Here is a 53183-nt window from a genome sequence, read left to right as displayed (position 1 = left end):
CTAATTGCTTAAGACCTAATTGAATTCTAGATTTGTTTTCATCAAAATCAAGAATAACAACATTTAATTTCTGATCTAATTCAACAACTTCGTTCGGGTGATTAATTCTACTCCAAGAAAGGTCAGTAATGTGAACCAAGCCATCAACACCACCAAGATCTATAAAGACACCATAAGAAGTAATGTTTTTAACAACACCTTCCAATACTTGTCCTTTTTCAAGTTGGCTAATGATTTCTTTTTTCTGTTCTTCAATATCCGCTTCGATAAGCGCTTTATGAGAAACAACAACGTTTTTAAATTCATGGTTGATTTTTACAACTTTGAATTCCATTGTTTTGTTTACGTACTGATCGTAATCGCGAATTGGTTTCACATCAATTTGCGAACCTGGCAAGAATGCCTCAATTCCAAAAACATCAACGATCATACCACCTTTTGTTCTGCACTTCACAAAACCACTAACGATTTCTTCCTTGTCATGAGCCGCATTAACACGATCCCAAGCCATGATAGTTCTTGCTTTTCTGTGAGACAATACTAATTGACCACTTTTATCTTCACGAATATCAATCAAGACCTCTACCTTGTCACCAACTTTTAAACCTGGGTTGTAACGAAATTCGTTCAACGAAATTACACCTTCAGATTTTGCGTTGATATCAATGATAGCTTCTCTATCAGTAATATAGACTACTTTTCCCTCAACAACTTCTGCATCTGCAGTGTCAACGAAATTTTCAGCTACTAATTTTTCAAATTCCTTCAATTTAGAATCATCAACACGCTCAATTCCTTGTTCGTATTTTTCCCAATTGAAATTTTCTAAAAATTCTTGTGGATCTTGCTGTGGAGTCTCTACAGCAGTTTGTGTTGCATCAGCAGTTTCAGCTACCTCTGCGTTTGATTTTTCTTCAGCCATTTGCTGATTATTAATTTGTATTTCATAATCTTATCAAGACTTAGGCAACGACTATGAAAGTAGTTATATTGATTTTTTTTATCCCTTCTTCTCTTGACTTCCTTGCGAAAAAGGTGTGCAAAAATAATCATTTTATTTAAAATAGACAACACCACTTATTATGTTTCATTCATTTAATAAGTATGGCAACTTTTTAAGGAAAAAAAGTTAAATATACTTATCTTGGAAGCATAAAATTAACCATTAAAAAGTAGAATTATGAGTGTTAAAACTAAGTATCAAAGTGTCTTAGACCTTGGTGAGCAATTGGGAATAAAGGACGGTAACGTAACCGTTGAAGGCGATATACTAAAAGTAAAAGGGCAAGCAAAAACTCCTTATGAAAAAGACCTAATTTGGGATAAGATTAAAGAACTCGGTGGTGAAAGTCCAGCTGATATAAAAGCCAACATTACCGTAGAAGATGAATCAGTATATCACAGACATGTTGTTAAAGGTGGTGAGTCTTTAAGCAAAATAGCAAAACATTATTATGGTGATGCTATGAAATACAAAGCAATTTTCGAAGCCAATACTAATATTTTGAAAAACCCAGATGTTATTCATCCTGATCAAGTTTTGGTTATACCAAACAAATAGAAATAACATTTAACTAAAAAGGGGCTAGCAATGCTAACCCCTTTTTATGCTTACTTATTTATAATGCGAAGTGCATGCTCATAAATTCTTAGAAACTGATCTTCTAATCCTAAATCGCTATTATCGAATTCTATAGCATCAACTGCCTTTTTTAAAGGTGAAATTGCTCGATTACTATCTATATAATCTCGCTTTTGAACATTCTCTAAAATATCATCATAATTCACATCTTCCCCCCTATCCAACAATTCTTTATAACGCCTAACTGCTCTTTTCTCTGGAGAAGCTGTCATAAAAATTTTAAGTTCAGCATCAGGGAATACAACGGTACCAATATCTCTGCCATCCATAACCACACCTTTATCAACACCCATAATCTGTTGCATGGCTACCAACTTTTTTCGCACTAGTTCTAGCTCTGCAACCTGACTAACGTTTTTTGAAACAGGCATTGTTCGAATTTCCTTCTCAACATTTTCTCCATTCAAATACATTTCGGCAAATCCTAGATCAGCATTAAAAACAAATTTCAAATCAATAGTATCCAAAGAATCAATTAAAGAATACTTATCTATTTTACTATTCTCTACAAAACCAGCACGCATAGCAAATAATGTTACCGCACGATACATCGCACCGGTATCGACATAGATGTAATGTAACTTTTTTGCCAATTGTTTAGCCAAAGTACTTTTACCTGTGGAAGAAAATCCATCAATAGCTATGGTGATTTTTTTCATTATTCCAAAAGTATAGTTATAGCTCTTTTGCGTTTTTGACTTTATCGTTTGTAATAGCAATATCAATCACCTCAGACATTTCTTTCACATAATGAAATGTCAATCCTTTTAAATAGGATTCTTTTATTTCCTTAATATCACGTTCATTATCTGCACAAAGAACAATCTCTTTAATACGTGCTCTTTTAGCTGCAAGAATCTTCTCTTTAATTCCGCCAACAGGCAATACTTTTCCACGTAAAGTTATCTCACCAGTCATAGCCAAACTCTTTTTTATTCGTTTTTGAGTGAACAAAGACACTAATGAGGTTAACATCGTAATTCCTGCGCTTGGACCATCTTTAGGGGTTGCACCTTCAGGCACATGAATATGCACATTATACTTTTCAAAAATTTCAGAATCTATCCCAAAACGTTCTGCATTCGACTTAATATATTCCATTGCAATCGTTGCAGACTCCTTCATGACCTTACCAAGGTTACCGGTAATTGTCAAAGCACCTTTACCTTTAGAAAGTATAGATTCTATAAATAAAATATCACCTCCTACGCTTGTCCATGCTAAACCTGTTACAACACCTGCAACCTCATTATTCTCATACTTATCACGCTCCATTTTAGGTGCTCCTAAAACTTCCTCAATAACCTCATTGCTTACTTTAATCTCATATTCCTCTTCAGTCGCAATAGATTTCGCAGCGTAACGCACCATTTTCGCAATTTGCTTCTCTAATGAACGAACACCAGATTCGCGTGTATAGCCTTCAACTATTTTCTCTAATTGAGGTTTGCCAATTTTTAAATGACCACTATTTAAACCATGCTCTGTCAATTGTTTTGGCAACAAATGCTTCTTAGCAATTTCTACTTTCTCTTCAATTGTATATCCACTAACATTAATAATTTCCATACGGTCTCTAAGTGCAGGTTGAATATTACCTAAATTATTTGCCGTGGCCACAAACATAACTTTAGACAGGTCATAACCTAGCTCCAAAAAGTTATCATGAAAATCACTATTCTGTTCTGGGTCTAATACTTCCAACATTGCAGAAGAAGGATCACCTTGATTACTATTGGATAATTTATCAATCTCATCAAGAATAAAAACAGGATTCGATGTACCTGCTTTTTTCAAGCTTTGAATAATTCTACCTGGCATAGCACCAATGTAGGTTTTACGATGCCCTCTAATTTCAGCCTCATCTCGTAGACCACCTAACGACATTCTTACATATTCCCTACCCAATGCCTCAGCAATAGATTTACCTAAGGAGGTTTTACCTACACCCGGTGGACCATATAGACATAAAATCGGTGACTTCATATCATTTCGTAATTTCAAAACAGCCAAATATTCAATAATTCTACGTTTTACATCTTCTAGTCCATAATGGTCACGGTCTAAAATTCGTTGAGCACGTTTTAAATCGAACTTATCTTTCGAAAACTCTTTCCAAGGCAAATCGAGCATTAGATCTAAATAGTTTCGTTGAATAGAGTATTCAGCCACTTGCGGATTCATTCGTTGCATTTTAGACAACTCTTTTGCAAAATGTTCCTTTACCTTTTTACCCCATTTTTTCTTTTGGGCCCTAATCTTCATCTCCTCCAGCTCCTCATCATAAGAAACACCACCCAATTCTTCTTGAATGGTTTTCATTTGTTGGTGTAGAAAATATTCACGCTGTTGCTGATCTAAGTCATTTCTAACTTTCGATTGTATATCGTTTTTAAGCTCCAATTTCTGCATCTCAACATTCATATACTTCAAGGTAGCCAATGCTCTATCTTGCAAACTACCAATCTCCAACAATTCTTGTTTTGCCTTTACATCTAAATTAAGATTAGAGGAAACAAAATTTATAAGGAAAGAATCGCTTTGAATGTTTTTAATAGCAAATGAAGCCTCACTAGGTATATTTGGATTATCTCTAATTATCTTAAGGGCCAACTCCTTTATAGATTCTATAATTGCCAAAAACTCTTTATCATTTTTCTTTGGCCTTATTTCTTTTGTCTCCCTAACAGTAGCAGTTATATAGGGTTTCTTCGTCAATACCTCAGCAATCTCGAATCGTTTTTTACCTTGTATTATTACAGTGGTATTACCATCTGGCATTTGAAGAACTCGTAATATTCTCGCAACCGTACCCAATGTATTTATATCTTGTACATCAGGATTTTCTGTTTCTTCATCTTTTTGCGATACAACCCCAATAACTTTAGAACCATTATTAGCATCCTTAATCAATCGAATACTTTTATCCCTTCCAGCAGTAATAGGTATGACAACCCCCGGAAAAAGTACCGTATTACGTAAAGGCAAAATAGGCAACGTTTCTGGTAAAGTCTCACCATTCATCTGCTCCTCATCTTCAGGTGTCAATAACGGTATCAACTCAGAATCCTGATCAATCCCCTGCAAAGACATATTGTCAAAATTTGAAAATTTAGAATCTTTCATACTTATATATCGGTCATTCTGTCATTAAACCAACAGAATTTTATTTTTATAAATTACACATTAAAACTGTTAAGGCAATGAAAACAGTACGAACACTGCTATTAAGCCTTACTTTAAAATACTAGTATTTCAATTCTTGTGCCAACCCAAAATATATTGAAAAGAAATAAGCAGTAACCTTGAAAAGAAAAATTCAAATATAATTTAGCTTCAACTGTAACAAACCGTAAATTGATTCATCATTACATAAACCAATCACTTTTTGAGCCAACAAAGAGAAAATATTGATGAGCTGTTGCAGTCTTGCATAGCCGGTAATCAGAGTGCACAGTTAGAAGTGTACAATAGGTATTACAAGGCTATGTTCAATACAGCACTAAGAATTATAAAAGACACTGCCCAAGCAGAAGACATTATGCAAGAATCGTTTTTAAGCGCTTTCACGAAACTGCATACATTTAAAGGGGAAGTAACTTTTGGGTCTTGGCTAAAACGTATTGTAATCAATAACAGCATTCATCAATACAGAAATCAACAAAAAAAGAACGAAGTTGCTCTAGATGAGGTATTGTACAAGGTCGAAGATAATGATGGAATTGCATCTGATCATGTGTTTACAGAACTAAAGGCTCAAAAAGTGATAGAAACCATGAAAGATTTAAAGGATAATTACAGAGTTTCTTTGACCTTACATTTAATAGAAGGGTTTGATTATGAAGAAATAAGTGAGATAATGAATATAAGCTACGCAAATTGTAGAACTACAGTTTCAAGAGCAAAAGAAAGTCTTAGAAGAAAATTAATACTAGCACTCTAATGAAGAAAGATAATATAGAAGCTCTATTTACAAAGCTACAGAACGATTTGGATTTCGCGGAACCAGCCAATGGCCATCAACAACGCTTTTTAGATATATTGAACAAATCTAAAGGAGTTGCAACCATTGCACCTAAAAAGAAGCATTCTTGGCCACGCATATTATCAATAGCTGCCACCATAGCTATTTTGTTTTCAATAGGTATAGCCCAATTTATTACACCAAGTAGTATTGAAGAAAAGGTTGCCGAAATTTCTCCGGAAGCTTCTAAAACCCAGTTTTATTTTGCCAGTTTAATTGAAGAACAAGTCAAAGAATTAAATTCTGAAAAATCTCCTGAGAACGAAAGAATTATTAACGATGCAATGATTCAATTAAAAAAACTTGAAACCAACTACAGCAAAATGGAACAAGACCTATTAAACGGGGGTCACAGTAAATTAATACTAAGTGCCATGATTTCAAATTTCCAAACTAGAATAGAACTTCTGAATGAAGTTATGATACAGATAGAAAATATTAAAACCTTAAAAAATACAAATGATGCGAATTACACTATTTAAATACACATGGTTACTGGTCGTAGCTTTTACTACAGCTGTTAATGCCAACAATAATGGTTTTGATGGAAAGCACACCAAAGAAAAAACTATAAAAAAAGAGTTTAACGTAAGCCCGAACGCGCTTTTAAAAATTCGCAATTCTTATGGAAATCTAAATATTACGTCTTGGAACGAGAACCGTGTTGTAATAGAGGTACATATTAAGACCAACGGTAACAATGAAGAAAAAGTTCAAAAAAAATTAGATGAAATATCTGTTGATTTTGAAGCAAGTAATGACCGGGTTTCAGCTGAAACAATCTTTAAAAAAAATAGTAATGGCTGGGGATGGAATTGGGGCAATAACAATAATGTAAACATGCAAATAAATTACACTATTAAAGTTCCTGTAAAAAACAATGTAGATTTAAACAACGATTACGGTAATATAATCTTAGATAGAATTGACGGTCATGCGAGAATCAATTGTGATTATGGTCGCTTAGAATTGGGTGAATTGAGAGGTCGAAATAATAAATTGAATTTCGACTACACCTCTAAATCTACCATTGAATATATTAATAGTGGTGAAATAAGAGCCGACTATTCAGGCTTCACAATAGAAAAAGCTGGCAATCTTAGCATAAATGCCGACTATACAAATGCTAATATTGGTAAAATGGAAAATTTGGAATATACCAGTGACTACGGTAACATGGATATAGAAGAATTGAAAAGTATTAATGGTAATGGCGATTATATAACGGTTAAATTAGGTATCGTTCATGGCGATGTTTCTATTGTTGCAGATTATGGCTCAATAAGAATAGATGAATTAGCTGCTGATGCAGGCAATGTAAATATTAGAACAGATTACACGGGAATAAAGATTGGTTACAATAATGCCTACCATTTTGATTTTGATATTTCAACAAGTTATGCAGGTGTAAGCGGGAAAGATGATTTTACAATTAATATCAGCACAGAAAAATCTTCCGATAAACACTATGAAGGTTTTTATGGTTCTAAAGGAAGTGGAAATAAAGTAACACTATCAAGTGATTACGGCGGAATAAGTTTTACAAAAAAATAATCAATCAAATTAAAACTAAAAACATGAAAAATTTAAGCGCATTACTATTTACAGGTTTAATCACCCTATCCTGCTCTGCCCAATGGGGAAAAACCATTAAAGGAAATGGAAACAATGTTACTATAGAAAGAAATACTGGAGATTATGACGGAATTGCAGTTTCCGGTTGGTTCGATGTAGATTTAGTATCAGGAAACGAAGGTGAAGTTACACTACAGGGCGAAGAAAACCTTTTGGAGTATATTATCACAGAGGTTAAAGATGGCAAACTGGTCATTAAAACTGAAAAGGGTGTAAACCTCAAAAGTAGTTCTTGGAAATCTGAAATTCGAATTACCGTTCCGATTGAAACAATAAGCTCAGTCTCAATGTCTGGCTCGGGAGACATCGTTGGCAAAACAAAAATAAAATCAGATAAATTTAACACGGCAATGTCTGGTTCTGGTGATATCACTTTAGATATTGACTCAAATTCGATATCCGCTAGCATGTCTGGTTCGGGCGATATAACATTGAGTGGTAAAACTATTGATTTTGATGCCACAATTTCCGGTAGTGGTGATATTGAAGCGTATAATCTTGAAGCGGACAATGTAAGTGCTACAATATCTGGATCTGCAGATATTCAAGTAACTGCAAAAAAATCAATTAAGGCAAGGGTTTCTGGATCAGGTGATATTTCATACAGAGGCAATCCTGAGAAAGTGGACACTAAAACTTCTGGTTCTGGCGATATTTCTAAAGGATGATTCGTAAAATCAAAATAACGAACAATCAATTATAAAAGTCTCTTTTAAAGAGGCTTTTTTGATTCCTTTACTCGTAATAATAAGAACATGCCAATTAAAAAGAATAGCCCTAAAAATATAATTGAGCTTCTCATACTACCAGTCAATTGAGCTACAACCCCATAAAGTAAAGTTCCTATAATTATTCCTATTTTTTCAGCAACATCATAAAAACTAAAATAGGAAGTTGTATCCTTAGTTTCTGGTAAAAATTTGGAATAAGTTGATCTAGACAATGCTTGTATACCACCCATTACTAAACCAACACAACCTGCAGCAATATAAAAATCGGTTGGTGTAATTACGAAATATGCATAAATGCATATACAAACCCAAAGGGTATTAACCACAATCAATGTTTTTATATTACCATATTTTTCAGAAACTTTAGCAGTAACCGTAGCACCTAAAATAGCTACTAACTGTATAACTAAAATACTAACGATAAGCCCGGTTGTACGTTCCGAGTCTGCACCCCATGCTATTTCCTCCTCTCCGAAATATGTAGCTATCAACATTACGGTCTGAACCGCCATACTATACACAAAAAAAGCAGCTAGGTATCTTTTAAGTTTTATTTGCTCTCCTAGTTGCAACCATACAAGTTTCAACTCTTTAAAACCATTTAAAATGATATTGGTTCTCTTACCTTCTTTTTTATATCCTTTAGGTAGGTAGTAAAAACTATATTGAGCAAAAAGCACCCACCAAATACCAACGGTAACAAATGAATATTTCATAGCCTTAATTTCAGCAGCACCAGCTTCATCGGTAGTTATTCCGAAAAAGTCGGGTTGCATTACCATCGCTAAATTAAATATCAAAAGAATTACACTACCGACATATCCCAAGGAAAAACCTTTTGCACTTATAGCGTCTTGTTGTTTTGGAAAGGCAACATCTGGTAAGTAAGAATTATTTATAGCGAAACTTACCCAAAAACCTACTAATGCTAAGAAATAACAAAGAAGTCCGAAGTAAATATTTTCCAATGAGAACCAATTTAAACCTACACATGAAAGTCCACCTAAATAGCAAAAGAATTTCATGAACATTTTTTTATTCCCTAAATAATCGGCAATTCCAGAAACTAACGGGGTTACTATCGCTATAAAAACAAATGCCAATGAGGTTGTGTAACTAATTAATGGAGCTCTTGCTATCTCCCCACCAAAAACTATTACTTTTTCAATACCCGCAACCCTAAATAAAGCACCGTAGAATATTGGGAATACTGCTGATGAAATTACTAAGCTATATACTGAATTGGCCCAATCATAAAAAGCCCATGCGTTCAATAATTTTTTACTTCCTTTTAAAACTAGTGTTTTCCCCATATATAAAAAATAAAAGCCGTTCATTTCAGAACGGCTTCAATATACAATAATGCTTTAAGTTTTATTTAAATTTGGTGACACCAAATTTTGCTGCTTCAGCAGCGGCATCTGGCGCCCAAGCGGTAAGATTATTTATTCTTGTATCGTTCGAAGGGTGCGTACTCATAAACTCTGGTGGCGTCTCTCCTCCACTATTCGCTTTCATACGTTTCCAAAGCTCTGCAGCTTCATAAGGGTCATAACCGGCAATCGCCATAATTTGTAAACCAATTAGATCCGCTTCAGTTTCATGACCTCTACTAAATGGTAGCATTACCCCAACCTGAGATCCTATACCGTAAGCCTGGTTAAATAAATTACGTTTCTGCTCATCTTGTATTGCGATATTGCCTGCAACCGCTCCTAATTGTTGAAGGGTACCTGCACTCATTCTTTGAGCTCCATGATCTGCTAATGCATGAGCTACTTCGTGGCCCATTACCACAGCAATACCTGTTTCTGACTGGGTAATTGGTAAAATACCTGTATAGAATACAATTTTACCTCCGGGCATACACCAAGCATTTACAGTCTCATCATTGACTAAATTATACTCCCACTTGTAATCCTTTAAATACCCGGGGTGACCATTGGCCGTTAACCAACGTTCTGCGGCAGAGGAGATTCGTTGTCCAACTCTCGTTATCTTTTGAGCATCAGCAGTACCTGTGATTACCCTATTCTCTGTTAAAAATTGGTCATACTGTGCAAAAGCAGAAGGAAATACTTGACTATTCGAATAAAAATTCAAAGTTTTCTGTCCTGTAAAGGGATTTACTTTACAAGAAGACACACCTATAAATACAAGGGCTATTAATACTATTTTTTTCATATTCATTTTTTAAGTTAATGGTAAAAAATACAAAGTTATTTTTTACCTGACAGATGCAATAACGTAAAGTTTTTGTCAATTCGCAAAGTGTTATCTCCAGCCAGTTTTATACTCTCTAATGCTATTTCTTCATTATCTACCATTACGCTTTCAATTTGAAAGGGCAAACCATGCAGATTAAATTTAATGGTATCATATTCCGTTTCAAAACTTCCATCTTTAAATAATTGTATTGTCAATGAATTTTCCTTCCCGGTCAATTTATAATTACTTAAAGCGTATCTTCCCTTTTTATAATCATACCCATTATTCGCATCTTCATATACTTCTGATGCTTCTACACCTTCCTTATAATAAACCTCTAACAACAATTCTTCAATTTTCTTTTCACCAACATATTGCTGAATTGGATATTTAGGAATTATAGCTCCTGCCTTTATAAAAATTGGTAATTTATCTAACCCGGCTGCAACCCATTTTTCTTTACCACCTATTACTGACTCTTGAGTCCAAAAATCATACCATATTCCTTTAGGAATGTACATTCTACGTCCTTGAGCATTTGGCTCTTGTATTGGGCATACTAAAATTTTCTCGCCAAAAATAAATTCATCTGTTCTAAAATGTGTTTGGGTATCTTCTTGATCATAATATACCAATGACTGTAACATTGGTCTATTCTCTTTGGTATACTTATGAAACATAGTATACAAATAAGGTAAAAGTTGATATCTTAATTCTATAAACTTTCGAACTATATCTGTAATTTCTGTACCAAAGGACCAAGGTTCTTGGTCGCCGTGATCCCCGCTTGAATGGACTCTACAGAATGGATGAAAAATTCCTAATTGAACCCACCTTGCAAATAATTCACCGTCTGGTTGTTCTGCGAATCCGCCAATATCAGAACCTACAAAAGAGTATCCGCTTAAACACATTCGCTGCATTTGAACGTTTGCTATCCACAAATGCTCCCAAGTGGCAACATTATCTCCTGTCCATGTAGACGAATATCTTTGCGTACCTGCAAATGCTGCCCTTGTTATCACAAAAGGTCTTTTTGGGTATACATATTTTTTAACACCTTCATATGTAGCCCTAACCATTTGCATACCATAAACATTATGGGCTTTTCTATGCGTGCAGGGGTGACCATCATAATTATGCCTAGTATCTAATGGTGCCGTTTTGGTAGGTACTTCCATTACAGCAGGCTCGTTCATATCGTTCCATACAGCGTGTACTCCTAAATCAGACATAAATTCTTTATACAACTCGGACCACCAATCTCGTACTTCAGGATTTGTAAAATCTGGAAAATTACATTCCCCTGGCCAAACCTTACCATGCATTAAAGGACCATCTCCCCTTTTACAGAAATAATCGTTTTCTAAAGCTTCATTATATACCCAATAATCACGATCCACTTTTATACCTGGATCAATCATTATCACGGTTTTAAATCCGTGTTGCTCAAGTTCCTGTATCATTCTCTTTGGATCAGGAAAATGATTTTTGTCCCAAGTAAAACACCTAAAACCATCCATATAATCTATATCGAGATATATGGCATCACAAGGTATTTTACGATTTCGAAATTCTTTCGCAACTTCTTTTACATTGCTCTCAGGGTAATAACTCCATTTAGATTGATGAAAGCCAAGGGCCCACATTGGTGGCAATTCTGGTGTACCTGTCAAGTTCGAATATGAACTAACCACCCGCGACATTTCTGGGCCAAAAATAAAATAGTAATTTAGTTCACCACCGTCAGCCCAAAAACTAGTAATGTTTCTACGTTCTTGTGAAAAATCAAAACTTGTTTTAAAACTATTATCAAAAAAGATTCCATAAGCTTTGCCCTTACTCAACCCAATATAAAAAGGTATCGCCTTATATAATGGATCTTGTTCTTTTGCAAATGCAAATTGGTCGGTCACCCAATTCTCTACTTTTTTACCTTTAAGATTACTGTGCATGGCTTTGTCGCCCATTCCGAAAAAGCTTTCTCCTATTTGAGAAATCTTACTCATTTTAACGGTATTTCCCCCATACTCATAGTTCTCTTCCCAATGAAAACCTAGCTCATCTTCATTTATAATATTACCTTCTATATCTGAAATTTGAGTTCTTAGGGTTTTCTTATCTACCAAAATACTTAACCTTGCAGTAGATATAATATACTCTAAATTGTTCTCTACAACTTCTAACTTACTATAACCCATTGTGCTATCGGGATCAATAGCGTAAGAGAAATCTGGCTGAAAATTGTAGCTTGTAGCATATCTAAATCGAACTAAACTACCCCTAAGAATTGTTATTTGTAGAACTACACCGTTTTCTGTTGTAAAATATAACTTATCTGTATCTTGTGTAAACTCGACTATATGATTAGGGTATAAATTACCTTTATATTCAAGCTCTGTATTTGTTATCATGAAAATGTTATTAAATAGATGTCAAATAAACACCAAAAAGTAATCATAAAATGTTTACGGTAAACCATTTAGACAAAAATTACTACCCTAAGATTACGATACCTAAAGGTGGAATTGTAATTTCAACTGATTTTTTGTATCCATGTGAGGCTTTTGTTGACACTTTGATAACTTTATTCAAATTACCACCACCACCGTATTTTACATCATCACTATTTAAAATCTCTTTAATCTTACCCTTTTTCGGCATTCCTATTCGGTAATTTTCACGCGGAATTGGTGTGAAATTGCATACAACGATTAAATCATTTTCTTCATCGTGACCTTTACGCACATAGGTTAAAACTGAATTTTCATGATCGCTGTAATCTATCCATTGAAAGCCTTCTGGGCTAAATTGCTTTTCGTACATCGCAGGAGAACTTTTGTACAGATGATTCAAATCTTTAACAAAACCCTGAATTCCTGCATGACCTTCATATTGTAACAAATGCCAATCTAAACTTTGCTCAAAATTCCATTCTGCGGTTTGCCCAAACTCACCACCCATAAACATCAGTTTTGTACCAGGGTGTGTAAACATATATCCAAAAAGAAGTCTTAAGTTAGCAAAGCGTTGCCATTCATCACCTGGCATTCTATACACCAAAGATTGCTTACCATAAACTACCTCATCATGTGAAAATGGTAGCATAAAATGCTCTGTAAAAGCATAGGTCATACTAAAAGTAAGGTCATTTTGATGATGCCTTCTATAAATAGGTTCCTTTTTAAAGAACTGTAACGTATCGTGCATCCAACCCATCATCCATTTCATTCCAAATCCTAAACCACCGTGATCGACTGGTTTAGAAACACCAGAAAACGCGGTAGATTCTTCAGCAATAGTCTGTACACCTTCGTAATTAGAATAAACCGCTTCATTCAATTCCCGAATAAATGATATTGCTTCTAAGTTTTCATTATTACCATAAATATTAGGCTCCCATTCCCCATCTTCTCTAGAATAGTCAAGGTATAGCATAGAGGCTACTGCATCTACACGTAATCCATCTATATGGTATTGATCCAACCAAAATAGGGCATTACTAATAAGAAAGGCTCTTACCTCGTTTCTACCATAATTAAAAATCAAGCTCTTCCAGTCTGTATGATATCCTTTTTTTCTATCTGGATGCTCATATAAATTTGAACCATCAAAGAAACCAAGACCATGAGCATCTTCAGGAAAATGTGAAGGAACCCAATCTAAAATCACCCCAATGTCGTTTTGGTGAAAGGTATCTACCAATAATTTAAACTCTTCTGGTGTTCCAAATCTTGAAGTGGGCGCAAAATAACCGGTTAATTGATATCCCCAAGATGGATCATAGGGGTACTCCATTATCGGCATAAATTCTATATGGGTATACCCCATTTCTTTAACATACGCAACAAGATCTTCTGCCAATTGGGTGTAGGTCAAGAACTTATTACCGGCATTCTTTTTCCAAGAACCTAAATGAACCTCATACACAGAATATGGTCTATCTAAACCATTTTTCTCTTTTCTATAGCCCATCCAATCCTTATCATTCCAATTATGATCTGCAGTCCATATTATTGAAGCTGTATTAGGTGGATGCTCACAAAATCTTGCGAAAGGATCTGCCTTTTCTGTCCAAACATCATTATTGTTAGACTGGATTTTATATTTATATACTTCTCCCTTTCCTACTTTTGGAATAAATCCTTCCCAAATACCACTAGCATCCCAACGAACGTTTAACCTGTGCTCATCAGCATTCCAAGCATTAAAATTCCCGATGACAGATACTGATTTAGCACTAGGTGCCCATACTGAAAAATATGTCCCTTTTACTCCATCTACCTCGATTAAATGGGAACCAAGCTTTTCATAAAGGCGATAATGTTTACCACTTTTAAAAAGGTTAATATCAAATTCGGTAAATAAAGAATGAACTATTACGTTAGACATATTATTGTTTAAATATTTGGGCAAAGCTAATCATCTTAGAAAGACTGTCGACAATGATTGTTTTTTGTTAAAATTATAGCAGTTAATATCCGATTTATAAATTGAATTACCAAAAATGGAACGCTTTTTGAACTAAACATAAAACATTTATTTAAAAACACCTTAATATTATTAATATGAAAAAACTGAACTTATTTTTAGGAGCATTAATTGCTATATTTTTTATGTCATGTGAAGGACCACAAGGACCTCCAGGTTATGATGGTTTCGACGGAATTGATGGTGTCGATGGACAGGATGGAATTAACATCTTGGGAAAAGTAATGGATATTGAAGGTTCCTTTTCTCTTGAAAATGATTATTCAATTTTTTATGAATTCCCCCAAACCGTGGAAGTTTTTGAAACCGATGTAGTTTTAGTGTATTTGTTATGGGATGAAACCGTAGATGGTAATGGTGACTTAGTTGATATTTGGAGATTAATGCCACAAACAAGAATACTAGACCAAGGCTTATTACAATACAACTTTGATTATACGTTCTTTGATGTAAATATTTTTTTAGAATCAGATTTTGATTTAAGTACTTTACAAGCAGGAGACACCGACAATCAAGTATTTCGAATTGCGGTATTACCCGCAGAATCAACAACTGGCAAGTTAGATACTTCGGATATTAATTCGGTTTTGGCACATTTGGGAGTGAAAGAAGAGAATATTCAAAAAATAAAACTGGATTAGTTTTAAAACTAAGAAAACGATATCTAAAGTCTTTGGGTTTACCCATAGACTTTTTTTATTCTATTTTTTTTAAAATCCTTAACATAAGAAGTTCCGTAAATACAATAACTTGAAAGGTTTACAAAAGGATAACGACATATTTAAAAAATTTGAAAATGAAAATGAAAATTGGAGTAGCGCTATTAGTACTTTTTGTTAGTTGTAAGGGTACATCGCAAGAAAAGGAAATGGCCACAGATACAAAAGTGGAAAACACAAAAGAATTTGCTATTCAGAAAACAAATGCTGAATGGAAAAAAGAATTGACTGATGCTGAATATTACGTTTTGCGTGAATCTGGTACAGAAAGCCCATTTTCTAGTGAATTATTGAAGATTAAAAAGAAGGGTACTTATGTTTGCGCTGCCTGCGCCACTCCACTTTTCAAAAGCCAAACTAAATTTGATTCTGGCACAGGTTGGCCAAGTTTTTATCAAGAAATTGACGGAAATGTAGGCTACGAAATTGATAATACTTATGGGGTAAGAACAGAGGAACACTGTGCTACATGCGGCGGACATTTAGGCCATGTTTTTGAAGATGGCCCTGAGCCTACGGGTCTACGTCATTGCATAAATGGGGTTGCATTAAAATTTGCTCCTGCCGAATAATCTATCCCATTTTAAAGTTACATAGAGAGGCCTTTTTATGCCTCTCTATTGTTTATTAAGTAATTACAATATCTCGTTGCAAGAACAATTATATTTTCAAAATATCACAATAAGAAATTAAAGGTCATATTTTAAATTCCTATTCTAAATTTAGATTTGGTTTCGTACTTTTGCACCTCATTTAAAACATCAAAAGAACAAAAATATGAGCAGTTTCGACATTATTGTTTTAGGTAGTGGTCCAGGAGGGTATGTAACCGCTATCAGGGCTTCACAATTAGGTTTCAAGACCGCTATTATTGAAAAAGAAAGTCTTGGAGGCGTTTGTTTAAATTGGGGATGTATCCCAACTAAAGCTTTATTGAAATCTGCGCAAGTATTTGAATACCTAAAACATGCAGACGATTACGGAATAAAGGTTGAAGGTATTGACAAGGATTTTGATGCTGTTGTAAAAAGAAGCCGAGGCGTAGCCGAAGGTATGAGCAAAGGTGTTCAGTTCTTAATGAAGAAAAACAAGATTGAGGTTATACATGGTTATGGAACCTTAAAAGCTGGCAAGAAAGTTTCCGTTAAGACTAACGACGGAACTGTTACTGAATATAATGCTAATAATATTATAATTGCTACTGGTGCTCGTAGTCGTGAATTACCAAGTTTACCACAAGATGGTAAAAAAATTATAGGCTACCGCGAAGCAATGACATTAGAGAAGCAACCTAAGAAAATGATTGTTGTAGGCAGTGGAGCTATAGGTATTGAATTCGCTTACTTCTATAATTCTATGGGTACAGAAGTAACGGTAGTTGAATATTTATCAAATATAGTACCTGTTGAAGATGAAGATGTTTCTAAGCAATTAGAGAGAAGCTTTAAAAAAGCAGGAGTTAAAATCATGACCTCTGCAGAAGTCACTTCTGTTGATACATCTGGTGATGGAGTTAAAGCAACCGTAAAAACTGCTAAAGGAGAACAAATTCTGGAAGCTGATATTGTATTATCTGCAGTTGGTATAAAGACCAACATTGAAAATATAGGTTTAGAAGATGTAGGTATTGCAACAGACCGTGATAAAATTTTAGTAAATGATTATTACCAAACAAATATACCTGGCTACTATGCTATTGGTGATGTAACACCTGGGCAAGCACTTGCCCATGTAGCTTCAGCAGAGGGTATTCTATGTGTTGAGAAATTAGCAGGTATGCATGTAGAGCCATTAGATTATGACAATATACCTGGATGTACATATTGCTCGCCTGAAATTGCATCTGTTGGTTTAACAGAAAAGCAAGCAAGGGATAAAGGCCTTGATATTAAGGTTGGTAAATTCCCATTCTCTGCAAGCGGAAAAGCAAAAGCATCTGGCGCTTCTGATGGGTTTGTTAAAGTAATTTTTGATGCGAAATATGGCGAATGGTTAGGTTGCCATATGATTGGCGCTGGTGTAACCGATATGATCGCTGAGGCAGTTTTAGGACGCAAACTAGAAACTACAGGACATGAAGTACTGAAAGCAGTTCACCCACACCCGACTATGAGCGAAGCAGTTATGGAAGCGGTTGCAGCTGCATATGACGAAGTAATTCATTTATAACCATTTTTAATAAACATTAGCATGTTAAAATTATTTCGAGCAACGGCAATTTTAGAAGGAATCTCCTATTTGGCGTTGTTCGGTGTAACCATGCCATTAAAATACTGGGCAGAGATACCCGGACCGAATAAATTAGTTGGCTATGCTCATGGAGCACTATTTATTGCTTTTATAGCACTTACGATTGTGGTTGGCTACCAGCAAAAATGGGGCATAAAGAAGCTTCTTACTTTTGGAGTAGCCTCTTTATTACCCTTTGCCACTTTCTATGTTGAGGAAAAATATTTAAGATCATAAAATAGATTAATCTTAATCTACCTTAGTTAGGTCATAAATTTTACCATCAAAACTACACAGGTATAACTCATTATTTTCATCTATTCCAAAAGAAGAAATATTTAAGCCAGTTTCCAATAGTAATTTATTATTTCCAGCTTGATCTAAAGCCCAAATTCTCCCTGAAATAAAATCACCATAAATATAATACCCTTTTAAATTCGGTAATTTATTTCCACGGTATACATAACCACCAGTAACGGATTTATCATTAGTGCTATGACCATATTCGTAAAGCGGCGCGATTAAATCTGTAGCATCACATTCTGTTGCTTGATAGCAAGAAGTACCTTCAAGTATATTCCACCCATAATTACCACCTTTTACTATAAGGTCTATTTCCTCTAAATTATCTTGCCCTACATCGGCTGCCCAAATCGTATTGGTTTGATTGTCAAAACTAAATCGCCATGGATTTCTTAGTCCATAAGCATAAATTTCACCTCTAGCATTTTCATTATCCACAAACGGGTTATCGATCGGTATGGTATAATTTAAACCAGCATCATTAATGTTTACATCGATCCGTAAAATTTTACCTAAAAGTGTTTCTAGATTTTGTGCATTTCCGTCAGGGTCACCCGCACCACCACCATCACCCGATGCAATGTATAAATATCCATCAGGGCCAAAAGCCAATTGACCTCCATTATGATTAGTTTCTGGTTGGGGTATTTCCAATAAAATAGTTTCACTTGACGTATCTACTACATTCGTGTTCGTTTCAGATACTTTAAAACGAGAAATCACGGCTAAGCTCTCACTCGGTGTATAGGTAACATAAAGAAAACCATTGGTGATATAATCTGGATGAAAGGCAAACCCTAAAAGGCCTAATTCACTTGCCGTAGCTGTTTTATTTGAAATATCTAAAAATGTAAAGACCGATTCTGTGGAGCCCATGTTATCAAAAGATTTTATAACACCTCCTTTTTCTGCAACGAATATTCTGTTAGTCCCGTCTTGAGGGGACTGCAAATCTAATGGTTTTGAAAAAATTAAATTAGGAAAAGCATTGCTTAGAGAAATTGAATCATCAACTATAGGAGTGAGAGCTAAATCCTCTTTATCACTGCACGAGGGAATTATGAATAAAGATATGCACGAAAGTACTAGACCAATTCTTTTCATAGTTATAGATTTTATAACTATGAAAAGAATTAAGTTAGTCAACCAGATCTTAAAGGTTCCTTGTATTTACACTAAAAAACTTTCGATGGCTAAATCGTAACTTTTAAGTCCGAAGCCTAGAATAACACCACTGGCGGCAGCAGAAATGTAAGAAACATGCCTAAATTCTTCGCGTTTATGAGTATTTGAAATATGCACCTCTACTACAGGAGTCTTAACAGCCTTTACTGCATCGCCTATACCAACAGAGGTATGAGTGTATGCGGCGGCATTTAAAACTATACCATCATATGAAAAACCTGTTTCCTGAATTTTTGAAATTAGCTCACCTTCGATGTTAGATTGAAAGTACTCTAAATCAACATCTTTAAATTTTAATTGAAGTTTTGAAAAGTAATCTTCAAATGTTTCTGCTCCGTATACCTCTGGCTCCCTTTTCCCTAATAGATTCAAATTAGGACCATTAATTATGATAATCTTCATGTATCAAAAGTAATAAATGTTGATTAACAAATTGATAAGAAATTGTAGAAGTAAATTTTACTCGAAGTACTTAATGGCTTTAGCGACGAGTTCTATACTTCGGCTCAAAATTATACACAATTCCAAGAGTTAGTGTAGACCAAGTAGCAGCATCCAATTCAATTCCTGTATATGAAAAATTAATCTCTACACTTGAGCTCATTAAATAGGCAATCGTTGGTCTATAGTACAAACCACCATCATTACCTTCACTAACACCTAAAGCCCAACCTACATTACCACCAAATGAGAAATCGTTCGATGTCCAAATACGTACACCTGCTGATAAAGGGGCAAACTGAACTGGTTTTAAATCTGCACGTACAATATTAGATTGAAATGTTTCTGCAAAACCATGGATAAAACCTACCGCAGGTCCTATATCCACAACTTCACCCAAAGGGTACATGTATAAAAGATCAGCACCAACAACAACACTAAGTGCTTCATTGAAATCATTAAAAGGCAAACCTGCCTGAATACCCATTTTAAATCCTTCTTGAGCAAAAATTTGGCTCGTAAAAATGGTCATAACCAGAAGTAAAAAAATCTTTTTCATGTGAAATGGAATAATTTTCATTAACCTAGAACGAAATGAAACAGTAAAAAGTATACAACAAAAGGGTATAAAAAGAAGCCATAGTTGCCCCTATACTTTTAAAAGACTTTAATACTTATTCAATTATATATTTACTACTTAGACCAAAAACCAAAACTTCATTTCCCAATTATTCTTCAAGTCGAATAAATGATTCCCATTTTAAAGAAAAAGCTAATGCAATATTCTGCATTCGTAATCATGACCAGCAAAAGGTATATGTGCTACCCCTGCTTCAAAACTATTACATTACCTATTAATAAAATTAATTGAGTAACTTAATTAGAGTAAATATGAAAACTAACAATAAATCTTCATATACCACAAAACCAATATTTAATACCATTTATACTTTATTTTTAATTAATACAATATCTATCTTTAAACCATGAATTGGCAACATGCTCTTAAAGATTATACCATGTATCTTAAGCTAGAACGTGGGTTATCAAAAAATTCTATACAAAGCTATACTAGAGATATTGAGAAACTAATGTCCTTCTTAAATTCACATGCGATATCTGACAACCCCATACAAATAGAAAAAGATACCGTTCAGCAATTTATATATGAAATTGCCAAAGTAGTAAACCCTAGGTCGCAGGCACGAATAATATCAGGACTTAAAAGTTTTTTCAACTATCTAATTTTTGAAGATTATCGAAAAGACAATCCATTAGATTTAATAGAATCTCCCAAAATTGGACGCAAATTACCGGATACACTTTCTGAAAATGAAATAGATAAATTAATTCAAGCTATAGATTTAGCTACTAATGAAGGGGAACGTAATCGTGCGATGCTTGAAACTTTGTATGGTTGTGGTTTACGGGTTTCTGAACTTATTGACTTAAAAATATCGGATCTATTTTTTGAGGAAGATTTTATTAAAGTTACCGGTAAAGGTGATAAACAACGTTTTGTTCCCATTAGTACTGTGAACAAAAAGTATATTAATATCTATAGAAATGAAATTAGGGTTCATTTAAATATTCAAGAAGGATTTCAAGATATACTTTTTCTTAACCGACGAGGAAAACAACTTACACGAGCAATGATCTTCACCATTGTAAAAAACTTAGCGGTTACTATTGGGTTACATAAAAATATAAGTCCGCATACATTCAGACATTCCTTTGCTACTCATTTACTTGAAAATGGAGCCGATTTACGTGCCATTCAGCAAATGCTTGGTCACGAAAGTATTACCACTACAGAAATTTATATGCATGTGGATCGCTCACATTTAGCCGAGGTTATGAATACCTATCACCCCCGAAAAAGCGATTAAAGCTTCCACTTACTGCCTTTATCATAAACTGATGGCATTTTTACCAAAGCTTCTCCAAAAGCGCCAATGTTGGAATTGTTGAGCCGAACATTACTTTTCACTTCAATCATAAAATCATCACTAATATCATAAACTGCACCTGCCACAAAACCAAGTCGATATGGAACTTCTACTTTACCTGCATATTCGGTAACCACTTCCACTTCTAAACAAGAGAGTAAGTATACTTTTTCATTTAAATACGCCTTACCTATAAAACTTGACCTAAACCTTTCAGTTAACAAATATGTATCATAAAACCCTTGAAGTTCAATTTGTGTAGATTTAGATATTCCATATTGCACAATAAACGACTTATGCACATTACCAATTGCTGAAATGGGATGATAAGCATGTCCAGAAATTGATAAGCCTGTTACTGATGTATGGCTATTTGCTTATGGTAGTTCTTCGATAGTCTGCCCAATAGCTATAATTACAAACAAAAAACAGATAGCTAAATACCAATACTTTCATATTACAGGTTTTTCAATGGAAGTTGATTTCCTGTAAAAGGTATTTTAATAATAACACCAAAAGAAATACTTAGCAAAACTTTAACCGACAGACTTTTAGACATTAAAACCTAATATTCTGAATAAATATAAAAGATATCAATTGACTTAATCTTTAAATTGACTGTAGTCTCTTTTAAAAGGTCTTATAATCAAACGAGCTTCACGATCAAACCGAATATAGTTATACACCCAATTGATGAATACGACCATTTTATTCCTAAATCCAATTAGAAAGAACAAGTGAACGAACATCCATACAAACCATGCAAAAACACCTTGAAATCTATACCCTTTTATATCACAAACGGCTTTATTTCGACCAATTGTCGCCATACTACCTTTGTCAATATACTCAAAAGGTTTCATCGATTTACGTGCCAGCAACCGCTCTAAGTTCTCTGCTAATAATCTACCTTGCTGAATTGCAGGTTGTGCCACCATAGGATGACCACTAGGATTATCTTCAGTTACCATACAAGCAATATCACCTATGGCAAAAATATCTGGATGACCTTTAACTTGATTAAATTCATTAACATTGATTCTGTTGCCGCCTGCTAATAAATCTTCTGCATCCAATCCTTTAATTCCCACGGCTCTTACACCTGCAGCCCATACCACAGTTGCAGTTTCGAAAACCAAATCGGTCTTGGTCGTAACTGTTTTACCATTGTAACCAGTAACCCGAACCCCTTTCCAAACTTGAACTCCCAATTCCTCTAAAAATTCTTCAGCCTTTTTTGAAGCCTGAACACTAAAACCAGGTAAAAGACAATCGCCCCCTTGCACTATATTAATTTGCGCCCTTCTGGTATCTAAATCTGGATAATCTTTAGGGAGAATACCCTTCTTTATTTCTGCCAATGCCCCAGATAGCTCTACCCCTGTTGGCCCACCACCTACGATAACAAAATTCATTAATGCATCTCGCTCATGATAGTCATCTGTTAAAAGTGCTTGCTCAAAATTTTCAAGAATTAAACTTCTAAGATTAAGCGACTGGGGTATAGATTTCATCGACATGGCATTCTTTTCAATCTCTTCATTCCCAAAAAAATTGGTTTCAGAGCCAGTAGCTACAACCAAATAATCATATGAAAGTTCGCCTATATTGGTATTAATTTTCTTTTTAAGCGGATCAACATTATCTACCTCAGCTAAACGAAAATAAAAATTATCATATCCAATTAAAACCTTTCTTAAAGGGTAGGCAATGGAATCTGGTTCGAGACCACCTGTTGAAACTTGGTATAATAAGGGTTGAAAAGTATGGTAATTATTCTTATCTAAAAGAACTACCTGTACTTCTTTTTTACTTAGTTTTTTGGCTAAAGTAACTCCGCCAAAACCACCACCTATAATTACAATTCTAGGATAGCTTGAAAGTGGTATGTTCATAATTTATTACTTAAGCGTAAAATTAAACAAATGCCTTTCTTCTTTAAAATAATATTCTGTTTTTAGTATATTTAAGGTCTAACTACAAACAACTCCAAAAATGCATAAAACCTTATTTTTATTGGCAATACTAAGTACTTCCTTTTTTTCAATGCAAGCTCAAAAGAGTGAAAAAGAAATTCTTAAAAATCTAGAGGAAAAAAGTGAAGATTATGGAAATATAGCCCAGAATATTTGGGAATTCGCGGAAATGGGCTACCAAGAAGAGCAGAGTTCTGGACTATTACAAAAAACATTACAAGATGCAGGCTTTACTATTAAAAAAGGAGTTGCAGGAATACCGACCGCATTTATAGCTGAATACGGCAGTGGAACACCTGTCATTGCCATTCTGGGTGAATTTGATGCGCTACCAGGCCTATCTCAAAAAGCTATAGCTGATAAAGAATCAGCAGGTAAAGCGGCTGGTCATGCTTGCGGACATCACCTGTTCGGCACTGCCTCAACAGCTGCAGCCATTTCAACTAAAGAATGGTTGGTGGCAAACAAAATGCAAGGAACAATTCGATTTTATGGAACACCTGCCGAGGAAGGTGGTTCAGGTAAAGTATATATGGTTCGCGAAGGTCTTTTCAATGATGTGGATATTGCACTTCACTGGCACCCTGGAGACGAAAACGAAGCAAATGCTGGTGCAGCATTGGCGAATAAATCCGCGAAATTCAGATTTCATGGTATCTCGGCCCACGCGGCGGGTTCTCCTGAAAAAGGTCGTTCTGCCCTAGATGGCGTTGAAGCTATGGATATAATGGTAAATATGATGCGTGAGCATATTCCTCAAGAAGCACGAATACATTATGTGATCACAGATGGCGGTAAAGCCCCAAATGTGGTTCCTGATTTTGCTGAAGTATACTATTATGCTCGCCATAATAAACGCGATGTTGTAATTGATATTTTCGACCGGATGGTAAAAGCTGCTGAAGGTGCTGCTTTAGGTACTGGCACGACAATGGATTATGAAATGATTGGTGGCACGCATGAACTATTACCAAACCTTACTTTACAGAAATTGATGCACCAGAATCTTTCTGAAGTAGGCGGTATTGTATACACTGCTGAAGAAAATGTCTTTGCTGATAAAATTGCTATGTCATTAGGAATGGATCATGCAGATTTAGATACTGCAAAAAATGTTCAACCTTATAAAACGGAAGCTAGAGCTTATGGCTCTACCGATGTTGGCGACGTTAGTTTTACTGTACCTACAGTTGGATTTGGAACTGCAACATGGGTACCTGGCACCCCTGCACATAGCTGGCAAGCAGTTGCTGCCGGTGGAACATCGATTGGTAGAAAAGGTATGATGGTGGCAGCAAAAACGTTGACCAAAACTGCAATTGACCTCTTCAAGGACAAAAAATTGATTGAAATGGCAAAAGCTGAATTTCTAGAGCAAAGAGGTGCTGATTTTAAATATATACCTCTCTTAGGTAATAGAGCACCTGCATTGGATTATAGAAATTAGATTTCCCATAGTATAGTTAAGAAAAAGTGCCAAGGTTTCCTTGAGCACTTTTTTATTTATTTTAAGATGTATTGTAACAAATAATCCTTTTATATGACTAACCAAATAAGATCAACCAACCAAAAGTGAACAAAGAACTTGAACACAAATTTGTGACCGAGCTACAGGACAACCAAAACATTGTTCATAAAGTGTGTACGCTGTATACAAATGACCGCGACTCTCACAACGATTTGTTTCAAGAAATTACCATACAATTATGGAAAGCATATCCCAAATTTAGAGGTGATGCAAAATTTAGCACTTGGATGTATCGTGTAGCTTTAAATACAGCAATTACCCTGTATCGAAAGCACAAAAGAAGAATTGATACCGCTGATTATGAATCCATAATTTTTAAGGTAAAAGCAGATGAGTATGATGAAACAGAAGAAATACAATTAAAATTGATGTATAAAGCAGTTAAACAATTAGGTGATATTGACAAAGCCTTGGTCTTTTTATATCTCGAGGATAAAAATTATACCGAAATCTCAGAAACATTAGGTATAACAGAAGTAAATGCACGCGTTAAAATGAACCGTATAAAAACAAAATTAAAAACCATTTTGAATCCATAAGGGTATGACGGATGAACTGGAATTATTAAAGAAAGACTGGCAAAAAAAGGAGTTTGATATTCCTAAATTAAGCTATGAGGATATACATAAAATGATATGGGAAAAATCTTCCTCTATCGTAAAATGGATACTTATCATAAGTATCTTAGAATTTACACTACCTCATTTGTTATACCTTTTACCATCAATGCAGGAGGGCATGGAGGTGTACAAAAAGATTGGAGTTTCCAAATATCTCTTTGTTCTTTCTATATTAACGTATACCGTTGCATTTTACTTTATTTTTCAGTTTTATCAAAGATTTAAAGAAATTTCAGTACTTGATAATTCTAAGAATTTAATGAGGAAAATTATTAAAACACGAAGAACAGTTAAGCACTATGTTATTTTCTCATTATCGATGATTATGGTTACTGTAATCATAATGGTTATAGGTGTTTATTTGAATGACAATATCACCCAAGCTTTTCCTGAATTAAAAGATGGTCTCAAAAACGTATCCCAAGAAAAATTAAAAATAACAGTAATGCTATCAATAGGTATTTTTGGAATAATACTAACCTTGTTTATGGGAGGTATTTATTTTCTATTATATGGTCTATTGCTAAGAAAATTAAAGAAGAATTATAGTGAGTTAAGACAATTGGAATTTTAAGATTGTTTCCATTTACGCTTCTTATTCTCCTCTTCGTACGCTAATAAGTCTTTCTTAGAAATCACCTTTAAAAAAGAAGGGTGCTGCTCAATAGCGTACTCTAGTTTTTCTATGATAGCCTCAAAAGATTCATTTTCATAATCAATTTCCAAAGGTTCTTTGATAACCATGGATTGTAAAATTCCCTTTTTCTTAATACGAAGTCCTTTCTTATCAAATGAACGACGAAAACCATCAATTACTACTGGTACAACTACAGGTTTATATTTTTTAATAATATGGGCAGTACCTTTTCGTAATGGTTTCCATGGTGTTGTTGTACCTTGAGGAAAAGTAATTACCCACCCATCGGTCAATGCTTTTCCAATACTCGAAATATCACTCATTTTCACTTGCCTTTTCACATCTTGCCCTTCTGCTCGCCAAGTTCTCTCGACGCTTACTGACCCTGCATAGGCCATAATCTTGGTCAAAAGACTTTTCTTCATCGTTTCGGCTGCAGCAACATAATACATGTTCAATTTAGGCTGCCATATATATCCCAAATTTTTTATTGAATCTTCACGACCACTTAAACTTGCATTGAATACGTGAAACATTGCTACCACATCAGCAAAATATGTTTGGTGATTACTAACAAATAGTACATTTCTATCTGGTAAATTTCGAATAACTTCTGACCCCTCTATCTCTAAAGTGTTAAAACGTTTATAACGTTGATGCGATAGCAATGCTAGAATACGAATAAGCCATTTTTTGATAAATAAATTATGCCCAAAAGGGTTTGTCTTAAATATTCCCATAGAATGCTAAAATAAATAAATATGCCTTACAACACCTGCTTTAATAACTCTTTAATCTCGTTTAACATCATAGCGGTGGCTCCCCAAACGATATAACCGTTTAATTCAAAGGCAGGTACTTCAATATCGACTGCATGTGAAGTAGTTATTTTTTTTGATACGATTTTATTTTCGTCTAAAAAATCTAATAAAGGCACCTCTAAAATCAATTCAACTTCATGATCCTGCTTAACAAATGGTTTTGGATTTTTATACAAACCGATAAATGGTTGTACAATAAAGTTACTTGGAGGTATAAATATTTCTGACATCTCTTTAATCACCATTACATCAGTTGGCTTTACCCCTACTTCTTCATGCGTTTCTCGCAACGCGGTAGATAAAAGTCCGTCGTCATATTTTTCAGCTTTACCACCAGGAAATCCTACTTGATTAGAGTGAACTCCTTTATAGGTCTTACGAAGAATTAGCAATAAATTGGTATTTTGGCTAATTGTTGGATAAAACAATGCCATAACAGCCGCCTTTCTCGGGTTTCGAATTTTTAGATTTATTTCTTTAAATTCTTCGAATCGGCCTTCAGGTGCCATTTTATACTGTGAAGCCTCCCCCGGAAGCGGTAGATGTTTTATTTTTGATATCCGTTGTTCAAAAAAATTAAAGTCCATGAATTCACCAAAATTCTATTTATATTTTTTTAGTATCGTAATTATTACCTTAGGATGCAAAGATACTTCTAAGAAATCTGAAAGTGTAACATTTGTACCAACGGCAACTATAGATTCGACCCAACTTGAAACAGTTTCCCTATCAGAACAAGAAAATGAAGAAAAATTCCAGCTTACTGAGGACAATGCCATAGACTTCTTTTTCAACTATGAAAAAACCTTGAACTCCAATAAAGTAAAAATCACTACAAATTTAGGAAGCTTTACCGTAGAATTATATGACAATGTACCATATCACCGTGCAAATTTCATTTACCTAACCCGAAAAGGATATTTTAATTATACCCAATTCCATAGGGTCGTTAAGGATTTCATTATTCAAGGAGGAAATTCAGATGATCGAAAAACCGGAAAGAAAAGAGCTGATATCGGCAGATACCTACTACCACCCGATACCAGAAAAGGACATAAACACGACCGAGGAACTATTTCTATGCCAAGTAGTGAAATGGATAACCCGCATATGCTAGCATCACCCTTTGAGTTTTTTATAGTGGTTACAGATCCAGGTTCTTATCACCTAGACGATGAGTACACACCATTCGGCAGGGTCATTGAAGGAATGGACATTGTTGACAAAATAAATAATCAGCCGGTTGGTGAAGGAGATTGGCCCATGCAGAATATTTATATTGAAAAAGCAGAAGTCGTTGAGTAGTAGATGTTGGTAAAACAGTCTTTTATAAGATGAGCGGTTATCTCAATATTTATTGCTATTGCGATATATATTCGGTAATGAAATCTTAAACCGAACAACCAAGACCCTAGTAATAATTATGGTTAGGATTGCCATAGAATAGGATATGGTATTGTCCATAGGAAATTGAATTAAAAGAAAATAAACTAATCCGCCTAAAATACAAACTGTAGCATAAATTTCCTTTCTAAAAATTACTGGTATTTCATTACATAATATATCTCGTATTACTCCACCAAAACAAGCTGTAATGGTACCTAAGGCTATGCACATGACTGGTGATAACTCAGCAGCCAACCCTTTTTCAACACCCATCATGGTATAAAGACCAATACCAATGGTATCGAATAGAAATAGCGATTTTCTGACATGCTTTAATTGTTTTACAAATAATATTGCCAGTAAAACGGTAATGATTATTATAAGTAGGTGCATTGGTGTATTTAACCATCCCACAGGTCTAATACCTATTAACAAATCGCTCAAAGTACCGCCACCAACAGCAGTAACAAAAGCAATTATCAACACACCAAAGACGTCTAACTTTTTATCCATAGCTACTAGAACACCAGATATGGCAAATGCAATTGTTCCTAATATATCAATGATAAAATAAAACATCACTTATAACTTTTGGGTGAAGTAATTATAGTCTTTAAGAACAGTTTCTAAATACTCCATGTCGAATAATTCAGAATTTGTTTGCAAGATACTATCAACCTTTTCTCTTAACGCCTTTAATGTCTTAAAATTACTGCTTTTTTTGGCTATGTTAAAAGTTTCTTTGATCAAACGAATATCCTTATCGGTCAATATCGTAACGTTGGTAAATTGAGGTACATATGCATCTTCCACTTCTTCCAATATAGTATGCGACACGGTTGTTTTGTTCTTTGTACTAATGACCACAGTACCCGCAGCGGCATCACCTAAACGCTGTCTCTTTTCTGAAAATAGAATGGTTAAAATACCAATTGAGCCTACAAAAAGCCAAATATCAACCAAGCGCAGCATCCAACGAACTAAATAATTACTCCAATGTACTGGTGAGCCATCTAACTTTACCACCCTCATTTTAAGCAACATTTTACCAACCGTTCTGCCATTAAAAATAATATGCATTAATAAGCTATAGAACATTGCCGGTAAGAAAATTAAAGCCATTAATCCTCTTTGTGTCCAGCCGTCTTCATAAATATAGCCGATAGCATCGCCTATTACATTCACTAAAAGGGAACACAGAACTCATTTCTTATACCCAGTAAAAATCAAATAACACTTTAGAAATTTTTGAACAAACCATTGCAGAGAAATTCATCTATGAAAAACAATTGGTAGTACATGAACTACGAAAGTATGGTATACAGACCATGCTTACAAAACCAGGAGATTTGACTATCAATACTATAAATAAATATTTAGAAATAAAGGCAAAGGGACTTTTATGAGCTTATCTTAAAATATAGGCAGCCTGTAATTCTGAGGTAATATCTCCCGTTCCTTTTTCTACAAATATCGGCAAATCTAATTCTTGATTAAACTCTAATTCCGCTACCAAACAACCACATTTTTTGCCACTACCACTTCTTCCTCTTCTACCACCATCATTTCCCGTAAATACTTCTAAAACTAAAGCTGAAACCATACCACCTAGTGTAGTGAAAACTACATCTCTTGTTTCCCATTCAGCACCCTTTGGTTTATCATAAATAGCCTCTTTTGCCAATCCGGCAGCTAAGCTACTTCCCACAGCACCAGCCCAAGTCCATCCTCGTTGACCGTTCGAAATCTTATACGCAGCATATCCTCCAACTCCGCCAATAACAATACCAGCACCTAAATGTTTAACAGCATCAGTACTTTTTTGAGCATATATCGTTGAAATTGAAAATAATAAATATAAAAAAGCTACAGATTTCATTTTAAAAGGGAATTTTTGTGGAAAACGTTTATTGGCTAGATATATTATGTTAGGCACTCATTGTAATAATAAACATTCCAACTGCGATAAACCCTACTTTTAAAAACTATCATGACCAATTTTCACCCATACATTACTTGTAAAGCTAGGAACAAAAAAACGACTAATTTTATATATCAAAAAAATTAAAAATGAAAACAATTTTACATAAATCAGACACTAGAGGACATGCTGATCATGGATGGTTAAACTCATATCATAGCTTTAGTTTTGCGAACTATCATAACCCCGAACGTATGAATTTTGGGGTACTACGAGTATTAAATGACGACATGGTTGCTTCAGGTCGTGGATTTGGAACTCATCCTCACAGTAATATGGAAATAATTTCCATACCTCTAGAAGGTGATCTTCAACATATGGACGATATGGGGAATTCTACTATCATTAAATCTGGTGATGTGCAGGTAATGAGCGCTGGCACAGGAGTCTCGCACAGCGAGCATAATAAAAACAAAAATAAAATTGTTAAATTTCTGCAAATTTGGGTAATTCCAAATAAAAGAGATGTAACTCCTAGATATGATCAAATTTCTATAAAAAATATAGAAACCAAAAATAGCCTATATCAAATTCTCTCTCCAAATGAGAATGATAATGGAGTTTGGATTCACCAAGATGCATGGTTTCATTTAGGAGATTATGAATCCGATAAAACGGATTACTATTCTATAAAAAAAGAAGGAAATGGTGTTTATATCTTTGTTTTGGAAGGTGACATAGAAGTAAATAGCCAAATCTTAAATAAACGAGATGGTTATGGAATTTGGGAAACCGACTCCTTTACATTACATAGTAATAGTGATGCCAAAGTATTGGTAATAGAAGTACCCATGAGTAATTAGCTATTTTGTAGTCTTCATTAAAATCAGAGTTAATTATTGTGTAAAAAAGACGCCAACTTAAGGCGTCTTTTGTTTTTTTAAGTGGCTACTTTCTTATATTTAGATAAAATAGAGCTCTAGTATTTATACCCCTCCGCTATGGAAAAAAATAATAAATCATTAAAAGAAGGTGAATTGAATCTTAAAAAAACACAGATCGATTTAAAAAATAAAACAAGGAACTGGCTGTATTAAATTATGGAGGAGATGCCAATTAAAATCGGTAGATTTAATGACCTTAGAATGGTATTCCAAAATTTCAATCATAATGCCCTAAAAATTTTAATCATCGAATAAAGTGACGTCTATTACAATTAGTTCTGTTAAAGTATCTGGCTTTTTTTAAATTTAACGTCGAAGAGAATGGCATAGGCATTCCTATAAATAAACAAGACAATATTTTTAAGTCTTTCATTAATAACATAACTCGGCAAAATTTGAAGGCTATGGCATCGGACTACGGTATTAAAAAAAAATAATCACCACTAAGGTCAAATCCGGGTGGAGTCTGAAGATCATAATGGCAGTAAATTTAATTTTACCACAAGTATAAATCTAATAGAACATATAACTATTGAAAAACCTATTTAAAATTTAAAAACCTTCTTATGAAACAATTTTTCGTAACCATGTTATTCATACTGACCATAAATAGTACTATTGCTCAAGATAGTGTACTGAAATTGGGAGTTGCCGGTCTTACACATGGCCATGTTGGATGGATACTTAGTAGAGAATCACAATCTGACATTAAAATGGTGGGTATAGTTGAACCCAACAAGCAATTAGCGCAAAGATTTTCTAATGAATTTGGGTTTTCTATGGATATCGTTTTCGATACTATGGATGAGATGATAAAAATGGTAAAACCAGATGCTGTAGCTGCTTTTGGTAATATTAAGGAACATTTAAATGTAGTCGAAGCATGCGCTCCAAAAGGCATACATGTAATGGTAGAAAAACCCTTAGCCACTAATCTAGAGGACGCTAAAAAAATTGAAGCCTTGGCCAAAAAATATCAAATTCATGTGTTAACTAATTATGAAACATCATGGTATGAGACCAATGTAAAGGCAAATGATTTATTAGAGAAAGGAGCAATTGGTGAATTAAGAAAGGTTATCATTAGAGACGGTCATAAAGGCCCAAAAAAGATTGGTGTTTCCGATGAATTTTTAGAATGGTTATCAGACCCAGTATTAAATGGCGGCGGAGCAATTATGGATTTTGGCTGTTACGGAGCTAATCTGATGACTTGGCTAATGAAAGGTAAACGACCAAAAAGTATTACTGCAGTTACACAACAGTTACAACCAGAAAATAACCCTAAGGTAGATGACGATGCTACAATTGTTTTAACCTATGATAATGAAATGGCCATTTTAGAACCTTCTTGGAATTGGCCCATCGGTAGAAAAGATATGGAGGTCTATGGTACTAAGGGCGCTCTTTATTCTGACAATCCGACCCAATTACGGCTAAGACTTTCTAAAGGATACAGCGATTACACCGAAGAGACATTTCTTTTAGGGAAGCGACAAAAACCATTTGATGATCCATTCTCTGTTTTTGCAGCTGTTATAAATAATCAATTAATTTTAGAACCATACAATGTATATGCATTAGAGAATAACATAATTACTATGGAGATTCTACAAGCAGCCATTACAAGCTCTAAAACAGGTACAACCATTAAACTTAAATCGAATTAAACCTCAACATCTTTATCTAACACTATGAAACAAATTTTAACCACACTATTCTTAATTACATTTCTCACCGGTTTTTCTCAAAAATCAATAATAGGATTTTCACCTGAGAACACGAAAAAGCAATTTCAACTAGAAAAAAGTTTTGAAGAAAAATTAAATGCCACAAACCTAGATCAGTGGATGCAGAAAATGGCTGCAGAACCTCATTGGGTCGGTACAGAATTTGGCGAGAAAAATGCAAAATGGATTAAAAATCAGTTTGAATCTTGGGGCTACGATGCCAAAATTGAAACCTATCAAATTCTTTTTCCCTATCCTACAGCAAGGGTTTTAGAACTAACCGGGCCTACAACCTATTCTGCAAAATTAACTGCAGTTCCTGTAGAAGGTGACCCATTTACTGCTCAAGGGGATGCACTTTTACCTAGCTACAATGCATTTTCTACAGATGGTGACGTAGAAGCAGAATTGGTTTTTGTCAACTATGGTATCCCTAAAGACTATGAAGAATTAGAAAAATTAGGTATAAGTGTAAAAGGGAAAATTGTTATTGCTAAATATCAAGGTTCATGGAGGGGTATTAAGCCAAAGTTAGCTGCTGAAAAAGGCGCTATAGGTTGTATTATTTACTCTGACCCTGAAGATGACGGTTATGGTCAAGGTGATGTTTACCCTAAAGGTGCATATAAAAATGAAACAGGAGTGCAGAGAGGTTCTGTTATGGATATGCCTACTTACCCAGGTGATGTTTTGACTCCCGGTTATGCAGCTACTAAAGACGCTAAAAGATTGGATCGAAAAGACGCACCGACCATTACAAAAATTCCTGTTTTACCAATTTCATATGAAGATGCACTACCTCTTTTATCTGCTTTAGATGGTACGATAGCTCCAGAATCATGGCGAGGTGGTTTACCAATAACGTATCACATAGGTCCTGGACCAGCAAAAGTACACCTAAAACTTACTTTCGATTGGAAACTGGTGCCTGCACACAATGTAATTGCAACTTTAAAGGGGTCTGAATTTCCAGACCAATGGATTATGCGTGGCAATCACCATGATGCTTGGGTTCATGGTGCAAACGATCCTATTAGTGGTATGGTAGCACTTATGGAAGAAGCACGAGCAATCGGCGAACTTGCAAAAAAAGGACAGAAACCAAAACGAACTTTAGTTTTTTGTGCTTGGGATGCTGAAGAACCTGGTCTAATAGGATCTACTGAATGGGTTGAAGATCATAAAAAAGAATTGCAGGAGAAAGTGGTTGCTTATATCAATACCGATGGTAATGGTCGTGGATTTTTAGGTGCAGGAGGTTCACACTCATTACAAGCTATGGTGAGTGAGGTTGCCGAATCGGTGATCGACCCACAAACTAAAGCAACTGTAAAAGAACGACGAATGGCGGCGAATATGGTTAATGGCGGCGATGAATCTTTTGAATTATATGCACTAGGCTCTGGGTCAGATTACACCCCTTTTATACAACATGCTGGTATAGCAGCTTTAAATTTAGGATTTGGGGGTGAAAATGGTGGTGGTGAATACCATACCATTTATGATACTTACCCTCATTACAAAAGATTCAAAGATCCTGAGTTTGCATACGGTGTAGCTTTGGCAAATACTGCCGGACTGATAACCTTACGTTTGGCAAATGCGGATGTATTGCCACTAAATTTCACCCAATGGCATTCTACAGTTTCAAATTATCTGACTGAAATAATCAATGAAACGGAGACTATGCGTAAAGATGTTCTTAAACATAATAAAATGGTTGAGAATAATATATATCAATTAGCGGCTGACCCTACAAAACAGATTAAAAGCCCAACTAAAAAAGACAAGATACCATATATCGACTTTACTCCTTTACAAAATGAATTAGTAATACTTAATGAATCTATATCCGAATTCGATAAAATAAATACAACTGCACTTTCAAGCAAGATGAGAAATGAACTCAATAAGAAACTTATGAAAGCTGAACAAATGTTAACTTCTGAAAATGGACTTCCCAGAAGACCTTGGTTTAAACATCAAATATATGCTCCTGGTTTTTATACAGGATATGGTGTTAAAACACTACCTGGCGTTAGAGAAGCTATCGAACAAAAAGATTGGAAAGAGGCGCAGGAACAAATTGAAATATTAACTTCTACTTTTAAGAGTTTCAATACATATATTAAAGAAATGAACACAGGTATAAAATAATTATAATGGATTCAAAATATATAAAATTTTTAGCGGTAATAGCATTGAAGTCCATAAAGTGGAACTTACTTTAAAGAATAACGATATAGAGCCTATTCTAAAAAATGAAAGTGAATCTGCACGTTTGGCTGGTTTTGGGGCACCCTTATCTAATTTCATTCAGATTTTCGTTCATGAAGATGAAGAAGTAAAAGCCTTGGCCCTAATCAACCTATTAAATTGGGATGATTAAAAATAAAAAAGCCTCCATATTTGGAGGCTTTTTTCATTTAAAAGTATCTTATCCCTTAGACAAAGGGGTTATTTCTAATTTTCTGAATTCTACAGGGCCATGATCTCCTTGAATCATTATTGGGCCAGCTTCCACTTCGTTGTTATCTAAAGCGCCACCCGTCATCGCATCTATATTTTGGTTCGATATAACAGTCTTACCATTGGCAATAATAGTTACTTGTCTACCAATTAATGTTATATCAAAGGTTTGCCACTCCCCTGCTTTCATTGCAACATTTTCATTAGGGGTAAGTAAACCATAAATTCCACCAAAATAAATAGAAGAAGCTTCCAATCCTATATTATCTGCTATTTGCACTTCATAACGACCTCTTAAATACAAGCCACTATTACTACCTTCTGGATATCGAAATTCTGTATGTAATTTAAAATCCTTGAACTTTTCTTCCGAAATAAGGTTAACACCAGATTTAGAGCTAGTTAACACACCATCAATTACGGACCATTGGTTACCTTCTTTTATTTTCCATCCATTTAAATTCTTCCCATTAAAAAGCTGAATGGTCTTTCCTTCTTTTGCATTGTCATAAAAAGGTAGAATTGGAGATTTTGTAGCCTTCCAATTATAGGTTTTACCATCAACATAAATCATAGTACCTTCAAGGCCGTCACCAACAATTTTTCCTTCAAACTCCATATTTGAAGCTCCTGGCTCCCACTGTGGCGGAATTTCAAATGAAAACAAGTCTCCATGTTTTTCAATTTCTGCAACAGGTCGTGCGCTACCAAAGGCATAAGTAAACCTACCAATTAACGTGTTATTACCAGAGTGTCTAATTTCTAGCCAAGCTGGTAATTCTTCTCCTTCTTGATCAATAGTCAAATTCCATTTTCCTTCTAATGGATGCCCCTCTTGCGCTACCATAACATTTAAGTTAAGGGTAGCAAAAGTAAAAAGAGCAAAAGTTGTTTTTATTATATTCATAGTATTAGATGTTTGATATACATTCAAATATAATGGAAGTTTTAAATTTGTGTTTCCATTAGAAAAAATAAATACTATCAAAATCAAAAAAATGTCATATTTAAAATATCATGTTAATAATTTAACTAGAATAGTTTTTCATTATTGATTAATTACAATAATCGTTACTTTTAAACTTCAATTCAACTAAAAATTAAAATGACATCATTTCAAAAGTTTTTGCTAGGCATTTTTACCATATGCCTTTTAACTATTTCCTGTGAAGAAAAAAAACCAATTGAAATTCCTTTAACCATTCAACAAGATAGCACTGCGCTAATTGAAATGGTAAAACTTGCAAGGGAAAGCATTTCAGCAAAAGTAGCTGATGGTTTAAAATTGAGTCTTTGGGCCTCAGACTCTTTAGCCCCAGATCCAATTGCTTTGGATATTGATAATGATGGTAATATTTATATAACCCGTTCGAATAGAAATAAAAATTCTGAATTTGATATACGTGGCCATAGAGACTGGATGACCGAATCTATCGCATTAGAGTCTGTTGAGGACAGAAGAGCCTTTCTGCATAAGACCTTCGCTCCTGAGCTTAGTAAAGAAAATGAATGGTTGCCAGATTTAAATAATGATAGCATTCATGATTGGCATGACCTTGCAGTTGAACAAGATGAAGTTTGGATGTTAGAAGATACCGATAAAGATGGTATAGCCGATATCTCTACTCAAATAATGAATGATTTTAACGATGAAATCAATGATCAAGCAGGAGCACTTTTGGTTAGAGATGAAGATGTTTTTGTAGGTATTGGTCCAGGTATGTATCGCCTTACAGATACTAACGGTGATAAAATTTTAGATACAAAAACGAGTATTGCAACTGGTTTTGCAGTGCATATTGGCTTTAGTGGCCACGGTATGTCTGGGGCAATTGAAGGACCAGATGGAAAAATTTATTGGGGCATCGGCGATATTGGTGCAAATATAACTACAGTTGATGGTGAAAATCATAAATACCCAAATGAAGGGGTTATTGTAAGAAGCAATCCTGATGGTTCTAATTTTGAAGTATTTGCACACGGATTGAGAAATACTCATGAATTTGTTTTTGATGCGTACGGAAATATTATTTCATCAGATAATGATGGTGATCACAAAGGTGAAAGTGAAAGACTTGTTCATATAGTCGAAGGCTCTGATGCTGGGTGGCGTGCCAATTGGCAATATGGAAAATATACAGACCCAAAGAACAATGGCTATAATGTTTGGATGGATGAAAAATTGTTTATTCCACGTTGGGAAGGACAAGCAGCTTACATCATGCCTCCAATCCAAAATTTTCATAATGGACCTACGGGGATGAGGTATAACCCTGGTACCGCACTCGGTAAAAAATGGATGGATAAATTCTTTTTAGTAGAATTCGTTGGTGACCCTAGCCGTTCACATATTTGGTCTTTTGACTTAAAACCAAAAGGTGCTTCTTTTGAATTGAATACCGATGAATCTATTTTATCGGGCGTATTACCGACAGGAATTGATTTTGGACCTGATGGGGCTTTATACTTGGCTGATTGGGTAAATGGTTGGGGAAGTAAAGATTTTGGTAGGGTCTGGAAGTTAGACGTAACAGAAGATGCTAACGATCTAGCCCAAGAGCGATTAGAGACCCAACGATTAATGACTCACAGTTATAAGGATGATAAATCCGAAAACTTAGTAAAACTTTTAAGTTACGGTGATATGAGAATTCGCCAAAAAGCACAGTTCGAATTAGCCAAGAGAACCTTTTGGGGTTACAGGGCATTAAAAGATGTTCTTAAGAATAATGAAAATCAGTTTGCGCGTATTCATGCCATTTGGGGAATAGGGCAAATTGCTGCCAATGATAAAGATGATGCAAAGCCATTACTTGAATTATTGAATGATAGCGATCCTGAAATTATAGCTCAAAGCGCAAAGGTTTTAGGTGATTTGAGATATGAGGCAGCAGCCGATACTTTAATTTCCTTAACCACTCATGAAAATGATAGAGTTAAATTTTTCGCAGCTCAAGCATTAGGTAGACTAAAATATGAAAAAGCCGTTGAACCTCTTTTAGCAATGATTGAAGCAAACAACGACAACGATCTTTATTTAAGACATGCCGCTGTTTTAGCACTTTCTCGAATCGGTAATGCAGAACCACTTTTAGCTCTTGCGAATAGTGAAAATAGAGCTCTCCGACTTGCAGCCGTTCTGGTATTACGAAAATTACAAGATCCCAAAATCTCCATCTTTTTATCTGATAAAGATGAATATATCATAACCGAAACTGCAAGAGCTATTAATGATGACCTTTCTATTGAAGATGCCTTACCTGCTTTAGCTTCAATATTGAATAATGAAAAGCATACCTCAGAACCTCTTTTAAGAAGAGCCATAAATGCAGCATTACGAGTAGGTGGAGAACAGGAATTAGATATGCTGATTAATTTTGCAAAAAGAACAAATGTAACCAGTAGCTTAAGAGGTGAAGCTTTGGCTGCATTAGGTACTTGGAATAACCCTTCTTTGTTAGACCGAGTGGATGGTAGATATAGAGGTGAGATAATAAGAGAAGGAAATGAACTTGAGAATAAAATTATAAAAGATATTCCCTCATTTCTAAAAGACCGTCAGCCTGAAATTTTGATAGGAATTTCAAAAACCCTAAGTGCTATCGGTATAAACTCTTATAACGATGAACTTTACTATATTTTCAAGTCAAATAAATCTCCTGAAGTTAGAGCAGCTATTTTAAATACACTTGGTCAGTTAAAATTTAAAAACATAGAAGCTGCGATGTCAATTGGTATGCAAGACCAAAATGAAGAAGTGAGAACCGCTGCAGTGGGCTTATTAGGTCAAATTAACCTTCCAAAAGAAAAACTACCTGCCATTGTAGGTCCTATTTTCAAGAAAGGTTCTGTATCTGAACAACAAAGAATGTTAGACGTTCTCGGTGACTTACCTGTCGCAAACAGCAATACCATATTAAACAGCTTAATAGAAAAGGCAAGTAAAAATCAGTTAGATCAAGGTATAATTTTAGATTTGATGGAGTCGGTAAAGGCCACTGAAAATCCGAAATTAATAGCTCGATTAGAACGATTAAAAAAGGTTGGCTACTCTGCCGATTCTTTTCAAGAAACTTTATATGGTGGAAATTGGTGGTCTGGTAGATCTGTTTTCAATAATAACCCTACCGCACAGTGTGTACGATGCCATTCTGTAAATGGTGCGGGTGGTGAAGTTGGACCTGCTTTGGATAATATTGCCAATGTGTTAAGTAGAGAACAATTATTGGAAGCACTAATAGAGCCCAGTCTAAGATTAGCACCTGGTTATGGTTCAGTTAACATAACTTTAAAAGACGGACAAAAAGTTCATGGTGTGCTAATCGATGAAGACAACACACAACTATTATTACGAACTTCTGAAGCGGAACCTTTAGAAATTCCTCTTAAAAGAATTGCCAAAAGAGAAAATTCTATGTCCGCAATGCCAGCCATGGGTCGTATGATTTCTAGGAGAGAACTTCGAGATTTAATGGAATATTTAGCAACTTTAAAGAATCAAGAAATAGAGATTGTGGGTGAAGGAAGATAAATTATAAGGAAGAAAGTTCCTCTTTACGCTTTCTAAATTCCAATATCATCTCTTTAATTATTTGGCCAGCTGGTTTTATGTCATGTATCAATGAAGATACTTGACCTATTTCGAGCTCGCCATTTTCTAAATCACCCAGAAACATACCTTTTTTAGCACGACCTCGACCAAGCAGTGTTTTCAATTCTTCTGTAGTAGTACCTTCTGCATATGCTTTTTGGACTTCGTGATAGAACTTATTCTTAACCAGACGAACTGGGGCTAATTCTTTTAACGTCAACTGAGTATCACCCTCCTTTGCATTAACGACTACCTTCTTAAAATTCAAATGATTAGAAGCTTCTTCACTTGCCACAAAACGGCTACCCACTTGCACCCCATCAGCACCGAGTACCATTACCGCTAACATGGCTTTACCTGTGGCTATACCTCCAGCAGCAATTAATGGAATATGTATTTGCTCTTTAACCGTAGGTATCAATACTATCGTAGTGGTTTCATCACGACCATTATGGCCTCCTGCTTCAAAACCTTCGGCAACAATAGCATCTACACCAGCCTCTTGCGCTTTCAATGCAAATTTCAAACTGCTTACAACATGTACTACGGTTATTCCTTTTTCCTTTAAAAACGAGGTCCAGGTTTTTGGGTTTCCTGCAGATGTAAATACAATCTTAACATCCTCTTCTATGATAATATCTATGAGCTTTTCAATATCGGGATATAACATAGGAATATTGACACCAAATGGCTTATCAGTTGCCTTTTTACATTTTTGAATATGCTCACGTAAAACTTCCGAATACATACTACCGGCACCTATAACACCCAACCCCCCAGCGTTAGATACAGCACTGGCCAATCGCCAACCGCTTGTCCATACCATGCCACCTTGTACAATAGGGTATTCAATATTAAAAAGTTCGGTAATTCTATTCTGCATGAGAAAATTTTATAGCTAGTACTAAACTGTATTTATTAGCACCATAAGTTCGTTACCCAAATTTCATGAAATCACTCCAGAACCAATAAGGTCATCTTCTAAATACCAAGCTACAAATTGACCTTCGGTAATGGCTGATTGCATTTCCTTGAAATCTACATACATTCCACCATCAACCCTATAAAGTATTGCTTCTTGTAATTCTTGACGATAGCGTATACGTGCCTTAACTTCTAATTTTTCATCAATGTTCAAAGCTAAGTCTTGCCGTACCCAATGTATTTCTTTATCCTTTACAAATAAGGTTCTTCTATACAAACCTGGATGAGATTTACCCTGACCTGTATAAATAACGTTTTCCTTTACATCGGTATCTATAACAAATAATGGTTCTTTTGTACCACCTACATGCAACCCTTTACGTTGACCTTTGGTAAAATAATGAGCACCTTGGTGCTCGCCAACTATCTTACCATCGGTCACTTGATAAACAGGCTTTTTAGCATAAAAATCAAGTTCTGAATAAATATCTGTAAAAATAGGTGTTGCTCTTTCGTACCTATCTAACTCGGCAGGCACCTCAACTATTTTTCCTACTTTAGGCTTCAATTGCTGTTGTAAAAATTCTGGCAAACGAACTTTACCAATAAAGCATAAGCCTTGAGAATCTTTTTTATCTGCCGTAATTAAATTCATTTTTGCAGCAATTTCCCTTACTTGTGGTTTGGTCAATTCCCCTATCGGAAATAAAGTTTTTGATAATTGCTCTTGTGATAACTGACATAAGAAATAAGACTGGTCTTTATTCCCATCTTTGCCCGCTAGTAATTGATATGTTTCTGTTCCATCGACATTAGGTAACGTCCCTTTTCTACAATAATGACCTGTTGCCACATAATCAGCTCCCAACTGCATAGCTATTTTTAGAAACACGTCGAATTTTATCTCGCGATTACAAAGAACATCTGGATTTGGTGTTCGCCCCATTTCGTATTCCCTAAACATATAATCAACAATACGCTCTTTATACTCAACACTTAAATCGACTGTTTGAAATGGTATTCCCAATTTTTCGGCAACAATTAATGCATCGTTGCTATCTTCCAACCACGGACATTCTTCTGATATGGTCACAGAATCATCGTGCCAATTCTTCATGAACAAGCCAATAACATCATAACCCTGTTCTTTTAAAAGGTATGCTGCTACGCTTGAATCTACTCCTCCCGAAAGTCCTACAACTACTTTTTTCATCTATGCATTTTGTCGTAACAAAATTACAAAATTTCATTTCAGGATTACTTTTTTATACCTCATGTAATTAATCATAAAAATGGTCTGTTAAAAACAGTCAGATAGCGCTTAATGATTTCAACGCTAAGGACAGAAAAGATAGTGGTTTATTTAAATTGGAAATCAATTTTAAAACCTTCCCATCCAAACAACACCAAACACTCCTTTAGCATACAATAACCTCTCCTTGACAACTAACTTTTTTGAGAACCTTAAATTAATTTCATATTTACCATCCCAAATCTTACCAAACCAATCCTTAATCAATGGCAAAAGCCCTTTCAAATTTGAAAGGGCTTTTCTCTTATATGGTAAAACCAAAAGGAAGAATTACTACTTTTTCTTCTGAGCTTCTGCTTGCTCCATCATTTCACGCATTTTCTTTTGAAACTTGTTCTCTTTCTTAGGTTTCTTTTTGTTTTCCTGAATTTGCGCATGTATTCTATCATTATCCAGAATGAAATTCTTGATAACCAACATTATACCAATGGTAATCATGTTTGAAACAAAATAATACAAAGATAATCCACTTGCATAGTTGTTAAAGAAAAACAACATCATAAATGGCATTAAGTACATAATAAATTTCATGTTTGGCATACCTGGTTGCGTGGGCATATTCTGACCCGTAGTCATCATCATATAGAAAAAGATTGCTATTGATGCCAAAATTGGGAACAAACTAACGTGATCACCATAGAAAGGAATAGAAAAACCTTCTGGGAATTGATATATAGTATCGAAAGAGGAAAGGTCATCTGCCCATAAAAATGATTTCTGACGTAGCGCAAATGATGTTGGGAAAAACATGAATAGCGCATAAAATATGGGCATTTGTATTACAGCAGGTATACAACCACTCATAGGACTCACCCCAGCCTTACCATATAATTTCATGGTTTCTTGCTGTTTTTTCATTGCATTGTCCTTATACTTTTCTCCTAACTCGGTAATTTCAGGCTTTAATACCTTCATTTTAGCTTGAGATAAGTAAGACTTATAAGTTACAGGTGACATCGCCAAACGAACTAGGATAGTCATAATAACTATTGCAATACCATAAGGAAAATAGTTGCTAATTAGCGAGTAAAAAGGCGTAAATACATAACGGTTGATCCAGCCGAAAATTCCCCAACCAAAAGGAATGGAATCAACTAAACCTAAGTCTTCATACTTAGAAAGCGTATCAACATCTGTTGGCCCAAAATACCAATGTAAATCCTTAGATATCTCACCACCTTCCAATTCTAAAGGTAGAATAGATGAATATTTTTTCGTAAAACCAAAAGTTCTACTTTCTTCTTCAACTAAATTCACTGAGGTTAAATCACCATTTTTAAAAGGTTGATCAGCAGCAAGAATACTACTAAAGAAATGCTGTCTATATGAAATCCACTTTACATCTTCTTCCGTTTCTTCATCATCACTACCTTCAGAAAGCTTACTTATTTTATCATCTTCATGATTATACGTCAATCGGGTATATCGGTTTTCGTACTGAATACTTTTAGAGTGACGAATACCTTTTAACTTCCAATCTAATTGAACTGGCTTACTAGAATTTATCACATTATCCAAACCTTTTGACTTGATCGTAAAATCGACCAAATATTCATTAGGCTTCATCTCATACCTATATTCTAAATATTGATTATTAGATGTTTTTGCCTTTAAAGAAAGAACTTGATTTCCGTTATCGTTGGTAAGGATTGGCTCAAAGTATAAATCTTGAGTATTTAATACTCGATTATCAGATGTAGAAAAATCCAATCCGAAAGAAGCATTACCATCTTTAATCAAATAAACCGGTACAGAGTCATAGGTCACGAAATTTTTCATTATCGCTTCCGTAATCTGCCCACCTTTATTACTAATCTTCAAAAGAAGCACATCGTTCTCCAAAGTAGTAACTTCATTCGACGGTTTTGTAAATCCAAAAGCTCCAAGTGTCCCTTGGTAATTTGCTACGGCAGTTGAATCTTGCAAATCTAACTGAGGAATATCATTAATTACAGTTTCTGTTTCTAAATTCTCAGATGTCTTTGCAGCCTCAACTTGCTCTTGCTTTGCCTTTTCTGCCGCTAACTCTTCTGGAGTCGGTTGATTTTGGTAAAACATGAAGATCAGTATTCCGAAAATAAGCACGAAGCCTATGATGGATTGTACATCAAATTTCTTTTCTTCCATGTGGTATTTCTAAATTAATTGGGAATATTTGATTTTTAAGAAAGCAAATATATGTCCAAATATGAAGTTTATGCCAATGTGGCATTAGTTTGTGTTTTTTTACGCTCTAAAGCCGCTTTAACGAAACCTACAAATAATGGATGTGGGTTAGCTACCGTACTTTTATATTCTGGATGATATTGTACACCAATAAACCATGGATGGTCTTTTAGCTCCACTATCTCAACCAAATTAGTTTCCTTATTAAAACCTGTAGCATGTAAACCAGATTTTTCTAATTGCCCTAAATAGGCGTTATTAAATTCATATCTATGACGATGACGTTCGCTAATTTGTTTCGCCCCATTATACATTTTCTGAACTAAGCTACCTTCTTTCAAATCACAATCCCAAGCACCTAAACGCATGGTACCTCCTTTTTCGGTGACATTTTTTTGCTCTTCCATGATACTGATTACAGGATCTGGAGTTTTTTCGTCCATCTCTGTCGAATTTGCTTCTTTAAGTCCTAATATATTACGAGCATATTCTATAACTGCCATTTGCATTCCTAAACAAATGCCTAAGAAAGGTATCTTCTTAACTCGTGCATATTCTACAGCTTTTACTTTACCTTCAATACCACGTTCACCAAAACCAGGTGCAACCAAAATTGCATCTAACCCTTTTAATTTACTTTCGTAATTGTCAGCTGTAATATACTCTGAATGAACAGATTTCACGTTCACCTTTACTTCATTTGAAGCACCGGCATGAATAAAGGCTTCTAAAATAGACTTATAAGAATCTTGTAATTCAACATATTTACCTACTAAACCAATGGTAACTTCATTCTTTGGGTTTTTATGTCTTTTTAAAAAGTCGTTCCAACGACCTAAATCAGGTTCAACTATATTTGGCAATGCTAATTTTTGTAATGTAACCGTATCAAGTCCTTCTTCTTGCATCAATAGTGGAACATCATAAATAGTAGAAGCATCTATACTTTGTATAACCGCCTCACGCTTCACGTTACAAAACAGCGCTAATTTATCTTTGATTTCATCAGATATCTCGTGTTCTGTTCGGCACACAAGAATATCGGCTTTTATCCCGCTCTCCATCAATGTTTTTACAGAATGCTGTGTAGGCTTAGTTTTCAATTCACCTGCCGCAGAAAGGTAAGGCACCAAGGTTAAATGAATAACTATGGCATTATTATCCCCCAGCTCCCATAGCAACTGGCGTACCGCTTCAATATAAGGCAGCGATTCAATATCACCCACTGTACCACCTATTTCAGTAATAATAATATCATACTCACCACTATTTCCTAGCAACTGAACACGTTCTTTAATTTCATTGGTGATATGTGGAACTACTTGAACCGTTTTACCTAAAAATTCTCCTCTTCGCTCTTTCTCAATAACGCTTTGGTAGATTCTTCCGGTGGTCACATTATTTGCCTGAGAGGTACGAACATTCAAAAAACGCTCATAATGACCCAAATCTAAATCGGTTTCGGCACCATCATCCGTTACATAGCATTCGCCATGTTCATATGGATTAAGTGTCCCTGGATCCACATTAATATAAGGGTCTAATTTTTGAATGGTAGTTTTGTAGCCGCGAGATTGCAGTAATTTCGCCAAGGATGCGGCAATAATGCCTTTTCCTAAAGATGAAGTAACGCCTCCCGTAACGAAGATGTATTTGGTTTGTGCCATTTTTAGAATTCTATGTTACGGGACACAAAGTTACAAATTGAGGTTAGAACTTAACGTGTTTACTTCGGAAAATGTTTTTGTATTTTTCGAATTATGGATTCCAAGCCGTTTGTTTTAATTTCTAGCATAGAACGCAATAAATCTCCCAATTTACCATCGGGAAATCCTTTTTGCTGAAACCACACTAAATATGGCTCAGGTAAATCTACCAAATAGCGACCCTTGTGCTTACCAAAAGGCATTCGGTAATGAGCCAATTCTATTAACTTTTGCTTATCAGGATTTATTTCCATTTTTAAATCTAAAAAATTTATCTTTAAGGAATCAACAATTTAATCAACATGAAAAGAAGAAATTTTATTGGAACCACAGCAGCAGCCTCTGTTGGATTCTTAACTACTTCAGCTGCAATGGCGAACAATAATAAAGTAGCTCAACCGGACAAATTAAAGTACAATATAAACCATAGTGTTTGTTATTGGTGTTATGGAACAATACCATTTGAAGATTTTCTTAAAAATTTAGTGGAATTGGATATTCGGTCTATTGATTTGGTAGGCCCAGATGAATTTCCACTATTAAAAAAATATAACATTCACGCATCTATGTGCTGGGGTGCCGGTTTAGGAATTGAAAAAGGATGGAATGACCCTTCTTTACATGAAGAATTAATTAAGGATTACGAGAGAGTTATTCCTTTAGTTGCGGAAGCTGGTTATACCAATTTAATCTGTTTCAGCGGAAACAGAAATGGCATGGACGATTTAGTAGGGCTCCGCAATTGCGCAAAGGGCCTAAAACAACTTATGCCCCTAGCTGAAAAGCATGGAGTAGTACTTCAAATGGAGCTTTTAAATAGTAAAGTGAACCATAAAGATTATATGTGTGATACTTCTGAATGGGGCGTGTCGCTTTGTGAGACTATCGGTTCAGAAAATTTTAAACTTCTATATGATATCTACCATATGCAAATCATGGAGGGAGACATTATTAGAAATATAGAAGATTACCACCAGTATTACGGCCACTACCACACCGGTGGAAACCCAGGCAGACATGAAATTGATGAAACTCAGGAGATTTTTTATCCAGCGGTGATGAAGGCTATTTTAAAGACAGGTTACACAGGGCATGTTGCTCAAGAATTCGTACCAAGTTGGGATGATAAATTAGCAGCTTTAAAACAAGGCGTTACTATTTGTGATGTTTAAATAACATTTTATATGAAATATAAAAAAGCACTTCTACATGAAGTGTTTTTTTTGTCATTATAGTAAAATCATTAGTTTTTAAGTACAGTTGCAATATCTTTCACCCATTTCTCTTGAACAGTTAAATTTCTAGAATAGTTGGTTTCCGAATCGTATTTGTTTTGAAAATCGTTTAATTGACGAAGTGTAGTTTTATATATTTTACGAACTTCTTCTTTTACATTTTCAGTAAACTTTGTTTCGGCCAATTGTTTACGCATTTTACGAGCATATAGCTCAGTAATATCAAAATGTATTTGTTCGTGCGATAAAGTTACATCATTACAAACCTCTGCCTTATACCAAGAACGGGTAGGATAGAAATAAGCACCAACCGTATACTCTATTTTCAGCTCCTTATTCTCTTCGGATGTTGAAAAATTATAACTGATACCACTGGCGGTTGTAGCTGAAGCACTTGAATTTATGGGTGCTGGTCCTTTAAAATCTGCCCATGTAAATCTAAAATCTGGCGACCATTCTACCTCCTCTTGACTTTGAACTAAAGAAACAGTGAACAATATCAACAACAAAAAAACGAGATATGTTTTATCTATAAATCCCAATGATAGGTTATTACTTTCTCTATATCTGGATGCAAACTATATAGCACGGGGCAGGTATCTGCAGTGTGCTTTAAAATTTTCCTGTCTTTTTCAGATACTTTCTCAGGTAAATGAACTTCTACCTCAATTTTAGAGATTCTTCTTGGTGTAGCCGCCATGTGTTTGGTAACAGACGCTGTAGTGCCTTTTAAATCTACCGTTAAGCCGTTTGCTTTTATTCCCATCATAGTAAGCATACAACTTGCTAAACCAGTAGCAACCGTATCGGTCGGTGAAAATGCCCGACCTAAGCCATTATTATCTAAAGGGGCATCAGTTACAAAAGAATCATTCGATTTAAGATGAACACATTCTGTTCTTAATTCTCCGTTATAAGTAACTTTTGATGTCATTTTATTCAATCTCTTTAATTCTTAAATCATCAATCATCATTATATAAGATGATTGGTTATAATAACCTGCAACTCCTTTTCTCTCATAATTGAACTTATTACCATTATATTCCGTTTCACCAATGAATCTAGAAACATCAATTAAATCATTTTTATAAGCCAACTTCAATAACAAATCAAATGTAAGATCAAAACCTCTAACTGCATATCGGTCTGGATCATCGCCAAAACGAGTTCTGTATCGCTCAACAAATGAATTGTTAGCTACTTGACGATTTACAGATGGGTATGTGAAGTTTAAATTAGATAAGTGTGTGTTAGATATTACCTCATTCTCAAAAGCGGAGTTCATATCAGTAGTAAACATCCGAACACTGACTTTATCCTTACCTAACAATGCATCAAAAGCAGTATTGTTGAAAGAATTTAAAATTGAAACTACACTCGCTATCAATTTATAATTATCAGATTCAACAAACACCCAATTAGGAACTTTATCTGAAAGTAGCGTTTGTAATTTATCCCTGTTAATACCTATATTCTTTTCCTCTTCCTTTACAACAACTACTTTAGCTGTCGGAAAACGTTTTAGAATTGCAGCTTGCCCTACTTTACTTTTCTCATCTGCAATAATCAATATTGTTTCATCTTTATGTGTAGATTCAGTATAATCTAGCATATGTTTTAAAAGCACCTCTTCATTTGTATATGAGAAGAAAACATTATTTAAACTTATGTCGCTTTTTGCAGGTACAGGCGCTATTACAGGAACATTAAACTTAGCCGCTTGCACTGCTACTTCCTTTAACGATGGTATATCCAAAGGACCGAAAATAGCACTATACCCCCCTAACTGTTCGCCTTGCAATATCTGTTTTGTCTTAACCAAGTCTAATTGATTATCAAAGGTTTTTACATCAATTGAAACCCCTAAAGATTTCAATGAATCTAAAGCTACTAATGCACCCGAATAAAGACCTAAACTATATTTTAGGCTATTCCTAGAATCAATAGTCTTTTCAACGGCTTCCTCATCACTCAAATTCAACTTATCCAATCTAAAAGGCAATAAGAATAATACCTTAGGAACCACGTCAACATTAATACTATCAATTAAGTTCACCTTATCCAACACCAAAGAATTCTTCACTTCAAAATCACCCACTTTATCTTTTGGTAATTTTAGAACCATCCCTGCTTTTAGACCATCTTTCAAATCTGGATTCAATTGAACCAATTCTGCCCATGTCATTCCAAATTTTCTGGTTAACCTAAACTCGTTCTGCTTTGGCTTAACCTCGTAGAAGATATAATTATCTGTATTTATAACCCCTGTTTTTACTTTCTGCTCAGGAATACGAATTACCATACCTTCTTTTAATCCTCCACGTTCTGCAATTTCAGGATTTAAACGAACGATTTCATCGGACTTTACACCGAAGTCTTGTTCTAAGCGATAAAAATTCATCTTAGCCGGTACTGTATATGAGGTATATATTTGTGTTACCTGATTTTTAACACTGCTACCTGCAATTTTAGGCATCAAAAGCTCGTATCCTTCAGAAAGATAATTAGTGGTTTTAGATAAACCAGGGTTAAGCACCAACATACTATCGATAGTAATTCCGTATTTATGAGCAATACTCCATCTTGTTTCTTTTGGTGCGACGATATATTTTTCAAAATCATTTTCATTCAATCCAACTTCTTCCTTTTTTGGAGCCCTATACTTAGGTATACGCAACTCCATCTTTTTCTGTAATGGAGATGCGTATAACTGGGTATTATATTTTTTAAGTTCTTCTTCGGTGATTTTATATTGTTGCGTTATACCGAAAATGGTTTCATTTTTCCTTACCCGATGGGTCGTATAACCTATTGGTTCTCTTGCAACAATAGAATCTTGTATCTTATTGTTAGTATTACTAGAAACTGTAGTCGTAGGTTTGGCAGTAATTTTAGCTCCCGGCACCACCAAAATAGTATTAGGCCTTAATTGCTGACCTTGTTTTATCTCTTTGTTGTACTGAAGAATATTAGCAGGTGTAACTCCGTACATTTTAGAAATACTTTCCAATGTTTCTCCTGATTTTACCTCATGAGTATTGAAATTTTGACCCATGGCCGTGCACGAGACCAATAAGCAAAATGCTCCAATAATGTAAACCTGATTAAATAAATATCTCATACTATTCCCATTCTATTGTTGCTGGTGGTTTTGAACTTATATCATATACGACACGATTTACTCCAGGGACTTTATTAATGATATCATTTGATGTTTTTTGTAAAAATTCATAAGGTAAATTAACCCAATCAGCGGTCATACCATCTGTACTTTCGACAGCTCTTAAAGCTACACATTTTTCATAAGTACGCTCGTCACCCATTACCCCTACACTATTTACAGGTAGAAGCATTGCACCTGCTTGCCATACCTTATCGTATAAATCCCACTTTTTTAATCCATCTATAAAAATGGCATCCACTTCTTGTAAAATGGCTACTTTCTCTGGGGTAATATCACCTAGAATTCTTATTGCCAAACCTGGACCTGGAAAAGGGTGCCTACCCAATAATGCTTTATCAATTCCTAAACTTGCCCCTACCCTTCTAACTTCATCTTTGAACAACATTTTCAAAGGCTCCACAACTTTCAATTTCATAAAATCTGGCAAACCACCAACATTATGATGACTTTTTATTGTTTGTGATGGACCACCTGTAGCTGAAACAGACTCAATAACATCTGGATAAATAGTGCCCTGTGCCAACCATTTTGCACCTTCCACCAAATGAGATTCATCATCAAAAACTTCTATAAATACACGACCTATTATTTTCCTCTTTGTTTCTGGGTCACTTTCCCCTGCCAAATCATTCAAAAAACGTGCCGAAGCATCTACACCTTTCACATTAAGCCCCATACCTTCGTATTGCTTTAATACCTCGGTAAATTCATTCTTTCTTAAAAGTCCGTTATTCACGAAAATGCAATGAAGATTCTTCCCAATAGCCTTATGCAATAACACAGCTGCCACTGAAGAATCTACTCCCCCAGACAAACCTAATATTACTTTTTCATCGCCAATTTTCTCTTTCAATTCCGCTACTGTCTTATCTACAAAAGCATCAGGAGTCCATGATTGCTCCATCTTGGCTATCTTAACCAAGAAATTTTCTAAGACTTGTTTTCCATCTGTTGAATGATATACCTCCGGATGAAATTGAATAGCATAGGTTTCCTCTCCATCAAATTTAAATGCAGCATTCTCCACATCATGGGTACTTGCCAATAATGTAGTGTTCTCTGGCAGATGCTTAATTGTATCGGCATGGCTCATCCAAACTTGACTACCCGTGCTTATTTTATCCAAAAACGGATCATTCTCTACAACAAAACTAAGATTAGCCCTACCATATTCCCTTGTATTTGATTTTTCTACACTACCACCATTAAAGTGTGCTAGGTATTGCGCACCGTAACAAACACCCAATAAAGGTTTTTTGCCACGAATTTCAGATAAATCAGGATGGACTGCATCGTCTCCCCTAACAGACAAAGGTGATCCTGAAAGAATCACTGCTTTATACTCAGAAAGGTCTTTTGGCAATTTATTATACGGTTTAATTTCAGAGAAAATATTCAGCTCACGCACACGTCTACCTATGAGTTGAGTATACTGAGAACCGAAATCGAGAATTAGGACTTTATTTTGCATGGGCAAAAATAGCAAATTGACCGTTCTTGAAAAGTATCTTTTGGTTATATTTAAACTGGATTTCAATTTTTTTTATGAAACATGTAAGTGCAATTATCTTTGGAGCAGCAATTATCATTGCTGCCTATTTTTTAGGAAATGCTTATGTACAAAGAGCTAATCCCCCACAAATTATATCGGTTACCGGTTTAGGTAATGAAAATTTCACCTCTGACCTCATCGTTTGGGAGGGGCAGTTCTCAACCAATAGTACGGTTTTGAAAACAGCTTTTGACCAATTAAATAATGATAAAGAAATTGTACGCCAGTATTTAGTATCTAAAGGAATTGAGTCGGGCAGTATTATTTTTAATAGCGTTCAAACCACCGAAATGCGTGATAACCAATATGAGAATGGAAATTATGTTGGTAGTATTTTTCGTGGATATCAATTAATGCAGACACTTAATATTGAATCTGAAAACGTTTCTTTAATTGAAAGTGTTTCTCGCGAAATAACAGAACTATTAAACAAAGGTGTACAATTCAACTCTTCTCCACCAAGATACTACTACACAAAACTTGCTGATTTAAAAATTGAAATGATTTCTAAAGCTACTGAAGATGCAAGAATACGTGCCGAGAAAATTGCTGAAAATGCTGGTAGTAATTTAGGTGATCTGGTTTCCGCAAATATGGGTGTGTTTCAAATTACAGGCCAAAACTCTGGAGAAGACTATAGTTGGGGAGGTGCCTATAACACCTCTTCTAAAAACAAAACCGCATCAATTACTATGAGATTGGAATATAAAGTAAAGTGATAGTAGTACTTTGACCAATAGGTTTTACTGATTTGGCAAAGAATTAATTGCAAGACTAATTGTCCAATTAAAATTTATAAAAAACCCGGAGATCTCCCGGGTTTTCTTTTCAACCAACCATTTAAGGGAATACAATAAAAAAATCTTTTTCATAACAATTTGTATTCAACACCTAAGTCGATAGAATTTAATAACCTTACTATT

General features: G+C 34.9%; 48 protein-coding genes and 1 pseudogene. 22 read left to right on the top strand and 27 right to left on the bottom strand.

Going from position 1 to position 53183, the window contains the following annotated elements; all coding sequences use genetic code 11:
• Positions 1-922: S1 RNA-binding domain-containing protein (locus AACZ49_RS16080; protein ID WP_339656997.1), on the bottom strand; the 922-nt coding region annotated here is incomplete at its 3' end.
• Between the two features lie 258 nt (positions 923-1180).
• On the opposite strand from AACZ49_RS16080, the gene AACZ49_RS16075 reads away from it, so the two are divergent.
• Entirely contained in the window at positions 1181-1561 is a 381-nt protein-coding gene (locus tag AACZ49_RS16075) for a LysM peptidoglycan-binding domain-containing protein (RefSeq protein WP_339656995.1), read from the top strand.
• A gap of 50 nt (positions 1562-1611) precedes the next feature.
• Here the strand turns inward: AACZ49_RS16075 and cmk are convergent, their stop codons facing one another.
• Positions 1612-2301, bottom strand: a complete 690-nt coding sequence (cmk, locus tag AACZ49_RS16070; RefSeq protein ID WP_339656993.1) for a (d)CMP kinase — start codon at positions 2299-2301, stop codon at positions 1612-1614.
• Between the two features lie 16 nt (positions 2302-2317).
• Positions 2318-4768, bottom strand: coding sequence for an endopeptidase La (lon, locus tag AACZ49_RS16065; RefSeq protein WP_339656991.1), 2451 nt, complete (start codon positions 4766-4768; stop codon positions 2318-2320).
• Between the two features lie 262 nt (positions 4769-5030).
• Here lon and AACZ49_RS16060 point away from each other — a divergent pair, with 262 nt between their 5' ends.
• The 4 genes from AACZ49_RS16060 to AACZ49_RS16045 are packed head-to-tail and all read left to right on the top strand — an operon-like array spanning position 5031 to position 7969.
• Complete coding sequence (locus AACZ49_RS16060) at positions 5031-5585, top strand: RNA polymerase sigma factor (RefSeq protein WP_339656989.1); 555 nt, start codon at positions 5031-5033, stop codon at positions 5583-5585.
• A complete protein-coding gene (locus AACZ49_RS16055; protein ID WP_339656987.1) occupies positions 5585-6148 on the top strand; it encodes a hypothetical protein in 564 nt (187 codons plus the stop codon). The genes AACZ49_RS16060 and AACZ49_RS16055 overlap by 1 nt, the downstream gene beginning before the upstream one ends.
• A complete protein-coding gene (locus AACZ49_RS16050; RefSeq protein ID WP_339657002.1) occupies positions 6129-7220 on the top strand; it encodes a hypothetical protein in 1092 nt (363 codons plus the stop codon). The genes AACZ49_RS16055 and AACZ49_RS16050 overlap by 20 nt, the downstream gene beginning before the upstream one ends.
• Before the next feature lie 23 nt (positions 7221-7243).
• Positions 7244-7969: a head GIN domain-containing protein gene (locus AACZ49_RS16045; protein WP_339656986.1), complete on the top strand. Its 726-nt coding sequence runs from the start codon at positions 7244-7246 to the stop codon at positions 7967-7969.
• A 44-nt stretch (positions 7970-8013) separates the two neighbouring features.
• On the opposite strand, the gene AACZ49_RS16040 is transcribed toward AACZ49_RS16045, so the two are convergent.
• From AACZ49_RS16040 to glgB, 4 genes are all read right to left on the bottom strand, one after another.
• The gene (locus tag AACZ49_RS16040) at positions 8014-9345 is read right to left on the bottom strand and encodes an MFS transporter (protein ID WP_339656985.1); all 1332 of its coding nucleotides are present in this window, start codon (positions 9343-9345) and stop codon (positions 8014-8016) included.
• A 61-nt stretch (positions 9346-9406) separates the two neighbouring features.
• Entirely contained in the window at positions 9407-10216 is an 810-nt protein-coding gene (locus AACZ49_RS16035) for a M48 family metallopeptidase (RefSeq protein WP_339656984.1), read from the bottom strand.
• A 35-nt stretch (positions 10217-10251) separates the two neighbouring features.
• On the bottom strand, positions 10252-12654 hold the full coding sequence (locus AACZ49_RS16030; RefSeq protein ID WP_339656983.1) for a glycoside hydrolase family 31 protein: 2403 nt from the start codon (positions 12652-12654) through the stop codon (positions 10252-10254).
• A gap of 82 nt (positions 12655-12736) precedes the next feature.
• Positions 12737-14632 carry a 1,4-alpha-glucan branching protein GlgB gene (gene glgB / locus AACZ49_RS16025; RefSeq protein ID WP_339656981.1) on the bottom strand — a complete coding sequence of 632 codons (1896 nt, stop codon included), beginning with the start codon at positions 14630-14632 and terminating at the stop codon, positions 12737-12739.
• 176 nt (positions 14633-14808) lie between these two features.
• On the opposite strand from glgB, the gene AACZ49_RS16020 reads away from it, so the two are divergent.
• The 4 genes from AACZ49_RS16020 to AACZ49_RS16005 all read left to right on the top strand — a co-directional run bounded on the left by AACZ49_RS16020 (position 14809) and on the right by AACZ49_RS16005 (position 17916).
• Complete coding sequence (locus tag AACZ49_RS16020; protein ID WP_339656979.1) at positions 14809-15372, top strand: collagen-like protein; 564 nt, start codon at positions 14809-14811, stop codon at positions 15370-15372.
• A 155-nt stretch (positions 15373-15527) separates the two neighbouring features.
• A complete protein-coding gene (gene msrB / locus AACZ49_RS16015; protein WP_339656977.1) occupies positions 15528-16022 on the top strand; it encodes a peptide-methionine (R)-S-oxide reductase MsrB in 495 nt (164 codons plus the stop codon).
• A gap of 205 nt (positions 16023-16227) precedes the next feature.
• Positions 16228-17619 (top strand): dihydrolipoyl dehydrogenase, encoded by a 1392-nt coding sequence (gene lpdA, locus AACZ49_RS16010; protein WP_339656975.1) that lies wholly within the window; start codon positions 16228-16230, stop codon positions 17617-17619.
• A 21-nt stretch (positions 17620-17640) separates the two neighbouring features.
• Positions 17641-17916, top strand: a complete 276-nt coding sequence (locus tag AACZ49_RS16005; RefSeq protein ID WP_339656973.1) for a DUF3817 domain-containing protein — start codon at positions 17641-17643, stop codon at positions 17914-17916.
• 12 nt (positions 17917-17928) lie between these two features.
• Here the strand turns inward: AACZ49_RS16005 and AACZ49_RS16000 are convergent, their stop codons facing one another.
• The 3 genes from AACZ49_RS16000 to AACZ49_RS15990 form a co-directional block, all read right to left on the bottom strand.
• Positions 17929-19086, bottom strand: coding sequence for a PQQ-dependent sugar dehydrogenase (locus AACZ49_RS16000; protein ID WP_339656971.1), 1158 nt, complete (start codon positions 19084-19086; stop codon positions 17929-17931).
• A gap of 66 nt (positions 19087-19152) precedes the next feature.
• Positions 19153-19569 carry a type II 3-dehydroquinate dehydratase gene (gene aroQ, locus AACZ49_RS15995; protein WP_339656969.1) on the bottom strand — a complete coding sequence of 139 codons (417 nt, stop codon included), beginning with the start codon at positions 19567-19569 and terminating at the stop codon, positions 19153-19155.
• 79 nt (positions 19570-19648) lie between these two features.
• Positions 19649-20167 (bottom strand): hypothetical protein, encoded by a 519-nt coding sequence (locus AACZ49_RS15990; RefSeq protein WP_339656967.1) that lies wholly within the window; start codon positions 20165-20167, stop codon positions 19649-19651.
• 427 nt (positions 20168-20594) lie between these two features.
• On the opposite strand from AACZ49_RS15990, the gene xerD reads away from it, so the two are divergent.
• On the top strand, positions 20595-21497 hold the full coding sequence (gene xerD, locus AACZ49_RS15985) for a site-specific tyrosine recombinase XerD (RefSeq protein ID WP_339656965.1): 903 nt from the start codon (positions 20595-20597) through the stop codon (positions 21495-21497).
• Here the strand turns inward: xerD and AACZ49_RS15980 are convergent.
• Both AACZ49_RS15980 and AACZ49_RS15975 read right to left on the bottom strand, forming a co-directional pair.
• On the bottom strand, positions 21494-21841 hold the full coding sequence (locus tag AACZ49_RS15980; RefSeq protein WP_339656964.1) for a hypothetical protein: 348 nt from the start codon (positions 21839-21841) through the stop codon (positions 21494-21496). The genes xerD and AACZ49_RS15980 overlap by 4 nt on opposite strands.
• 318 nt (positions 21842-22159) lie before the next feature.
• The gene (locus AACZ49_RS15975; RefSeq protein WP_339656962.1) at positions 22160-23452 is read right to left on the bottom strand and encodes an NAD(P)/FAD-dependent oxidoreductase; all 1293 of its coding nucleotides are present in this window, start codon (positions 23450-23452) and stop codon (positions 22160-22162) included.
• A 100-nt stretch (positions 23453-23552) separates the two neighbouring features.
• Here AACZ49_RS15975 and AACZ49_RS15970 point away from each other — a divergent pair, with 100 nt between their 5' ends.
• The 3 genes from AACZ49_RS15970 (at position 23553) to AACZ49_RS15960 (ending at position 26255) form a co-directional block, all read left to right on the top strand.
• Positions 23553-24980, top strand: coding sequence for an amidohydrolase (locus AACZ49_RS15970; RefSeq protein WP_339656960.1), 1428 nt, complete (start codon positions 23553-23555; stop codon positions 24978-24980).
• A gap of 125 nt (positions 24981-25105) precedes the next feature.
• Positions 25106-25600 (top strand): sigma-70 family RNA polymerase sigma factor, encoded by a 495-nt coding sequence (locus AACZ49_RS15965; protein ID WP_339656958.1) that lies wholly within the window; start codon positions 25106-25108, stop codon positions 25598-25600.
• Positions 25601-25604: 4 nt separating this feature from the next.
• Positions 25605-26255, top strand: coding sequence for a hypothetical protein (locus tag AACZ49_RS15960; RefSeq protein ID WP_339656956.1), 651 nt, complete (start codon positions 25605-25607; stop codon positions 26253-26255).
• On the opposite strand, the gene AACZ49_RS15955 is transcribed toward AACZ49_RS15960, so the two are convergent.
• Both AACZ49_RS15955 and AACZ49_RS15950 read right to left on the bottom strand, forming a co-directional pair.
• Complete coding sequence (locus AACZ49_RS15955; RefSeq protein ID WP_339656954.1) at positions 26252-27058, bottom strand: lysophospholipid acyltransferase family protein; 807 nt, start codon at positions 27056-27058, stop codon at positions 26252-26254. The two genes, AACZ49_RS15960 and AACZ49_RS15955, sit on opposite strands and share 4 nt — an antisense overlap.
• A 26-nt stretch (positions 27059-27084) precedes the next feature.
• A complete protein-coding gene (locus tag AACZ49_RS15950) occupies positions 27085-27726 on the bottom strand; it encodes a CoA pyrophosphatase (RefSeq protein ID WP_339656952.1) in 642 nt (213 codons plus the stop codon).
• Here AACZ49_RS15950 and AACZ49_RS15945 point away from each other — a divergent pair.
• Positions 27725-28444 (top strand): peptidylprolyl isomerase, encoded by a 720-nt coding sequence (locus AACZ49_RS15945; protein WP_339656950.1) that lies wholly within the window; start codon positions 27725-27727, stop codon positions 28442-28444. The two genes, AACZ49_RS15950 and AACZ49_RS15945, sit on opposite strands and share 2 nt — an antisense overlap.
• Before the next feature lie 42 nt (positions 28445-28486).
• Here the strand turns inward: AACZ49_RS15945 and AACZ49_RS15940 are convergent, their stop codons facing one another.
• The gene (locus tag AACZ49_RS15940) at positions 28487-29104 is read right to left on the bottom strand and encodes a trimeric intracellular cation channel family protein (protein WP_339656948.1); all 618 of its coding nucleotides are present in this window, start codon (positions 29102-29104) and stop codon (positions 28487-28489) included.
• Positions 29105-29107: 3 nt separating this feature from the next.
• Positions 29108-29710 carry an RDD family protein gene (locus AACZ49_RS15935; protein ID WP_339656946.1) on the bottom strand — a complete coding sequence of 201 codons (603 nt, stop codon included), beginning with the start codon at positions 29708-29710 and terminating at the stop codon, positions 29108-29110.
• 38 nt (positions 29711-29748) lie between these two features.
• On the opposite strand from AACZ49_RS15935, the pseudogene AACZ49_RS15930 reads away from it, so the two are divergent.
• Positions 29749-29931, top strand: a pseudogene (locus AACZ49_RS15930) (DUF58 domain-containing protein); the annotation flags it as partial.
• 2 nt (positions 29932-29933) lie between these two features.
• Here the strand turns inward: AACZ49_RS15930 and AACZ49_RS15925 are convergent.
• A complete protein-coding gene (locus AACZ49_RS15925; RefSeq protein WP_339656944.1) occupies positions 29934-30404 on the bottom strand; it encodes a hypothetical protein in 471 nt (156 codons plus the stop codon).
• A gap of 191 nt (positions 30405-30595) precedes the next feature.
• On the opposite strand from AACZ49_RS15925, the gene AACZ49_RS15920 reads away from it, so the two are divergent.
• The 4 genes from AACZ49_RS15920 to AACZ49_RS15905 all read left to right on the top strand — a co-directional run bounded on the left by AACZ49_RS15920 (position 30596) and on the right by AACZ49_RS15905 (position 35509).
• Entirely contained in the window at positions 30596-31309 is a 714-nt protein-coding gene (locus AACZ49_RS15920) for a pirin family protein (RefSeq protein ID WP_339656943.1), read from the top strand.
• 647 nt (positions 31310-31956) lie between these two features.
• Positions 31957-33060: a Gfo/Idh/MocA family oxidoreductase gene (locus tag AACZ49_RS15915; RefSeq protein ID WP_339656941.1), complete on the top strand. Its 1104-nt coding sequence runs from the start codon at positions 31957-31959 to the stop codon at positions 33058-33060.
• A 24-nt stretch (positions 33061-33084) separates the two neighbouring features.
• Entirely contained in the window at positions 33085-35277 is a 2193-nt protein-coding gene (locus AACZ49_RS15910; RefSeq protein WP_339656940.1) for a M28 family metallopeptidase, read from the top strand.
• Positions 35278-35293: 16 nt separating this feature from the next.
• Positions 35294-35509 (top strand): DUF2007 domain-containing protein, encoded by a 216-nt coding sequence (locus AACZ49_RS15905; protein WP_339657001.1) that lies wholly within the window; start codon positions 35294-35296, stop codon positions 35507-35509.
• A 48-nt stretch (positions 35510-35557) separates the two neighbouring features.
• Here AACZ49_RS15905 and AACZ49_RS15900 read toward each other — a convergent pair whose 3' ends face one another.
• Positions 35558-36496, bottom strand: a complete 939-nt coding sequence (locus AACZ49_RS15900; RefSeq protein WP_339656939.1) for a DUF1080 domain-containing protein — start codon at positions 36494-36496, stop codon at positions 35558-35560.
• A gap of 198 nt (positions 36497-36694) precedes the next feature.
• Between AACZ49_RS15900 and AACZ49_RS15895 the strand changes: the two genes are divergently transcribed.
• Positions 36695-40120, top strand: a complete 3426-nt coding sequence (locus tag AACZ49_RS15895) for a HEAT repeat domain-containing protein (protein ID WP_339656938.1) — start codon at positions 36695-36697, stop codon at positions 40118-40120.
• 1 nt (position 40121) lies between these two features.
• On the opposite strand, the gene AACZ49_RS15890 is transcribed toward AACZ49_RS15895, so the two are convergent.
• The 5 genes from AACZ49_RS15890 to AACZ49_RS15870 all read right to left on the bottom strand — a co-directional run bounded on the left by AACZ49_RS15890 (position 40122) and on the right by AACZ49_RS15870 (position 46542).
• Complete coding sequence (locus AACZ49_RS15890; RefSeq protein WP_339656937.1) at positions 40122-41063, bottom strand: nitronate monooxygenase; 942 nt, start codon at positions 41061-41063, stop codon at positions 40122-40124.
• Between the two features lie 63 nt (positions 41064-41126).
• Positions 41127-42317 (bottom strand): tRNA 2-thiouridine(34) synthase MnmA, encoded by a 1191-nt coding sequence (mnmA, locus tag AACZ49_RS15885; protein WP_339656936.1) that lies wholly within the window; start codon positions 42315-42317, stop codon positions 41127-41129.
• A 372-nt stretch (positions 42318-42689) separates the two neighbouring features.
• Positions 42690-44543 (bottom strand): membrane protein insertase YidC, encoded by a 1854-nt coding sequence (gene yidC / locus AACZ49_RS15880; protein ID WP_339656934.1) that lies wholly within the window; start codon positions 44541-44543, stop codon positions 42690-42692.
• A 68-nt stretch (positions 44544-44611) separates the two neighbouring features.
• Positions 44612-46249, bottom strand: a complete 1638-nt coding sequence (locus AACZ49_RS15875) for a CTP synthase (RefSeq protein WP_339656932.1) — start codon at positions 46247-46249, stop codon at positions 44612-44614.
• A 59-nt stretch (positions 46250-46308) separates the two neighbouring features.
• Positions 46309-46542: a DUF3820 family protein gene (locus tag AACZ49_RS15870; RefSeq protein WP_091626176.1), complete on the bottom strand. Its 234-nt coding sequence runs from the start codon at positions 46540-46542 to the stop codon at positions 46309-46311.
• Positions 46543-46590: 48 nt separating this feature from the next.
• On the opposite strand from AACZ49_RS15870, the gene AACZ49_RS15865 reads away from it, so the two are divergent.
• A complete protein-coding gene (locus AACZ49_RS15865) occupies positions 46591-47460 on the top strand; it encodes a TIM barrel protein (RefSeq protein ID WP_339656930.1) in 870 nt (289 codons plus the stop codon).
• A 71-nt stretch (positions 47461-47531) separates the two neighbouring features.
• Here the strand turns inward: AACZ49_RS15865 and AACZ49_RS15860 are convergent, their stop codons facing one another.
• The 4 genes from AACZ49_RS15860 to guaA are packed head-to-tail and all read right to left on the bottom strand — an operon-like array spanning position 47532 to position 52179.
• A complete protein-coding gene (locus AACZ49_RS15860) occupies positions 47532-48065 on the bottom strand; it encodes a DUF922 domain-containing protein (RefSeq protein WP_339656929.1) in 534 nt (177 codons plus the stop codon).
• Positions 48053-48457: an OsmC family protein gene (locus AACZ49_RS15855; protein ID WP_339656927.1), complete on the bottom strand. Its 405-nt coding sequence runs from the start codon at positions 48455-48457 to the stop codon at positions 48053-48055. The genes AACZ49_RS15860 and AACZ49_RS15855 overlap by 13 nt, the downstream gene beginning before the upstream one ends.
• Before the next feature lies 1 nt (position 48458).
• The gene (locus tag AACZ49_RS15850) at positions 48459-50645 is read right to left on the bottom strand and encodes a LysM peptidoglycan-binding domain-containing protein (protein WP_339656925.1); all 2187 of its coding nucleotides are present in this window, start codon (positions 50643-50645) and stop codon (positions 48459-48461) included.
• A gap of 1 nt (position 50646) precedes the next feature.
• Positions 50647-52179 carry a glutamine-hydrolyzing GMP synthase gene (gene guaA, locus AACZ49_RS15845; protein ID WP_339656923.1) on the bottom strand — a complete coding sequence of 511 codons (1533 nt, stop codon included), beginning with the start codon at positions 52177-52179 and terminating at the stop codon, positions 50647-50649.
• A 74-nt stretch (positions 52180-52253) separates the two neighbouring features.
• Here guaA and AACZ49_RS15840 point away from each other — a divergent pair, with 74 nt between their 5' ends.
• Entirely contained in the window at positions 52254-52979 is a 726-nt protein-coding gene (locus tag AACZ49_RS15840; RefSeq protein WP_339656921.1) for an SIMPL domain-containing protein, read from the top strand.
• The last annotated feature ends 204 nt before the right edge of the window (positions 52980-53183 follow it).

It is taken from the genome of uncultured Maribacter sp. (assembly GCF_963975365.1).
GTDB lineage: Bacteria > Bacteroidota > Bacteroidia > Flavobacteriales > Flavobacteriaceae > Maribacter.
This window is presented reverse-complemented; position numbering and strand designations above follow the sequence as displayed.

Coding starts and splice junctions, on each gene's coding strand:
- AACZ49_RS16075 (WP_339656995.1), top strand. CDS start 1,181: ATGAGTGTTAAAACTAAGTATCAAAGTGTCTTAGACCTTGGTGAGCAA.
- cmk (WP_339656993.1), bottom strand. CDS start 2,301: ATGAAAAAAATCACCATAGCTATTGATGGATTTTCTTCCACAGGTAAA.
- lon (WP_339656991.1), bottom strand. CDS start 4,768: ATGAAAGATTCTAAATTTTCAAATTTTGACAATATGTCTTTGCAGGGG.
- AACZ49_RS16055 (WP_339656987.1), top strand. CDS start 5,585: ATGAAGAAAGATAATATAGAAGCTCTATTTACAAAGCTACAGAACGAT.
- AACZ49_RS16050 (WP_339657002.1), top strand. CDS start 6,129: ATGCGAATTACACTATTTAAATACACATGGTTACTGGTCGTAGCTTTT.
- AACZ49_RS16045 (WP_339656986.1), top strand. CDS start 7,244: ATGAAAAATTTAAGCGCATTACTATTTACAGGTTTAATCACCCTATCC.
- AACZ49_RS16040 (WP_339656985.1), bottom strand. CDS start 9,345: ATGGGGAAAACACTAGTTTTAAAAGGAAGTAAAAAATTATTGAACGCA.
- AACZ49_RS16035 (WP_339656984.1), bottom strand. CDS start 10,216: ATGAAAAAAATAGTATTAATAGCCCTTGTATTTATAGGTGTGTCTTCT.
- AACZ49_RS16030 (WP_339656983.1), bottom strand. CDS start 12,654: ATGATAACAAATACAGAGCTTGAATATAAAGGTAATTTATACCCTAAT.
- glgB (WP_339656981.1), bottom strand. CDS start 14,632: ATGTCTAACGTAATAGTTCATTCTTTATTTACCGAATTTGATATTAAC.
- AACZ49_RS16020 (WP_339656979.1), top strand. CDS start 14,809: ATGAAAAAACTGAACTTATTTTTAGGAGCATTAATTGCTATATTTTTT.
- msrB (WP_339656977.1), top strand. CDS start 15,528: ATGAAAATGAAAATTGGAGTAGCGCTATTAGTACTTTTTGTTAGTTGT.
- lpdA (WP_339656975.1), top strand. CDS start 16,228: ATGAGCAGTTTCGACATTATTGTTTTAGGTAGTGGTCCAGGAGGGTAT.
- AACZ49_RS16005 (WP_339656973.1), top strand. CDS start 17,641: ATGTTAAAATTATTTCGAGCAACGGCAATTTTAGAAGGAATCTCCTAT.
- AACZ49_RS16000 (WP_339656971.1), bottom strand. CDS start 19,086: ATGAAAAGAATTGGTCTAGTACTTTCGTGCATATCTTTATTCATAATT.
- aroQ (WP_339656969.1), bottom strand. CDS start 19,569: ATGAAGATTATCATAATTAATGGTCCTAATTTGAATCTATTAGGGAAA.
- AACZ49_RS15990 (WP_339656967.1), bottom strand. CDS start 20,167: ATGAAAAAGATTTTTTTACTTCTGGTTATGACCATTTTTACGAGCCAA.
- xerD (WP_339656965.1), top strand. CDS start 20,595: ATGAATTGGCAACATGCTCTTAAAGATTATACCATGTATCTTAAGCTA.
- AACZ49_RS15975 (WP_339656962.1), bottom strand. CDS start 23,452: ATGAACATACCACTTTCAAGCTATCCTAGAATTGTAATTATAGGTGGT.
- AACZ49_RS15970 (WP_339656960.1), top strand. CDS start 23,553: ATGCATAAAACCTTATTTTTATTGGCAATACTAAGTACTTCCTTTTTT.
- AACZ49_RS15960 (WP_339656956.1), top strand. CDS start 25,605: ATGACGGATGAACTGGAATTATTAAAGAAAGACTGGCAAAAAAAGGAG.
- AACZ49_RS15955 (WP_339656954.1), bottom strand. CDS start 27,058: ATGGGAATATTTAAGACAAACCCTTTTGGGCATAATTTATTTATCAAA.
- AACZ49_RS15945 (WP_339656950.1), top strand. CDS start 27,725: ATGAATTCACCAAAATTCTATTTATATTTTTTTAGTATCGTAATTATT.
- AACZ49_RS15950 (WP_339656952.1), bottom strand. CDS start 27,726: ATGGACTTTAATTTTTTTGAACAACGGATATCAAAAATAAAACATCTA.
- AACZ49_RS15940 (WP_339656948.1), bottom strand. CDS start 29,104: ATGTTTTATTTTATCATTGATATATTAGGAACAATTGCATTTGCCATA.
- AACZ49_RS15925 (WP_339656944.1), bottom strand. CDS start 30,404: ATGAAATCTGTAGCTTTTTTATATTTATTATTTTCAATTTCAACGATA.
- AACZ49_RS15920 (WP_339656943.1), top strand. CDS start 30,596: ATGAAAACAATTTTACATAAATCAGACACTAGAGGACATGCTGATCAT.
- AACZ49_RS15915 (WP_339656941.1), top strand. CDS start 31,957: ATGAAACAATTTTTCGTAACCATGTTATTCATACTGACCATAAATAGT.
- AACZ49_RS15910 (WP_339656940.1), top strand. CDS start 33,085: ATGAAACAAATTTTAACCACACTATTCTTAATTACATTTCTCACCGGT.
- AACZ49_RS15900 (WP_339656939.1), bottom strand. CDS start 36,496: ATGAATATAATAAAAACAACTTTTGCTCTTTTTACTTTTGCTACCCTT.
- AACZ49_RS15895 (WP_339656938.1), top strand. CDS start 36,695: ATGACATCATTTCAAAAGTTTTTGCTAGGCATTTTTACCATATGCCTT.
- AACZ49_RS15890 (WP_339656937.1), bottom strand. CDS start 41,063: ATGCAGAATAGAATTACCGAACTTTTTAATATTGAATACCCTATTGTA.
- mnmA (WP_339656936.1), bottom strand. CDS start 42,317: ATGAAAAAAGTAGTTGTAGGACTTTCGGGAGGAGTAGATTCAAGCGTA.
- yidC (WP_339656934.1), bottom strand. CDS start 44,543: ATGGAAGAAAAGAAATTTGATGTACAATCCATCATAGGCTTCGTGCTT.
- AACZ49_RS15875 (WP_339656932.1), bottom strand. CDS start 46,249: ATGGCACAAACCAAATACATCTTCGTTACGGGAGGCGTTACTTCATCT.
- AACZ49_RS15870 (WP_091626176.1), bottom strand. CDS start 46,542: ATGGAAATAAATCCTGATAAGCAAAAGTTAATAGAATTGGCTCATTAC.
- AACZ49_RS15865 (WP_339656930.1), top strand. CDS start 46,591: ATGAAAAGAAGAAATTTTATTGGAACCACAGCAGCAGCCTCTGTTGGA.
- AACZ49_RS15855 (WP_339656927.1), bottom strand. CDS start 48,457: ATGACATCAAAAGTTACTTATAACGGAGAATTAAGAACAGAATGTGTT.
- AACZ49_RS15850 (WP_339656925.1), bottom strand. CDS start 50,645: ATGAGATATTTATTTAATCAGGTTTACATTATTGGAGCATTTTGCTTA.
- guaA (WP_339656923.1), bottom strand. CDS start 52,179: ATGCAAAATAAAGTCCTAATTCTCGATTTCGGTTCTCAGTATACTCAA.
- AACZ49_RS15840 (WP_339656921.1), top strand. CDS start 52,254: ATGAAACATGTAAGTGCAATTATCTTTGGAGCAGCAATTATCATTGCT.